This window comes from Chryseobacterium electrogenes (assembly GCF_053553015.1).
The window spans coordinates 1,210,340-1,266,543 of record NZ_JBNPPB010000002.1 but is presented as its reverse complement, the minus strand read 5'-3'; the positions used below and the strand labels follow the sequence as shown (position 1 = coordinate 1,266,543).

Annotated in this window: 64 protein-coding genes (2 of these 64 running past the window's edge); 28 read left to right on the top strand and 36 right to left on the bottom strand. The window is 33.7% G+C overall.

Annotated features, from left to right (window positions below; all coding sequences use genetic code 11):
* Together ACQQ6V_RS05775 and ACQQ6V_RS05770 are read right to left on the bottom strand one after the other, a co-directional pair.
* A protein-coding gene (locus ACQQ6V_RS05775) for a hypothetical protein (RefSeq protein ID WP_448844604.1) crosses the window boundary here: on the bottom strand, positions 1–93 show its 5' portion. Its footprint begins 930 nt before the window's first position; 93 of the gene's 1,023 nt are visible here — the first part of the coding sequence; its start codon is at positions 91–93; its stop codon lies off the left edge, out of view.
* Between the two features lie 30 nt (positions 94–123).
* Positions 124–1,125: an HK97 family phage prohead protease gene (locus tag ACQQ6V_RS05770; protein ID WP_448844603.1), complete on the bottom strand. Its 1,002-nt coding sequence runs from the start codon at positions 1,123–1,125 to the stop codon at positions 124–126.
* 164 nt (positions 1,126–1,289) lie between these two features.
* On the opposite strand from ACQQ6V_RS05770, the gene ACQQ6V_RS05765 reads away from it, so the two are divergent.
* The 8 genes from ACQQ6V_RS05765 to ACQQ6V_RS05730 all read left to right on the top strand — a co-directional run bounded on the left by ACQQ6V_RS05765 (position 1,290) and on the right by ACQQ6V_RS05730 (position 7,617).
* Complete coding sequence (locus ACQQ6V_RS05765; protein ID WP_448844602.1) at positions 1,290–1,574, top strand: oxidase; 285 nt, start codon at positions 1,290–1,292, stop codon at positions 1,572–1,574.
* Positions 1,574–2,041, top strand: coding sequence for a terminase gpP N-terminus-related DNA-binding protein (locus tag ACQQ6V_RS05760; protein WP_448844601.1), 468 nt, complete (start codon positions 1,574–1,576; stop codon positions 2,039–2,041). Before ACQQ6V_RS05765 ends, ACQQ6V_RS05760 begins: the two co-directional genes overlap by 1 nt.
* Positions 2,034–3,629, top strand: coding sequence for a hypothetical protein (locus tag ACQQ6V_RS05755; RefSeq protein WP_448844600.1), 1,596 nt, complete (start codon positions 2,034–2,036; stop codon positions 3,627–3,629). Before ACQQ6V_RS05760 ends, ACQQ6V_RS05755 begins: the two co-directional genes overlap by 8 nt.
* On the top strand, positions 3,626–4,102 hold the full coding sequence (locus ACQQ6V_RS05750) for a hypothetical protein (RefSeq protein WP_448844599.1): 477 nt from the start codon (positions 3,626–3,628) through the stop codon (positions 4,100–4,102). Before ACQQ6V_RS05755 ends, ACQQ6V_RS05750 begins: the two co-directional genes overlap by 4 nt.
* 2 nt (positions 4,103–4,104) lie before the next feature.
* Positions 4,105–4,533 (top strand): phage protein Gp36 family protein, encoded by a 429-nt coding sequence (locus ACQQ6V_RS05745; protein ID WP_448844598.1) that lies wholly within the window; start codon positions 4,105–4,107, stop codon positions 4,531–4,533.
* On the top strand, positions 4,533–5,024 hold the full coding sequence (locus ACQQ6V_RS05740; RefSeq protein WP_448844597.1) for a phage morphogenesis protein: 492 nt from the start codon (positions 4,533–4,535) through the stop codon (positions 5,022–5,024). Before ACQQ6V_RS05745 ends, ACQQ6V_RS05740 begins: the two co-directional genes overlap by 1 nt.
* 2 nt (positions 5,025–5,026) lie before the next feature.
* The gene (locus ACQQ6V_RS05735; protein ID WP_448844596.1) at positions 5,027–6,262 is read left to right on the top strand and encodes a phage portal protein family protein; all 1,236 of its coding nucleotides are present in this window, start codon (positions 5,027–5,029) and stop codon (positions 6,260–6,262) included.
* A 71-nt stretch (positions 6,263–6,333) separates the two neighbouring features.
* The gene (locus tag ACQQ6V_RS05730; protein ID WP_448844595.1) at positions 6,334–7,617 is read left to right on the top strand and encodes a phage minor head protein; all 1,284 of its coding nucleotides are present in this window, start codon (positions 6,334–6,336) and stop codon (positions 7,615–7,617) included.
* On the opposite strand, the gene ACQQ6V_RS05725 is transcribed toward ACQQ6V_RS05730, so the two are convergent.
* The 19 genes from ACQQ6V_RS05725 to ACQQ6V_RS05635 form a co-directional block, all read right to left on the bottom strand.
* A complete protein-coding gene (locus ACQQ6V_RS05725) occupies positions 7,596–7,766 on the bottom strand; it encodes a hypothetical protein (protein WP_448844594.1) in 171 nt (56 codons plus the stop codon). The genes ACQQ6V_RS05730 and ACQQ6V_RS05725 overlap by 22 nt on opposite strands.
* 297 nt (positions 7,767–8,063) lie before the next feature.
* Positions 8,064–8,600: a hypothetical protein gene (locus tag ACQQ6V_RS05720; RefSeq protein WP_448844593.1), complete on the bottom strand. Its 537-nt coding sequence runs from the start codon at positions 8,598–8,600 to the stop codon at positions 8,064–8,066.
* Between the two features lie 74 nt (positions 8,601–8,674).
* Entirely contained in the window at positions 8,675–8,953 is a 279-nt protein-coding gene (locus ACQQ6V_RS05715; RefSeq protein WP_448844592.1) for a hypothetical protein, read from the bottom strand.
* Between the two features lies 1 nt (position 8,954).
* Positions 8,955–9,389: an LvrA C-terminal domain-related protein gene (locus tag ACQQ6V_RS05710; protein ID WP_448844591.1), complete on the bottom strand. Its 435-nt coding sequence runs from the start codon at positions 9,387–9,389 to the stop codon at positions 8,955–8,957.
* On the bottom strand, positions 9,386–9,634 hold the full coding sequence (locus tag ACQQ6V_RS05705) for a hypothetical protein (protein WP_448844590.1): 249 nt from the start codon (positions 9,632–9,634) through the stop codon (positions 9,386–9,388). Before ACQQ6V_RS05705 ends, ACQQ6V_RS05710 begins: the two co-directional genes overlap by 4 nt.
* Positions 9,618–9,845, bottom strand: a complete 228-nt coding sequence (locus ACQQ6V_RS05700) for a hypothetical protein (protein WP_448844589.1) — start codon at positions 9,843–9,845, stop codon at positions 9,618–9,620. Before ACQQ6V_RS05700 ends, ACQQ6V_RS05705 begins: the two co-directional genes overlap by 17 nt.
* A gap of 76 nt (positions 9,846–9,921) precedes the next feature.
* A complete protein-coding gene (locus ACQQ6V_RS05695; RefSeq protein ID WP_221405199.1) occupies positions 9,922–10,158 on the bottom strand; it encodes a DUF8468 domain-containing protein in 237 nt (78 codons plus the stop codon).
* Between the two features lie 32 nt (positions 10,159–10,190).
* Positions 10,191–11,168, bottom strand: a complete 978-nt coding sequence (locus ACQQ6V_RS05690; RefSeq protein ID WP_448844588.1) for a reverse transcriptase domain-containing protein — start codon at positions 11,166–11,168, stop codon at positions 10,191–10,193.
* 225 nt (positions 11,169–11,393) lie between these two features.
* The gene (locus ACQQ6V_RS05685; RefSeq protein WP_448844587.1) at positions 11,394–11,783 is read right to left on the bottom strand and encodes a hypothetical protein; all 390 of its coding nucleotides are present in this window, start codon (positions 11,781–11,783) and stop codon (positions 11,394–11,396) included.
* Positions 11,784–11,794: 11 nt separating this feature from the next.
* Positions 11,795–12,280: a hypothetical protein gene (locus ACQQ6V_RS05680; protein ID WP_448844586.1), complete on the bottom strand. Its 486-nt coding sequence runs from the start codon at positions 12,278–12,280 to the stop codon at positions 11,795–11,797.
* A 102-nt stretch (positions 12,281–12,382) separates the two neighbouring features.
* Positions 12,383–12,808, bottom strand: coding sequence for a hypothetical protein (locus tag ACQQ6V_RS05675; protein ID WP_448844585.1), 426 nt, complete (start codon positions 12,806–12,808; stop codon positions 12,383–12,385).
* Between the two features lie 27 nt (positions 12,809–12,835).
* A complete protein-coding gene (locus ACQQ6V_RS05670) occupies positions 12,836–13,495 on the bottom strand; it encodes a DUF3164 family protein (protein ID WP_448844584.1) in 660 nt (219 codons plus the stop codon).
* Positions 13,492–13,812 (bottom strand): hypothetical protein, encoded by a 321-nt coding sequence (locus tag ACQQ6V_RS05665; RefSeq protein WP_448844583.1) that lies wholly within the window; start codon positions 13,810–13,812, stop codon positions 13,492–13,494. The genes ACQQ6V_RS05670 and ACQQ6V_RS05665 overlap by 4 nt, the downstream gene beginning before the upstream one ends.
* A gap of 5 nt (positions 13,813–13,817) precedes the next feature.
* Positions 13,818–14,465 carry an ATP-binding protein gene (locus tag ACQQ6V_RS05660; RefSeq protein WP_448844582.1) on the bottom strand — a complete coding sequence of 216 codons (648 nt, stop codon included), beginning with the start codon at positions 14,463–14,465 and terminating at the stop codon, positions 13,818–13,820.
* 1 nt (position 14,466) lies between these two features.
* A complete protein-coding gene (locus tag ACQQ6V_RS05655) occupies positions 14,467–14,910 on the bottom strand; it encodes a hypothetical protein (RefSeq protein WP_448844581.1) in 444 nt (147 codons plus the stop codon).
* Positions 14,910–15,770, bottom strand: coding sequence for an AAA family ATPase (locus ACQQ6V_RS05650; protein ID WP_448844580.1), 861 nt, complete (start codon positions 15,768–15,770; stop codon positions 14,910–14,912). The genes ACQQ6V_RS05655 and ACQQ6V_RS05650 overlap by 1 nt, the downstream gene beginning before the upstream one ends.
* Position 15,771: 1 nt before the next feature.
* Positions 15,772–17,790: a hypothetical protein gene (locus tag ACQQ6V_RS05645; protein ID WP_448844579.1), complete on the bottom strand. Its 2,019-nt coding sequence runs from the start codon at positions 17,788–17,790 to the stop codon at positions 15,772–15,774.
* A gap of 72 nt (positions 17,791–17,862) precedes the next feature.
* Entirely contained in the window at positions 17,863–18,057 is a 195-nt protein-coding gene (locus ACQQ6V_RS05640) for a hypothetical protein (RefSeq protein WP_448844578.1), read from the bottom strand.
* Between the two features lie 126 nt (positions 18,058–18,183).
* Positions 18,184–18,393 carry a hypothetical protein gene (locus tag ACQQ6V_RS05635; RefSeq protein ID WP_300668877.1) on the bottom strand — a complete coding sequence of 70 codons (210 nt, stop codon included), beginning with the start codon at positions 18,391–18,393 and terminating at the stop codon, positions 18,184–18,186.
* A 61-nt stretch (positions 18,394–18,454) separates the two neighbouring features.
* Between ACQQ6V_RS05635 and ACQQ6V_RS05630 the strand changes: the two genes are divergently transcribed.
* The 5 genes from ACQQ6V_RS05630 (at position 18,455) to ACQQ6V_RS05610 (ending at position 22,915) form a co-directional block, all read left to right on the top strand.
* A complete protein-coding gene (locus ACQQ6V_RS05630; protein ID WP_448844577.1) occupies positions 18,455–19,132 on the top strand; it encodes a S24 family peptidase in 678 nt (225 codons plus the stop codon).
* Positions 19,133–19,922: 790 nt separating this feature from the next.
* The gene (locus tag ACQQ6V_RS05625) at positions 19,923–20,645 is read left to right on the top strand and encodes a hypothetical protein (RefSeq protein WP_448844576.1); all 723 of its coding nucleotides are present in this window, start codon (positions 19,923–19,925) and stop codon (positions 20,643–20,645) included.
* Between the two features lie 105 nt (positions 20,646–20,750).
* Positions 20,751–21,578 carry a hypothetical protein gene (locus ACQQ6V_RS05620; protein ID WP_448844575.1) on the top strand — a complete coding sequence of 276 codons (828 nt, stop codon included), beginning with the start codon at positions 20,751–20,753 and terminating at the stop codon, positions 21,576–21,578.
* An 84-nt stretch (positions 21,579–21,662) separates the two neighbouring features.
* The gene (locus ACQQ6V_RS05615; RefSeq protein WP_448844574.1) at positions 21,663–21,896 is read left to right on the top strand and encodes a beta propeller repeat protein; all 234 of its coding nucleotides are present in this window, start codon (positions 21,663–21,665) and stop codon (positions 21,894–21,896) included.
* Between the two features lie 104 nt (positions 21,897–22,000).
* Positions 22,001–22,915: a helix-turn-helix transcriptional regulator gene (locus ACQQ6V_RS05610; protein ID WP_448844573.1), complete on the top strand. Its 915-nt coding sequence runs from the start codon at positions 22,001–22,003 to the stop codon at positions 22,913–22,915.
* Between the two features lie 232 nt (positions 22,916–23,147).
* Here the strand turns inward: ACQQ6V_RS05610 and ACQQ6V_RS05605 are convergent, their stop codons facing one another.
* Positions 23,148–23,396 (bottom strand): SLOG family protein, encoded by a 249-nt coding sequence (locus ACQQ6V_RS05605; RefSeq protein WP_448844572.1) that lies wholly within the window; start codon positions 23,394–23,396, stop codon positions 23,148–23,150.
* A gap of 176 nt (positions 23,397–23,572) precedes the next feature.
* Here ACQQ6V_RS05605 and ACQQ6V_RS05600 point away from each other — a divergent pair, with 176 nt between their 5' ends.
* From ACQQ6V_RS05600 to ACQQ6V_RS05550, 11 genes are all read left to right on the top strand, one after another.
* On the top strand, positions 23,573–24,343 hold the full coding sequence (locus ACQQ6V_RS05600; RefSeq protein WP_448844571.1) for a DUF805 domain-containing protein: 771 nt from the start codon (positions 23,573–23,575) through the stop codon (positions 24,341–24,343).
* Between the two features lie 11 nt (positions 24,344–24,354).
* Positions 24,355–25,380, top strand: coding sequence for a hypothetical protein (locus tag ACQQ6V_RS05595; protein WP_448844570.1), 1,026 nt, complete (start codon positions 24,355–24,357; stop codon positions 25,378–25,380).
* 2 nt (positions 25,381–25,382) lie between these two features.
* Positions 25,383–26,429 (top strand): hypothetical protein, encoded by a 1,047-nt coding sequence (locus tag ACQQ6V_RS05590; RefSeq protein WP_448844569.1) that lies wholly within the window; start codon positions 25,383–25,385, stop codon positions 26,427–26,429.
* Positions 26,430–26,433: 4 nt separating this feature from the next.
* Positions 26,434–28,128, top strand: coding sequence for a hypothetical protein (locus ACQQ6V_RS05585; RefSeq protein ID WP_448844568.1), 1,695 nt, complete (start codon positions 26,434–26,436; stop codon positions 28,126–28,128).
* Positions 28,082–28,675, top strand: coding sequence for a retropepsin-like aspartic protease family protein (locus ACQQ6V_RS05580; protein WP_448844567.1), 594 nt, complete (start codon positions 28,082–28,084; stop codon positions 28,673–28,675). The genes ACQQ6V_RS05585 and ACQQ6V_RS05580 overlap by 47 nt, the downstream gene beginning before the upstream one ends.
* Position 28,676: 1 nt before the next feature.
* Positions 28,677–29,138 (top strand): DUF6804 family protein, encoded by a 462-nt coding sequence (locus tag ACQQ6V_RS05575; RefSeq protein WP_448844566.1) that lies wholly within the window; start codon positions 28,677–28,679, stop codon positions 29,136–29,138.
* Positions 29,129–29,677, top strand: a complete 549-nt coding sequence (locus ACQQ6V_RS05570; RefSeq protein WP_448844565.1) for a thermonuclease family protein — start codon at positions 29,129–29,131, stop codon at positions 29,675–29,677. The genes ACQQ6V_RS05575 and ACQQ6V_RS05570 overlap by 10 nt, the downstream gene beginning before the upstream one ends.
* Before the next feature lie 444 nt (positions 29,678–30,121).
* Positions 30,122–31,552 (top strand): TolC family protein, encoded by a 1,431-nt coding sequence (locus ACQQ6V_RS05565; RefSeq protein ID WP_448844564.1) that lies wholly within the window; start codon positions 30,122–30,124, stop codon positions 31,550–31,552.
* A gap of 12 nt (positions 31,553–31,564) precedes the next feature.
* Positions 31,565–32,560 carry an HlyD family secretion protein gene (locus ACQQ6V_RS05560; RefSeq protein WP_448844563.1) on the top strand — a complete coding sequence of 332 codons (996 nt, stop codon included), beginning with the start codon at positions 31,565–31,567 and terminating at the stop codon, positions 32,558–32,560.
* A gap of 14 nt (positions 32,561–32,574) precedes the next feature.
* On the top strand, positions 32,575–33,741 hold the full coding sequence (locus ACQQ6V_RS05555; RefSeq protein WP_448844562.1) for an ABC transporter permease: 1,167 nt from the start codon (positions 32,575–32,577) through the stop codon (positions 33,739–33,741).
* Positions 33,738–34,898 carry an ABC transporter permease gene (locus tag ACQQ6V_RS05550; protein ID WP_448844561.1) on the top strand — a complete coding sequence of 387 codons (1,161 nt, stop codon included), beginning with the start codon at positions 33,738–33,740 and terminating at the stop codon, positions 34,896–34,898. The genes ACQQ6V_RS05555 and ACQQ6V_RS05550 overlap by 4 nt, the downstream gene beginning before the upstream one ends.
* Here the strand turns inward: ACQQ6V_RS05550 and ACQQ6V_RS05545 are convergent.
* From ACQQ6V_RS05545 to ACQQ6V_RS05525, 5 genes are read right to left on the bottom strand one after another with little or no spacing between them, the layout of a single operon-like run.
* Positions 34,885–35,634, bottom strand: coding sequence for a succinate dehydrogenase/fumarate reductase iron-sulfur subunit (locus tag ACQQ6V_RS05545; protein ID WP_448844560.1), 750 nt, complete (start codon positions 35,632–35,634; stop codon positions 34,885–34,887). The two genes, ACQQ6V_RS05550 and ACQQ6V_RS05545, sit on opposite strands and share 14 nt — an antisense overlap.
* 11 nt (positions 35,635–35,645) lie before the next feature.
* Positions 35,646–37,562 carry a fumarate reductase/succinate dehydrogenase flavoprotein subunit gene (locus ACQQ6V_RS05540; protein ID WP_448844559.1) on the bottom strand — a complete coding sequence of 639 codons (1,917 nt, stop codon included), beginning with the start codon at positions 37,560–37,562 and terminating at the stop codon, positions 35,646–35,648.
* An 11-nt stretch (positions 37,563–37,573) separates the two neighbouring features.
* Complete coding sequence (locus tag ACQQ6V_RS05535) at positions 37,574–38,230, bottom strand: succinate dehydrogenase cytochrome b subunit (RefSeq protein ID WP_448844558.1); 657 nt, start codon at positions 38,228–38,230, stop codon at positions 37,574–37,576.
* Positions 38,231–38,247: 17 nt separating this feature from the next.
* On the bottom strand, positions 38,248–39,678 hold the full coding sequence (locus tag ACQQ6V_RS05530; RefSeq protein ID WP_448844557.1) for an anion permease: 1,431 nt from the start codon (positions 39,676–39,678) through the stop codon (positions 38,248–38,250).
* Positions 39,679–39,701: 23 nt separating this feature from the next.
* Positions 39,702–40,856 carry a porin gene (locus ACQQ6V_RS05525; protein WP_448844556.1) on the bottom strand — a complete coding sequence of 385 codons (1,155 nt, stop codon included), beginning with the start codon at positions 40,854–40,856 and terminating at the stop codon, positions 39,702–39,704.
* A gap of 849 nt (positions 40,857–41,705) precedes the next feature.
* Between ACQQ6V_RS05525 and ACQQ6V_RS05520 the strand changes: the two genes are divergently transcribed.
* Positions 41,706–43,301 (top strand): helix-turn-helix domain-containing protein, encoded by a 1,596-nt coding sequence (locus ACQQ6V_RS05520; protein WP_448844555.1) that lies wholly within the window; start codon positions 41,706–41,708, stop codon positions 43,299–43,301.
* A gap of 105 nt (positions 43,302–43,406) precedes the next feature.
* Here the strand turns inward: ACQQ6V_RS05520 and ACQQ6V_RS05515 are convergent, their stop codons facing one another.
* Positions 43,407–44,582 carry a phage tail-like protein gene (locus ACQQ6V_RS05515; protein WP_448844554.1) on the bottom strand — a complete coding sequence of 392 codons (1,176 nt, stop codon included), beginning with the start codon at positions 44,580–44,582 and terminating at the stop codon, positions 43,407–43,409.
* A 338-nt stretch (positions 44,583–44,920) separates the two neighbouring features.
* Here ACQQ6V_RS05515 and ACQQ6V_RS05510 point away from each other — a divergent pair, with 338 nt between their 5' ends.
* Both ACQQ6V_RS05510 and ACQQ6V_RS05505 read left to right on the top strand, forming a co-directional pair.
* Positions 44,921–45,460, top strand: coding sequence for a GNAT family N-acetyltransferase (locus ACQQ6V_RS05510; RefSeq protein ID WP_448844553.1), 540 nt, complete (start codon positions 44,921–44,923; stop codon positions 45,458–45,460).
* A 139-nt stretch (positions 45,461–45,599) separates the two neighbouring features.
* A complete protein-coding gene (locus tag ACQQ6V_RS05505) occupies positions 45,600–45,857 on the top strand; it encodes a hypothetical protein (RefSeq protein ID WP_448844552.1) in 258 nt (85 codons plus the stop codon).
* 224 nt (positions 45,858–46,081) lie between these two features.
* Here the strand turns inward: ACQQ6V_RS05505 and ACQQ6V_RS05500 are convergent, their stop codons facing one another.
* The 5 genes from ACQQ6V_RS05500 to ACQQ6V_RS05480 all read right to left on the bottom strand — a co-directional run bounded on the left by ACQQ6V_RS05500 (position 46,082) and on the right by ACQQ6V_RS05480 (position 52,282).
* Positions 46,082–46,621 (bottom strand): phage tail-like protein, encoded by a 540-nt coding sequence (locus ACQQ6V_RS05500; protein ID WP_448844551.1) that lies wholly within the window; start codon positions 46,619–46,621, stop codon positions 46,082–46,084.
* Between the two features lie 21 nt (positions 46,622–46,642).
* On the bottom strand, positions 46,643–48,481 hold the full coding sequence (locus tag ACQQ6V_RS05495) for a phage tail-like protein (protein ID WP_448844550.1): 1,839 nt from the start codon (positions 48,479–48,481) through the stop codon (positions 46,643–46,645).
* Between the two features lie 157 nt (positions 48,482–48,638).
* Positions 48,639–49,244 (bottom strand): hypothetical protein, encoded by a 606-nt coding sequence (locus ACQQ6V_RS05490; protein ID WP_448844549.1) that lies wholly within the window; start codon positions 49,242–49,244, stop codon positions 48,639–48,641.
* Between the two features lie 686 nt (positions 49,245–49,930).
* Entirely contained in the window at positions 49,931–50,584 is a 654-nt protein-coding gene (locus ACQQ6V_RS05485; protein WP_448844548.1) for a phage tail-like protein, read from the bottom strand.
* 30 nt (positions 50,585–50,614) lie between these two features.
* On the bottom strand, positions 50,615–52,282 hold the full coding sequence (locus ACQQ6V_RS05480) for an Ig-like domain-containing protein (protein WP_448844547.1): 1,668 nt from the start codon (positions 52,280–52,282) through the stop codon (positions 50,615–50,617).
* A 795-nt stretch (positions 52,283–53,077) separates the two neighbouring features.
* On the opposite strand from ACQQ6V_RS05480, the gene ACQQ6V_RS05475 reads away from it, so the two are divergent.
* Positions 53,078–53,647 (top strand): Crp/Fnr family transcriptional regulator, encoded by a 570-nt coding sequence (locus ACQQ6V_RS05475; protein WP_448844546.1) that lies wholly within the window; start codon positions 53,078–53,080, stop codon positions 53,645–53,647.
* 301 nt (positions 53,648–53,948) lie between these two features.
* On the opposite strand, the gene ACQQ6V_RS05470 is transcribed toward ACQQ6V_RS05475, so the two are convergent.
* The 3 genes in view from ACQQ6V_RS05470 to ACQQ6V_RS05460 are tightly spaced (at most 33 nt apart) and all read right to left on the bottom strand, a layout consistent with a single transcriptional unit that may run on beyond the window.
* On the bottom strand, positions 53,949–54,533 hold the full coding sequence (locus ACQQ6V_RS05470; protein WP_448844545.1) for a hypothetical protein: 585 nt from the start codon (positions 54,531–54,533) through the stop codon (positions 53,949–53,951).
* Between the two features lie 33 nt (positions 54,534–54,566).
* Positions 54,567–55,196 (bottom strand): response regulator, encoded by a 630-nt coding sequence (locus ACQQ6V_RS05465; protein ID WP_448844544.1) that lies wholly within the window; start codon positions 55,194–55,196, stop codon positions 54,567–54,569.
* Between the two features lie 6 nt (positions 55,197–55,202).
* On the bottom strand, positions 55,203–56,204 hold the final stretch of the coding sequence (locus ACQQ6V_RS05460; protein WP_448844543.1) for a sensor histidine kinase. The gene runs 1,182 nt beyond the window's last position; 1,002 of the gene's 2,184 nt are visible here — the last part of the coding sequence; its start codon lies off the right edge, out of view — the gene reads right to left on this strand; its stop codon occupies positions 55,203–55,205.

Sequence of the window (56,204 nt, the reverse complement as noted above, 5' to 3'; positions counted from 1 at the left end):
ATTTACTTCTACAAAACTTGACAAAACAAACGAGAAAGCAAATGCTAAAATAAAGTTAATGGACAAAGCCAATAATGAAAGTCTCTTTTTCATAATATTTTTAGAGTATTTTTTGATTGATAATTATTTTTGAGCTGGCGTATATCTTACACCTTCCGCATAAGCTTTGGAAAGCTGAGCGTACTTCAATGGCTCTTCTGTTCTTATTTTTGACAATTTCACAGGGTCGTGTTTTTGCAGATAATCAAAAGATTCATCGCTCGTGTTTACAGGTTTCTTTTTACCTCCAGCAAGTACAACCGCTTCAATAGTTGAATTTCTATCGTCTTTTTCGTCGGCACTTTCTTTGTCTTCAATCAATTTTGAAAGCTTCACTTTTTGACCATCGAAATCATTTTCGAATAATGAAATCTGTCCTTCAGCCAAATCTTCTGGAATCAATCCAAGTTTAACCGCTTTTTGTACAATGGTTGTGGCTTCAGATTTTTGAAGAGCAATATATTTGTCCTTCCATTCAGATACTTCTGTTGTTTTTTTCTGTAGAGAAAGTTTCAACTCATTTACAGCGTCTAAGACCAACACCTCCGAACTATCAGCACTTTTACCTAATGCAAGTGCAATTGTTTTTAATTCTGACATTTTATTTTCTGATTTTTGATTGATTTTTTTTAGTTGAACAGCGGTATTTTCTTTGGAAAGCTTGAGCGCTTTATCATTACCACCAACATCAACAATTGAAATTTCTTCAAGCTTACAAGCTGTAACAGTTTCTAACAATTGACCAGCTATAACATCTTTAGCATCTGATGAGGTTCCGAGAACTGGAGCGTACATAGAAGCCATACGGATAAAACCACGTTCAACTTTTCCAGCGATTTTGGCAGCAAAAGGATCTTCCATATCAAACTCAATAGAAGCTATCAAGTCTGTTCCTCTTTTATAAAGCTTTACACATCTTCCAATTACAGCACTTCCTTTATTCTCATCTGTTTTGGCAAATTCCCTTTCGTGCATAAAAAGAACAATTGGGTTTTTCATATACTGAGTATAATCAATACCATCCGTCAGCACTCTGAATTTGTACTCATTTACATCCTCGGTATTAATAATAAAATCGTGTGTCATTTTTAGATTCTGTTCTAATTTCTTGAGACAAAATTGAACGATTTGAAGAGCTAAAAAAAATCACAAAACAATGGTTTCCAATATTTTGGCGACTATTTCCAAAATTTTGGAAATGGTTGTTTCTCGAATTTTATAGCACATATATAGAGGCGAATTTTGTGTCTATGAAAGACTTATTATTTGATCAAGATCTCGTCATAAAAAACGGAGATTTTGTAATAGGCGACTCTGATAATCAGCATCAGAAACACATTCTAATGGCTTACAAAGGCGAATTCAAGGCAAATCCCGAGTTAGGTGTTGGTATCGACCAGATGTTGAATGAAGATGATATTACTCCAATGCTGATAGAAGCTAAGAAAAACCTCCAGTACGACGGTGTAGATGTGAATAATATCTATTTCTCTGAGGACGGAAAATTAATTGTTGACGGAAAATATAAAAAGTAATGGCAAGACTAAAAGCGGCAGATGTAGATTACAAAAAATCACAAGGAAAAGACCTTTTTGTAAAAGGTTTTTCAATTACTAATATCTCAGAAATTATAGGCATTGGAATAAAAACTTTGGGAAAATGGAGGGACGACGATAATTGGGAAGAGGAAAAAGAATTAGCATCCTTAAAGCCTTCTAACATTAGAAAACTGACCCTAAAAATGGCTTTAGCAATAGAGCAAGGGAAACCATTGCCTTACAAAGCCGATGATGTTTCGAAAGTTGTGGCAGCCTTTGACCGCATTACAGATAGTAAAAAAGTAGCAGTCTATACAATGGAAAGTATAGATGGTTTTAGCTCTTTTATGCTTGAAAAAGCAGGAAAAAGCACAGGTAAAAAAAGAGAGGAACTATTGAACAAACTCAAAGAGATACGTCCATTTTTCGACGAGTACATAACTGAACTTTTGCAGAATGACTAAGACAGAGCTAAAAGAAGCTAAGGAGCGGTATTTTATGCTTTCCAAAATGATTAAGGATGCAACTGCAAAATCATTGGAAAATGAAAGTACCGATCAACAGCAAGACAGAATAAAACGACTATTGAAACCAGAGAATTATATCGAATTCTTTGATTATTACTTTGGAGTTAATTCTGGTCTTCCATTAGCAGACGCTCCGAGCTCTCAATTTCATCACGAAAGCTACCAAAAGGTATTCAAAGACAATAAAATTCGACAATTCAGAGAGTGGTATCGTGGTGCAGCAAAATCAATCCACACCAATGTTGGTAACATTCTACACCTCAAGGAAAATAATGAGTTGTTCTTTGCCTTGTTAATTGGAGCTAATGAAGGACTTTCAAAAATATTGCTAAGTGACTTACAAATGCACTTTGAAAGTAATGAGCGAATTATAAAAGACTTCGGACAACAGCTAAGCTATGGCAACTGGGCGGATGGAGAATTTCAAACTAAAGATGGTCGATTTTTCAAAAGTTTAGGACTTAATCAGCCTTTTAGAGGTTTGAGATTTGGACAATACAGACCAGACTTTGCAAGTGTAGATGACTGCGAAGATAGAGACAGAGCTAAACGTCCAGAAATGGTAAGAAAATATGGCGAAAAAATTACTGGAGACCTCAAAAAAGCATTTCACAAAGAGCGTGGAAGATTGATTATTCCAAATAATTACATCGTGAAAGATGGTTTACTTGATTTTTTGAAAGAAAAATTCAAAGATTCAAAGCATTTGGATATTAGTAGAATCAATCTCGCTACGGAAAATATTACAGCTGAAGATTGCCGAAAAAGAACCGATTGGGAACCTTCTTGGAAAGAACGCTACACAAGAGAAGAGGTTATTGATATTATTGAAGATGACGACCATTATACGTCTCAACGAGAGGATTTCAACAACCCTATTGAAGAAGGTAAGCTATTCAAAGCTAATACAATTATTTATACAAGAGTTGCAGACAATGAGGTTTGGGATGGGCTTTTGGATCATTGGGATTTATCCTATAGTGGACCAGGAGATTTAAAAGCAGGTGTTCTGCTTGGAATTAAAGGAATTAAACTATTTGTACTAGAGGTTTTTTGCCAGAAATGTGAAATTAATTCTGCTATGGAAGTAAGAGCACAATGGGTGAAAAAATATTTGCATAAAGGTTATAATACAATGGGATTTTTCGATGCAACAGCCGCTCAAAAAGTTGTCTATACACCAATTATCTTACAAGCCGCGGAAGACAATAAATGTCCAAACATTCCTATTGGACTCACCCAAGAAGGCGATAAACACAATAGAATTGCAGCGGGCGTAGGGAATGCTTTGTTTCGTAAGATTCTATTTTGGGATGAATCTCTTAAAATACGATCTAAGCAAGATTTTGATTTGTTTATGAAATGGATTCTTGCATTTGAAAAAGGTATGGCAACTGGTGACGATCCTGCCGATACATTGGAACGAGCTATAACACTTTCACAAACCTACTTTGGATTTTCAGAAGACCAAGGAAATGAGGGACGTAAACCAGTCATCGGCAAAAAGAAAAAACGCAGATTATGACACCAAGAAAAGAATTATTTATTGCTGTTAAAAATGCTTTGAAGACCATTCCACAATTGGAATATGTGGATTTGTACCGCAAACAATTTGAAAACGATGGAAAGGATTTTGGGCAATACTATACAGCTTGTTTAATTAGGATTTCATCTATCAAGTATGAGACGATGACCGAGCAGAACCAAGAAGGAAATACGGTTATTGATGTCATTTTCTACTGTAAAGATGGTTGGCTGGATCAGCACAATAAAACAACAGATCCAGAAGGCGGACTCATTGAAATTGATTTGTTGGATGCGATTGCAGAAAAACTGCAGTTTTTATTTGGCAACCAGTTCCAGCCACTCCAGCAGACAGAAGATGAAACTGAGGAAAGTTCTATGGATGCAATGATGAGTTACAGGCAATCTTTCAAAACAATGATTTACCGCCGATTGAATCCAAAATATCAAAATAAAAAATTAAATCTTTCATAGTTATGCCATTTCTTATTAAAGACGATTTAAAGACTGTTGCAACGCTCGAAATTATTGATCTCATTACCAACAGTGATGATGGTATAGTTGAGGAAATCATTGACGAATGTATCGATGTGATGAAAACCTATCTGGGAAGTTACTACGATATGGAATTATCATTTGCAAAAGAAGACAATGAGCGCAATAAAACATTAGTCAAATATCTCAAAGCTTTGGTGATCTACGAAATACCTAAAAGACGAGGAAAGCGAGTTCCGAGAGATCAAGCCGACGACTACAACGAAGCAATGAACTGGCTGGAAAAAGTTGCCGCCGGAGAATGGCGTGCAGATCTTCCACCGAAAAAAGAAGAAACCGAAGACGGCTCTATGAAAGATGTTGGTTTTTACAAACTGAAAAGTAATAAATCTTACAGAAATCACTGGTAATGGCAGGATTTGATGAATTAGGAAGAACGCTTGGCAAAATTGTAAATGTATTCACGAAACAACTACCAATAATCATTGAAGTTGAAGGATTGAATTTTATTAAAAAGAATTTCCAAGAAGAATCTTTTGATGACGGAGCGAAAAGAGCTTGGCAAAAAAGAAAGACTACAGATGTAAATGGTAAAGACCTTACAAGATATAGAACGAGTCGTGTTGGTTCAAAAGGGAGTCTCACACAATTTGGCAGAAGAGAACAAGGACGCGCACTTCTCACGGGGCACAATACAGGTGGCGACAAATTAAGAAACTCATTCCGAGCAAGAAGATCAAAATTATCCGTCATATTCTACACATATAAAGAATATGCAGAGCGACACAACGAAGGTTTTGACCACACACCCAAACGCCAGTTTATGGGGAAATCCAAAACGCTTGAAAATAAAATAACAACCAAATTAACAAAAACGCTTGACAAAGCAGTCAACTCATAATTATGAAATTTCATCAAACAGCCAGTGCAACCGTGGGCGGTAATCTTTTCAAAAACTCTTTGAAGCTTTCCGGAGGCGATAGAAATAATGTAGATAAAGTCACCAAGTTTTTAGTTGACCAGATCAAGCGTTCCCGACAATTGTGGAGAAAAGAAATAAACCATTGGATTGCTGGAAGACAGCAACGCTACAATGTAGATATGCCAAGAACCTTTCTTTTACAGGAGGTTTATGATGATATTATGTTAGATGGTCACCTTACCGGGATAACAGAAAATAGAACACTGAGAACCACTAACAAAGATTTTATTTTCGTTAATCCAGATGGCAAGAAAGATGATAATTGCACTAAGTATATCAAAGATGAACCGTGGTTTGAAAAGATCTTGGAAGAAACTCATAAATCTACTTACAGAGGTTATTCTTTGCTATGGTTCAAAGATTACAAAAAAGGAAAAATTAATGAAGTTGAACTGATTGACCGTCGTTTGGTCGTTCCAGAACTTGGAATGCTTCTTTCAGAATTTGAACTCAACAAAGGACTTCCTTATAAAGATTATTTCCCAGACCTTTTATATTGCCAAATGTACGATCCAATAGGATTGCTGGAAAAGGCAGCACCGTACACAATTCTCAAAAGACATTCTTGGGGAAGCTGGGATGAGTTCGAAGAATTATTCGGAATTCCTATCAGAATCGCCAAAGTAGCTTCACAATCGGAAACTGTAAAAAAAGAAGTTGCAGGTTGGCTGGAGGAAATGGGTTCTGCTCCTTATGGCGTTTTTCCAATCGGTACCGAGATAGAAATCAAAGAGAACACAAAAGCCGATGCTTTCAATGTGTTTTATCAAAAGATTAAAGCTTTGGATGCTGAGCTTTCTAAATTGGTATTACACCAAACAATGACTACGGAGAATGGAGCGAGTAAAGCACAGGGAAATGTCCACGAAAATACTTTGGGAGAATTGATTTTCGGAGATGAAAAGAAAATACTTTCTATTCTAAATCATCAAGTCGTTCCGGCAATGCGTGCTATTGGTTATAATATTCCGGAAGGTTTCAAAATTGCAGTTTCCCAAACCAAAGATCCTAAAGATCAAATTAAAATAGATCAGGCATTAATGAATGCCGGAATCATTCTGAAACAAACTTATCTCGAGGAAACTTATGGATCTGAGATTGAAAGTATGCCGACAGGAGCGAAAAAAGAAAACTCCGAAAATCCAAAAAAGGAATAAGCCTGCTTAAGCTGAACTACCGCTCCAAATGCTGTGACCACGAGCCTATAAAACTGGTAGCAGATTTTAGTTTGAGCAGGCTTATAGAAGATTACTTAGAAGAGATGTTTAACGATAAAAACGTCTCCTTTGTTACACGCCAAAAACTTTGGGATTTTTATAACTCCAAATTATCCAAGGCAGTTGATGTTGGCTACAGTCCGGACTTACAATTTTATGATGAAGATCTGGCAAAATCTCTAAAGGAAAACATTGCCGAGTTTTCAGCCTTTAAAGAAACGGCTTTCAAAAAAGATGTTGAAAGCCTTTTGACCGATGGTAAACATCTACGTAAAAAATCAGACTTCAAACAGGAAGCCTTAAAGGTTTCTGACGATTACAATTATCGTTGGTTGGAAACTGAGAGACATCAGACAATTGCTAATGCGCAAATGGCGGCAAAATGGAAGGATTTTGAGCGTAATGTAGAATTGTATCCTAACATTAAATTAGTGAGCGTACACGATGCGAGAGTACGCCCAGAGCATAAGATATTGGACGGAACCATTCGCCCGTATAATGATCCTTTTTGGAAAACGCATACACCACCTTTGGATTGGGGTTGCCGATGCGATATTGAACAAACTGATGAAGAGCCAACAACTATTCCGGGAGGTTTTCAAACTAAAATAGAATTTGAAAATAATCCTGCTGATAGTGGAAAAATCTTTGGAGGTTCGGCGTATGAAGAACGATTGAACACCGATGAAAAAGAAGATGCTATAGAATTAGCCAAATATAATGAAGATATTGAATTGTTAAAAACAGACGACAGATGGCGGCAAGCTTTTGAAGATGTTAAAGCTTCAGATTTGCTGAAAAAACACCCAAACTTAACGATAGAAGAACTAACAACTATACAGCATTATACTAATATGGGATATTGGGATTTAAATGAGGCATTATATACAAAGAGAGTTTTCCCATTAGAAGAAGCCCAGGAAAGAATGCTTAATAGAGCCTTATTAAAACTCCCCAAAAGTAAAGAGCTTACCTTAATGAGAGGAATGCCTTTTGATGCAGAAAAATATAAAAAATATGCAGATAATATCGGTAAAGTAATTAATCATGAGGGTTTTACTAGTAGCACAACACGAGAAGAGATAGCAAAAGCTTTTGGGCAAGACGAACCAACAATGATGTTCTACATCAAAAATAAAAACGGAAAAGAATTGGGTGACATTTCCTTTTTCTCAAAAACTTTTGGAAATGAAGACGAATTTGAAGTACTGTTTAAATCTAATACTAAGTTTAACGTAAAAGATATTGTGCAAAATGGAGATGATTTTGAAATTTACTTGGAAGAAGTAGATTGATTACTGGCCGATGGTACTGCAAAAATTGTTTTACGCATGAATCGACGACTTCGTTCTTTTAGCTTTTCACGCTCGGCTTCGCTCATTTTTTCCCAACGCTCACTTGCTTCTTGCTTCATTTTATCAAATTGAGATTTAAAATCAGGCATAATATTTTTTTTGCAAATATACAAACAATTTCTATTCCACAAAAAAAGCGTTTAAAACATTGTTAAACGCTTTTTAAACAATAAATTCCGTTTCCTTTTAAAATTGATCTTACGGTTCTTTCTGAAATAAAAAACTGATCCGCCGTTTCTTTCTCCAGTGCGCTGATTCGCCATTGTGGATTCTTTCTCTCGAGGTTATCGAAGAATTTCCTTACTTGTGTGTTTCGGGCTAAAAATCTATGGTTATCAGACATTAGCACAAAAATAATTAGTTCTTTCTAATTATGCAAGTTGGCGTTACAGCTTATGAGTCTTATAATAATCTTCCCGGATGATTAATCCTTCCAGAATCAGACTTTTGAAACTATCCACCAATTCCGCTTTTTTGTCTGCGTAATCCTTTGGGACTTTAGTTTTGAAACTTACACCAATACTGCCACCATTTTTTAGATAGATAACATAAGAGTCATTAAGTTCCAAATCTTTGGTAACAAAAGTATTATTGAAATAGGTGTAATTATCAACTTCATCAAAACCTATACTGCAAGTAATTTCGTTGGCTTTGCATTTATTCACTACAAGCATTGCGTCTTTCACTTGTTTTGTTGGTTCTGATAGATTGCTGTAGTAAACATTGAAATCAATATCATTTCCAAAAGCTTTGAAACCATCGGCGTTTTTTTCAAACTTTAGATTACTTGGATTACCTAAATAAATTTTATGATTTTGTAGCTTAAAAATAAAAGCTTTTGAGTTTGCTAATATAGTATCTTTAACTGAGTTCTGCCCAAAAGCAAAACAAGACAATAATAAAAAGAATAATATTTTTTTCATAATATAAATTTTAAAGGTTTAAAGATAATAAAAAACCTGCCTTTCGGCAGGCGTTTATAAAAGTAGTCAAAGAATTATTTTGTTAGACTTAAAAAGCTTTTAATTTCCTTTTCAAAAACATTCAGATACATGGTTTCCTCGCTTTGCTGTTCTCCATCTTTTGTCGCTGTAAAGGTGCTTACTGAAAATGCAGGTTCTGAGATTAAAAATTCTTCACTAGCTGGAACTACAAAGAAAAAAGCTTTCACTTCATAACCTTTCTTTTGTAGAAAGTTGATAACGTCCATTTGTGGCAAGTGCATTTTTATTTCCATTTTGATGAGGTCGGGTTTTATTTCGGTGAGGTGAATCATCTTAGTATTTTTCAGCGAGCCAATATTTTTGATTTAGATACGTTGATGGATAAGGCAGTGCCGTGCCATCTATCTGCTTTTTGTTTTTAAATTTTGGGATGAACAGTAAAGCATCTATTTTATCCAAATCAGTAAGCTTTGACCATGCTTTTTCTGTCGTCACCATTTTACCAACTTTGTTGCCATATAAATCCCAAAACGCTTTAAAACTCAAATCTGTAGGACGTTTTATAAATTCAAATTCTAAATTTCTATTTTCAAGATTTAAGAGCATAAAATCCTCTGTAATAGGTACAAGATTCTTAATAGCATAGCTTACTTGTTTTTCCGTCCATCGGCTTCCTGTAAATTCTGCAAAATGCAAAACGCCAGTTTCGGCATATAAAATGTTTATTTTTAGATCGCTATTTTTATGTAGTGCAATGTAATTTTTCATAATAACTGTTGGTGTAATTGATTTTTAAACATATCCAATTTATTAACTTCGTAGATTCCGCCATAGGGTTTTGTTTTTTCGCTCAAAATTTCATAAATCAAATTAGCTAAATGATATTTTAATGTCATATTCATTTTTTTACCATTGGGATTGAGACTGTAACTAATGCATCTTTTGCTGACGATTTCAAAAAGTTCTACCTTCATAGATTTGTCCGATCGTTGAGATCTATTTTGTGCCATCATCTGGCATTGATCCAAAATTATCTTGTGGATTAGAAACAACGTCTCGGGCTCTATTTTTATTTGTATTCTCATTATCTTTCAATATTGTTAATTTATATTCTTCAACCAGTTCCTCCATATTCAACAGGCTTGGTCTTTCTCCCATTTCCTGTGCTAGGAAATATTGAAAGAAAAACTCTTTGGTTGCCTTTATGAATTGGATATCGGTCATTATTTCTAATATCTAAATTTTGTCCTTAAAGTAAGTCGGCTCACCATTAATATATTTTGAAAATATTAGTTTCATATCAAGTAAATTCTAATCGTTTATCATTCTTTTTGATGGTGGTTTTGAAAGGGAAACCATCTTTAGGAACTTGACTTATTAAGTCCATTAATGTTTTTGATCCTGTAAAAACCACTCGTTTGTTTTCGTTGACTTCAATTTGTAAAGTGAGATACTTTGTTCCTGCTTTCTTTGTTGAATCTTTGATTTCAAAACCAAGAACTGCTATTTCAATATTCAAGACATCGTCAACGTCCATTTTCTTGCCTATAAATGTGTTTTCCTTTGGCTTTATTTTAAAGTCGCTAAAGTTGAACATTCGGGTATTAGTTTTTTCATTAAATTTTTTGAATCACAGTGCTTTGTCCAGCCTGTGTACGATGCTATCGACTCTTTGCGAGGTTTTCTTTTAAGCATTCTCGCAAAACGCTTTTTAATACTTTTCCGTAGTCGTACGTGAGTGTGGAAGTGAACATATCCAACGAAATCAATTCCACGAGCTTCAACTGGAAAGACTTGCCAATTGTCTTTAACTTCAAGAAGTAAATTCAAATCGAAATAGTCTTTAATAACATTTAAAACCCTGTGCAAATAGTCTTTATCTTTGTGTAAAATCACGATATCGTCGGCATATCTGAAGTAATACTTTACTCTCAATTGTTCTTTTATCCAGTGGTCAAAATATGTTAGATAAAAGTTGGCTAAATATTGAGACAAATAATTTCCAATTGGTAAACCAGGAGCGGAATCTATTATTTCATCCAGTAACCAAAGTAAATCTTGATCTTTAAATTTTTTACGCAGTAAAACCTTTAAAATTGTATGGTCGATGTTCGGATAGAACTTCTTTATATCAAGCTTCAGGCAGTAAGTAGTTTCTTCAACGTTTTTCAATGCTTTTCTAAGATTGAAAGATGCTTTGTGAATTCCACGCCCTTTGATGCAAGAATAAGAATCCGCCGTAAAAACCGCCACGAAAATAGGTTCTAAAACGTTCATTATCGCATGATGACAAATTCTGTCTGGGAAAAATGGAAGCCTGTAAACTTCTCGTTCTTTAGGTTCATGAACCTTGAAGATATCGTAATTAGATGTTTTGTAGGTTTTCATTAATAAGATCGTATGAAGCTTCATAATGTTGGTTTCTCTGTTTTTATTATGAACAACTACACCGTATTGCTTTGATTTACCTTTTTGTGCTTTTTCATCAGCAAGTATGAGGTTTTCAATACTTATTATGCGTTGAAATATATTGTTAATTCTTTTCATATCAATTTCCTTTGCTTTTAAAAAAGTCGTTTTCGGAAATCCTACCAACGCCTTTTGGAAAGTTTGTTATTTTTTAGCTAGAGCTAAGGTTTGTGATGTTTTATTTTTTTTTTTTGCATAGGTGAGAGCTGCAATTCGAATTCGAGTTCTGATTATCGGAGTTGTTGAACGAGAACCGACCAGACGAGGACGAACTAAAACCCAAACATCACACAACCTATTTTTTTAATGTTCTATTACATAATAATCTCTGTACAAATCAAAGAACTGTTCTGCTGCATAATCAGCTAATTCAGATGATTTAAAGCAAAGGCGAGAGCCGCAATACGAATCCGAGTACCGATAACCGGAGAAGCCGAACGAGAACCGACCAGACGAGGACGAACTATTATCATTAAACCAAAACCAAGGAAACCACTTATCCCATTTTCCATTATCCCAATCGGGCGTCCAACCTTCATTTAATGCTTTTGTGATGATAACTAATTTAAAGTGTGCTAATTGTGCCCTTTGCTCTTTTTCTTCTAAAAATGAAAAATCGGGTGTTATAGGTTGGATACCTAAGATGCTACAAGCGTCTTCAAAACTTTTTACTTTTTCTTTAATGTCTGTCATTGTTGTAATTATTAAATGGTGTAAACTTTTTTATAAATGTCAAAAAATTGATTTGCTGCATAATCAGCTAATTCAGATGATTTAAAGCAAAGGCGAGAGCCGCAATACGAAGCCGAGCCCAGATTACCGGAGTAGTTGAACGAGAACCGACCAGACGAGGACGAACCACCATAGAACCAGTTGAACCACTTATCCCATTGTCCATTATCCCAATCGGGCGTCCAACCTTCATTTAATGCTTTTGTGATGATAATAAGCTCTTGGCTGCCTAATACATGGTCTTGTAAATTGAGAGCTTGCATTGAGCGATAATCAATAACATCTTTGTCATTATCACCGAGAACATTGCAAGCGTCATCTATGCTCTTTACACGTTCTTTGATGTCTTTTTTGAACACTGAACCCGAAAACAATTTTTCAAGTAAATATTTTCCTTTGGTGGTTGCTTCACTGTGCGCTTTTAATACTGCGTCTTCTATAATCTGCACTGTTTTCATTTGTTTTAAAATTATTTGGTTTGTTTGATATTGGTTTTACTCTTAGTGCTTCACGTTCTGCGAATAGTTCCGTGAGTGGGGTTTTTCGTTTTTTGAGTGCCATTAGTTGTAACAAATTGCTTCGTTAATTAATCCGCTTACATATCTATTGGAAAAGTCTAGGTCTTTTTCTTGTTTAAGAAAGGCGGCATAAAGAGTATCCAATCTGTGAGAAGGTATTTTGTTAAAATCATCCACTTTTGCAGCTTTGCAGGCGATGCCTTTCACATACTGCATAGATACTTTTTTGTTAAGTTTCTCGTGAATTCCAAATAGTACAGCGATAACACGTTTTCTTTTTTTGTCTAGATCTCGGTCAATCTTTTTTTGTTCCGCTTCAAAGAAGTTGCAAAGCTTGTCTATTTCAGAAGGATTCAAAGCTCTCACGCTTGTAGTTCTGCCATTGGTAAAGTTTGCGATAATATCCGCTCTTTGGTTGGTGAGACCTTGTTTTGAAAGTAAGGTCATCAATTTTTTTGTTGTTGCCATTTGTTTGATGTTTTAATTAAGATTTGTTTACACTGTGAATCTGAATTCTAATTTCTTTGGTTTACCGTCTATTTCCACAAATTTCCAACCGCTTACATACATTGAATTCTGGCGGCGTTGTTGAGCTTCAAAAATAATTTCAAGACCTTCATCAAAACGTTCATCATTAAATTCTGATTTCAATTTTGATAGCTCAATAATCTTCGATGGGTTTAGCATACCTGTTTTAGCATTTGGTTTTAAAAATGTATTAACTGCTGCGGAAAGTTTTTTCACATTTTCCTCATCAGAGGAAAGCGAGTTAATAAAATCTTTAATTTTTTCAACCCCTGCGGATTCAGTACCATCAAATCCGATTGTTACATTCCAACCAACCGTTATACTTGCAGAACCATTTTCTAGCGTAGAAGTATGACTATCCTGTTCATTGGTTTTTGTTCCATAGATTTCTGCTTTTAACTGTCTTATTGTTTCGTAATCTTTCCAAAGTTTCTCAATTAAACATTCTGTTATTTCATGATGATGGACCAAAGGATCAATATTTTTATTTACATATTCTTCAGAAAGTTTTTTGAAGCATTGTAAATCGTCTGTCCTTTTTTGTTTTTCGGCTTTTTCTTGTTCTTTTAATTCAGCCTTTAACGCTTTTTTTTGCTCGGAAGTAAGCTGTGTGATGTCTATACTCATAATGTTTCGTTTTTTATTGTTAATTCTTTTAGTTTGTGTAGCATTTCTGGATTATTTTCGAAGTAATTTTCAATTGGCACCCAATTATTGTTTTCTTCATAGTAGAGAAGTCTGTCGTGTCCGTACTTCATATTTGGTGCCGTGATATTGTGAAGCATAATGATAGTGGCTAATTCAGTAATGTTTTCTGAAAGTTCATCTGGCGAAATTTTATGATTCAAAAACAAATGAATGCTAGCTCTTTCGTACCAAGAAAGAAAACCAATTATACTATCCAATGCTAGTGTATGTAATAAGTGTAATGCTGTTATTTTCATATTTTTCATTTAATTTTTGCCCAATATTTGGTTGCTCTGTCATGATTAATAATAAAAGGTTCTTCACCGCCGTTGAGTCTTTTTTGTGGAAAGCCTTGGAAGCCTACCACAGGAACTTGAATATCTACATCATACCAAATTGAGTTTGCTAATGCTCCTTTGATTTTGTCGTCTATATTTTCAAGCTTTGGTTTTCCGTTGACTTGACTAATCCAGATGAGACCTTTCTTTTTATAAAACTCTTCCTTGAATTCAAAGTACTCCGCTTTGTTGGCTTCCAGATATTGAATGGAGTCTATAATGACAAAATCTGCGGATCGTTGCTTTCTTAACCTTTCTGCGAGTTCTGGAAGTTGAGCGCCTGTAACCACTTGAAATTTATCTGCAACCAAATCCATCTGATTTCTTTCTAATGACTGCTGCAACGTAAAACTATCCCTTTGCTCAATTGAGTTGTAAAAGACTTTCCCAAAATTGGTAAGATATCTACCGTATTGCATTGCCAGTTCCGTTTTGCCGCTTCCAGAGCTTCCGTAAATCATCATACTATCTTGCTTGCTTGGTCTTCCGAATGAGTTTTTCCAAATACCATCAAAAGGCATTAAATCAAATTTCTTTGTTAAAAATGTCTTTACATTCAGCGTTTTCGCCATATCAATCTAACTTTTGTCTTTTGCTGTATCTTTTTTTTAATTTTTGAATAGTGCTTCGTGCTAAAGTATATTGTCTTGCTAATTCACAGTCTGAAACTCCTTGAGCACTTTTAGCCATTATCTCGTCTTCTAATTCTGGAGTAAGTTTTGGAGGGTTTTTAGAGTTTCCGCCAACATTTCCCCATTCAAGATTGGAGTAGTGGTAATTGGTGTAATCTCCATCCTTGTGCTTTGCTGTTAATCTTGGTATTGGTGGCATTCCCGTCCAACATTCTAAAATTAATCTTGCAATTCCTATCGTATGACTATTCAAATAGATATATCTGAAAGGATGATTTCCGCTTTTTCGCACTTTGATAACAACAGGAGCGTCATTTAATAATACACTGGACCCGTCTTCGTTTACTTTCAAACCCTCAATTTCTGGGTGATATCTGTATTCCATTAGGCTGTGATTTTTTTATTATTCGCTCTCAACTCATCCATTATTAAATCTCTAGCGATCCTCAAATCTCCTTTGCAATCTCTAGAAATGGAGTTTATAATTTGAGAGTCTGTAATCCCTTGAGCTTCACAAAGAATTTTTACATCTTTGCCAGAAGTGGGCTCAAACTCGTAGTATCTACCGTAACGTGATTTTATTTCGTTGTAGCTTTTCTTTTGAAGTCTTACGCCGTCATTAATTCTTTTAATCAAATAATGAGTTGCTGAAATAATGATAGAACAGTGTGGAACAAGTTCATTGTAAAATGTAATTAAGAACGCTAGAACCTTATCATCTACTTTGTCCACTTCATCAATGATGATCATTGGAGATTCTCTTTTTAGCAAGTCGGAAACAATATCCCTCATCATATAAGGAACTCTTGTGCTATTGCTTTGAATACCTATTTTTTGGATAATTTCTGAAAGGAAATAATCGGGCGTCCAATATTGTCCGCATTCAATACGGAAGACGTTTTTATTTTCTGCTGCAAATTTCTTGGTGGTTTCAGATTTTCCACTTCCAGCAGGAGCTACGATTGATAAAACTTTTGCGTTTTGCTTTGCATCCAATAAATCTTCCAGTAGCTTAGTTGAGTTGCTTGTTTCGGCAAATTGCCACTCCCTGTTATTGTAGCCTACCTGTGCTCCAATATTTCTAAACATATCATCTGAGTATGGTTCCCAGTTGCCACTTAATAAGTGTGATACTACTGCTGCGGATGCTCCTTTTAATGCGGCCGCCGCTTTGTTCTGGCTTCCTTTGTTATCTACAAAAGCACGGAGTAGATTTACGATTGCTATTTTCTCTTTCTGATTCATATTACATTATTTTTACTTTTCTGTTTGTTTGAATTTGTTCTTCTTTGGTGCCGTAGGCAACTAGTTTTGCTTTGAGTTCCCAGTTGTTGTCACTGATTCTTTCATTTTGTTCATCAATTAAATCTTCTACAGATAATCCTAACTCTTTTGCAAATTCTTGATATGTATTATTATCTCTGAGCCTTTCCTCTTCCTTAACCAATAAATCCTGTCGCATTTTTTCGCTGCCTATTTCGGTTAATAGTTTTGGAATTTGAATATGTTCTCGTTTCTTCTCAGCATAAGCAACAAACACCTTTTGTCCGTTTTCATTTAGCTCGTAGAGTTTTATGTACTGATCTAAGTATTCTGGATCATACGAAACAATCAATTTAGTATTCACGTATTTTCTTCTGAACTCTAGATCAATATTTCCTTCACTGTCCAAAACCTCAAAATCATAATCAATTCCACCAACGGTAAGAGGCATTCCATGAGGATAATATTTCTTAGGTTTTGTTTCATTAAGCCAAAACATAGAAATCTGTTCTAAAGGATCAAGCTCCTGTGTGAACTCTGATTTTGTATTGTATACTTCACTCCTTGTCTTGTTGTATCGGGAATGTTTGGCGTTATTCCATTCATTTACCAACACCAACCAATGTTTGTAAAGTTCTTCTCTGGTTGGAAGTGCTTTTTTATATTTCTTGATAAAGTCAAAGTTTGCTTTAGACAAATCTTGCTTAGATTTAATACTTTGACCATCAAAGAACCAAAAGCGACTTCTAGCAAATTGCTGTAACCTGTGAAATAAACCTTCAGCAGGATTTGACTTTCTACCAACTTTATGATGATAGTGAGTCCCTCCAGTTGCTACTACATTACTGTATAATTCTTGCATTTTCTTGGTTCTATGGCCAGACTGCGCATCATAAGTAAATAAGTAAGGTTTTGCACAAGCTTTATTAACTGCCATACGAAGCGCAACAAAGTGATCTGTATGGTTTTCGGTATCGGAAAAAGAGAATCCTAAAATAGTTTCGCTATGTACATCCCAAACAACATCAATATTTCTATCTGCAACCATTTTACCGCTTTCATCTTGGTAAACTGCATCTAGCTTAGTTCCATCAATCGCCCAATGTGCATTAGGGAATAAAACATCTTTATTTTTCTTGATAGTATGACCGAATTGTTTTTCGTATTCATCTTTACCTTCACGCTCTTCCTTCCAAATACGCTCGTTTTCGGGCTTCATTAGGAAATTATAGATAGAACTCTCCGAAAGACGAGGAAAGCCAGTTAATGACCTGCTATTTTCGTAAATTTGGTGTATTTCTGGAATACTTCTCTTAACAGGCATACCATACTGAACAATTAACCACTTACCAATTGTTTCAGTAATTACTTGTGAATTCTTATTACACCAATTGTCGTGGATTAATCCTTCAAGACCAGGTCTTTTATATCTTTCGTTGGGAACCTCCAAAATACAAGCTTCGTATTTTGCTCTTAATGCTCTTGGGTTGGTTGGAAGATTAAAAGGGTAGTAGCTTCTTAAATCTGCATCAATATTATCAACAGACTTTGCCAATTTCTCCCATAATTCCGCCTTGTTTATCCTTGGGTTAGCTTTTATAACTTTCTCTATTACGCTGTGAATAGCATTCAATACACAAGCGTTGGCAGTATATTCTTCAACAGCTTCCGAATTAGCTTCTGACAGATAGCGGCCATCCTCCAGTTCATAATTAGAGAAATAAGCCAAAGCGGTTTCGTCAGATTTCAGATAATCAGAAAATTTTATTACGCTAGATTCCTCGTAAGGATTAATACCAAGCTCATGCTCGATAATATTCTTAAAACGATCTGGAAGAGAAGAGTAAACATACAAAGCGCAACTGCCGAGACCTCGTGCCGAACGTGCTTTTTTTATTTTGCCTCGATGCGTAAGAACTTTCAAACTGCTAAGAGTTACAACTCCAAGTTCAGCCAATGAATTTCCTTTAACGCAAAGTGTATTATTATAGTACTCAAACATTATTTAAACGGGGTTTAAATGGTTTTAATTGTTCCCAACAGAGGAATCGAACCTCTGAAGAACCGTTTGGGATTATTGGTTAGCTAAAGCTAAACGCTCATATTTCTTATTTACTTCGTTGTTAGCTTTTGTCATTAATGAGCGATATTCTCTTTTACTCTCAATATCCTCTCGCTCATTGACACTACCTATAGCGTCCATTATTTCTCTTCCAAACTCTACTCTTTGACTCTTTGTCAATAGCTTGGTTATTTCATGTCTTTTCATCTTAGGCAGTTTTATAGATTGAAAATTTGAATCTACTAAAGAGCGTCCATTCCTCTTTGATCTTCTTGTCCGCAAATACAAACGAAACGCTCTGTCTGTATTTTAGAAATTTGTGGATTAACTTTTTCATATTGGTTGATTTTTAAAGTTTTCAATAGCTTTTATAGAAGGATTTGCTAACTCGTGATATTTCTTCCTAATTGTTTCAGCTGTCAAACTGTGCTTTTCTTTTCTAATACATTGTCGAACAAATTGAGTTGATACTCCAAACTCTTCCGATAATATATTTACAACCGCCGTATTGTAGCTTTGTCTTTTTTTTGTAGGTTTGTCCATTGTCTTTTTTGTTTCAATCATGAAGCAAATATAGAAAGAAAATTATCTAATACGCAATATTATGGATAAAAAAATATCTAACATCAAAGAAAGAGTATTGTATTTAACTGATTTAAAAGGAGATACAAAAGAAAGTTTTTTTGAAAAAATTAACATGACCTATGGTAGTTTCAAAGGAAAACAGAAAGAATCAGCACTTAATTCTGATGCTATAGATAAAATTCTATCCATTTATACCGACATTGATGCTAATTGGTTAATAACTGGACGTGGCGAAATGCTAAAAAAAGACCAAGCAGTCATTATAAAAGAAAGCAAGGCCAATTATGGAAATTTAAAGCCTATTCCATTGGTTTCCGTAACCGCAGTAGGTGGATTTGGTAACAATTCATTTGCAATCGAAGAAAGAGACGTTAAAGACTATTATGTTATTCCAAAATTCAAACATAAGAAGGTAGATTTTATGATAGAAGTAGAAGGATCTTCTATGTACCCAAAATATAACAGTGGCGATGTGGTTGCCTGCACCGTAATTAATGAAAATTCTTTTATCCAATGGAACAAAACCCACGTGATCGCCACAAAAGAACAAGGTATCATCATTAAAAGAATAAAAAAAGGAAGCATTGAAGATAAACTCTGTATGATCTCTGATAACAAAGACTATGATGCGTTTGAGGTTCCTAAAGAAGATATCACAGGAATAGCCTTAGTTGTAGGTGTAATACGATTAGAATAGTCTTTTTTTTTAAATTCTAATTATAATATACTGATTTTCAGTATTTTAATTTTAAAACTATATTGTTTTTAACTATCATAACCCCCACAACTCGAAGCTTTTTAGCGCCTTTACGTTGTAATTACGTGTAAATATTGTAAAACTCACGCTATTTTTTTTCCTTTTTTGTAACCCCTAATGTAACCCCTAACGTAACCGCTAACCATCAAAATGGCTTTTTCGTAGATATTGCTTTCAATAGTGTTTTAGAGTTATAAAATGGTCTTTAAACGGTCTTTTAAAGACCAAAAAAATAACGCCAAAAACCGCTGTAATAGTAGTTTTTGGCGTTTTATACGTTATAATGGTAAATAAGTCTTAAACGTTGGTATTTAATGGATCAATCTATGGTAGATAAACAGTAGTAAATGGTAGTTTTTTGCACTTTTTGTTGACCCCCAGTTTTTGGCTTTTTTTTCTTGTACACCCTATTAATAGGGCTTTTTTGGGCTTTTTTTGTTTATGATGTATTGTACTTTATGATATCATGCCCCTATTATTTTGAAAAAGTGTACTCGTACGAAGATTCTACACGATGTATTTCCGACAATGGTATTCCAAATTTTATTTTATTCGACCATGATTTGGGTGAAGTAAAAACTCGTTATGATTGTGCGAAATTTTTTAGTTGAGTTTTGATTGGATCATCAATTAAAACTTCCCCAGTATGTTGTACATATCCAAAACCCTGTAGGAAAAGAGAATATTGAGAAACTTTTTATTAGTTTTGAAAAATTAAAAACAAATTATAATGATTACTGAAGAACAATTAGGTGAACAATTAGATCAAAACTTTAGAGAGGGATTTGAAAATATTACTGATGGTAATGGTAATAAATGCATTAAAGACGGAATTGTTGACATTAACCAATACCTTAAGCAAGATTTGAAAATTTTATGGGTTTTGAAAGAAGCCAACAGTCTTGATAACTGTGATTGGGATATGACCGATGCTCTCCGAAACGATATCAAAACAGAAAATGGACTACGATATGGATGGGCAAATACATTTACTCCCATAGTTTATACGACCAACGGTATATTTCAAAATGAAGATTGGGATTCGATGGGCGATTTTACAAAAGATCCTAATATTATTGATTGCTTACAGAAGGTTGGGTATATTAATCTTAAAAAAATTCCTGGTGGAAGTGTAGCATTTCCAGTTACTATACAAGAATTTTACAATGAGAATAGAGAGGCTATTCATAATCAGATTGAAATTATTAATCCTAACATTGTAATATTTGGTGCGACAATGGGATACATAGATTACGATTTTTTGGAAAATACCTTTGGGAAACTAGAAGTAAATAAAGAAAATCCACATCTTCACATTTATCGCAATAATGAAAAATTACTTTTACATGCACATCATCCAAATAATAGAGCAATAAAACATAAAGAATATTGTAATTTTATTTTAGATGCTGTCAATGATTGGAAATTAAATGTACGAAAGGTTGAAAACTAATTTCTTGATAAATAATATTTAATTGGCAGAAGATTCTCGCATGAGAATCTTTTTTTATTGGACACGTTTTGGGTTTTTGCGATTGTAGATTTGGCAAAAAAGATTATGAATTTAGAAAACTTATCCGCCAAAGAAGAGCTGTTAGAGGCACAACTAAAAATTATCCGTTTAGAAAAGAAGAAAAATAATTTTGTTAAAGATCAAGATTATGAGAAGGCAAGTTGCACTCAAGAACAGATTGTTGAGGCCCATGATTTATTGAGAGATTTGGTGCAGAATTCTCGACGGTTCTTGGATGCTAATTCGATATTAGATTACACCGATTTATTGTGGATAGTGGCATCATTAGAAAACGAGTATCAAAATTTAATTCTAGAAAAAGAACTTTTAAAAAAACAGGATCACCTCAAAGAATCAAAAGAAATTAAAACATCCGGTAATCAGAATAATAATAAGATAGAAATCGCCCGCCAGAAAAATCAACTGCTTCAAATATTTATTCAAGGAGAATTACTTTTAAAACAATGGACAGAATATCATCATTTCCAAAAAGAAATGCTTCCGGTTTACGAATATATTAGTTTGATAAGATTAAAATATCAGACATTAGATTTATTCCCAGAATTAACGTCAGTGTATTGCTTTTATGGTAGTGGAAAGGACATTAATGACCAATTAAAAGTTAAATTAGGAAAACGCATTCCTATATTTAATCCAATAATAAAAGTTTTAATTCAATTTGGATCCAAACATTCAACTAAGTTGCCTATTGTTCATGAAGAAGAAATTCTCAATTCATTAAAGCATATTTTTAATGGTACCCAAATCTTTATAGATGGCAAGTATAAGAATGTCAATAGTACAGATAAAACTTTTCTGTACGTGACTCTTAAGCCAGACTTTTCGCCGCTGAATATTGTGGGGCCATTTTAAAAAAAATCAAAATAAATATTTTGTCGGTCACAGATTGGCTTTGTCGCATTTTACTTTTGTCGTATAATTTAAAATCAAATCGATATGCCAACAATGATTAACAAAGGGAAAGAACTGATTAGAATCAGCCCAAAAGATGCAAAAAAACTAGAATACTCTACCAATGATGGTAGATCTTGGAGTACTAGATTTAGCGGTTCTTCAGCGCAAGGTGAGTTCCAAGACTTAACGGACACCGGAAAAGAAATCTTGGGAACAACAACGAAAGGACTTTATTACTCAAAAAATGAAGGAAGAACTTGGAGTAAAAGGAGCTAACGCTTAAAGTCCTCATTTAATTAAGAGGTTTTTTTTAATTAAAACAGTAAATGGACGTCTATTGTCCATTTGCTGTTTTACATTTGCAGTATAATATAATATCGATGGCAAAAAGAGATCAAATGTTACGCTTGATGAACGTAGTTACCTTTCTACGATCAAAAACCAATGGAGCTTCCTTCAAAGAAATTTCCGATCATCTGGAAGAGAAATTCTATAAAGAATCAGTTGGTGAACTGGCATTCAGCGAAAAAACATTCCAAAGGGACCGAAAAATTTTGGACGAATTATTGGGTGTCGAAATTAAGTTTAAGCGTTCCACGATGACCTATAAAATCGTCAGCGATATCGAAAGCCATTCTCAGCAAACTATTTTTGATAATCTACTGTTGATGAATGCTTATAAACAGGCTGCAAACTACGACAAAATAATGTACTTCGAAAAAAGGCAAGCATCTGGTCTTGATAACCTCGAGGGAATTGTTTACTCAATTAAAAATTCTAAAATTATTAGTTTCCAATACACCAAATTTTGGGAAGGCATTCCTCAGAAAAGAGTGGTGGAGCCCTACGCTGTCAAGGAATTTCGTAACCGCTGGTATTTATTGGCCAATGAAAAAGACGGTAAAGATTTTCTGCTTAAAACATTTGGTATGGATAGGATTTCTGATTTGGAATTTTCTAACTCAACTTTTATCAAAAAAGAGATAGACATAGAGAAGATGTTTAGCAACTCATTTGGTATTATCTCAACCTTAGAAGAAGAACCGCAAAAAATTGTGATTGCGTTTGAACCTTGGCAAGGGATGTTTGTAAAATCTTTACCAATTCACCACTCACAAAGAATTTTGATAGATACAAGTGCTGAGCTAAAAGTCGAATTGACTTTGGTTCCAACTTACGATTTCTACCAGGAACTTTTGACTCATGCAGAACGTATATTGTCTATTGAGCCAATAGCCATCCGGGAGGAATATGTAAGGTTTTTACAAACAGGAATTGATAATTTGAGATCCTGAAAAGTATCTAAATCTTTGGAGACATTCCAAAAAACCGCTCTTTTCTAATAACTGATGATAAAAGTTGCTTTTCCATCTTTTTAGCTTTATTGATGGAATCTAAAGTGCCTCGGGATTTGCCATCCCAAAAAGCGAATCCAAAATCCAAATTTTCGATAATAAGGGTGTTTCGTCCTAGGGTGGCAGTGTTCTCGTATTTTTCGAAATTTTGTCGGTAAACCATCATTTCAGTTCACAAATCTTCCGCATATCGTTTCGCCAAAGTGTCGGCTCCTTTTGCACCACCGGAGACAATAGAACTTACACAAATTTTGTTTTCGATGTAAGAGTTTAAAGTCGTTTTTCGAATTTCGTAGTCCTCAAAGTCGCGGGCACCTACAATTGCAATATTCATAATATTTGATTTTGATACAATAGTAATGTGTGATAAAGTCAAGATGTGACCATTGAAGTAGAATAGTCTTTTTACTAGATTTTTCATTGTTGATATGATAATATTGTAAACTAATTTTATTTTATATAAGAAAAAAAAATAATTAATAATTTTAAAAGTGAAGTAAAAAAACAGTCAATTTAACAAAGTTGATAAAAATATGGTTTTCCGTAAAAATAGAACTTTAAGTCGTCATAAATTTGGAGCCATTAAACTAGTTTTATATGTTTAGAAAACCATTTTCATTTACAGGAAGAATTAGAAGAACCGAATATTGGCTTAGCGTAGTATTGTATTTTGTTACCATATCAATAGTGAATGTATTAAAATATGAATTGGCTGGGAGTTCTGCTTTATCTCTTATTCCACTGTTCTGGTTTATTATAGCTCAGGGAGCAAAAAGATGTCACGATTTAGGTAGTAGTGGTTGGTATCAGATTATTCCGTTTTATGGTTTGTGGATGCTCTTTCAAGATGGCTACCGCGGCACCAACTTATATGGAGATGATCCGAAAAGATCAAACTTTATTCAAGAGATAAATATTAATAAATTACAGAAAAATATCGCATTTACAGATACTAAACCGCTAACACTGACTGTGCCTGATGGTAAGGAAGAGTACGAAAAAGCAATGACTTTTTATAATGGTACAAATGACATTGGAGAACAGTCTTTTTCAAAAGCAGTAGTTCATCTGAAAGAGGCAGTCGAAAAAGGATATCCACAAGCGAAAGAGGTTTTAGCTAATTGTTTTTATAATGGTGATGGTGTAGAACAGTCCTATATTGAGGCTGTTAGCTTATGGGAAGATCTTTCGAAGCAAGGTTTTGGAAACGCTCTTTACAATTTAGGATTGTGTTATTATCTAGGTAAGGGTGTCGAAAAAGATAACAATAAAGCTATAGAGTTTCTTCGGCAATCTTGTGAAAAATTCAATGATAAAGCTTGTACTCTTCTAAATAGAGTTAAAAAAGAAACAGAAAATATTTATTAAAATAATTGTATATGAAAATTAAAGCGACAGATTTATTTTTGGCTATTCTGGCATTAATGTTAATTGGTGTTAGTTTTTGGCAGACATGGCTCGGATTAAGTCAAATTTTTGGGGGAGCGTCATTTGTTATAGCATTAGTGCTATCTCTCCTATTACTTTTCTTGATATGGATGTTGCGCCAGGCTAAAATGGAAGGTAAAAGCTCTACAGGTCTAATATTAATGTACATTTTTATTGCTTCATTTTGCTTTATAGCGAACTTTAATGCACTATACACAAGGTTTATGAAGACTGAAATCTATTCTACTGAATTGAAAAAAGTTAATGATCAACTTAATTCTCTACAGGCTGATGTAGATAGTAGGTTAACATATAGTGTGGACTCAAAAACCAGACAAGAAATTTTGGGAGATACTAATCAGCTTATGATCCAAATCCAAGATCCGGCAAATTCTGGCATTGGTCCGGAGGCTAGGTCTATTATTGGTAGAATCGAAAAAAAATTAGGAAAAGCTGTTACTCCACTTACACCTGTTAACCAAACGACATCTGGCTACAGAGATCTTGCAGAAAGGATGGGGCAACAGATAGTTGATATGCTTGAGGTATTAAATCCGGATGAAAAAAAATTAAAGGTAGATTTAGATGCTGCAGTTCTAAACTGGAACAAAAAAACACAACAATTAATTGCACAATCTCCAGAGATAATAAATTCAACTGCGGTTGGGATGATTGATGAAATGGTTCTTGACTATAATAAACTTGGAAATAGAGCGGAAACAACTTTTGGATCTAATAAATATCATTTTGTACCCACAAAATCAACTGCACAAGAAGTAGGTAAGATTGGCTATGCTTTTCGACATGCAATAGATAACTTCGGAATGTACCAATTTGTCGTATTACTAGGATGTATCTTATTAGATTTTGGTATTATGATTATTGTTCTTTTAGTTACCGATAATGATAGTAATGGTCGTAAAAGAGATGAAAGTATTTTTGGTAACAAAACAAGAAGTAAAACTTTAATTGATTAATTATGAGTGATGATTTAAAACCGTTATCATTTAATGATGATAATTCAAATGATTATAAACGACTTTCATTTGGAAATAGAGAAGAATATGATGATTTGGAAAACTATAAAGAAAATCAGCCAACGCCTTTGCCATCAAGTATTACCGAGGATGAAGATTTGAAACCATTATCTGGTTTTAACCAAAGTGCTTCTTCTAGCATTCCTGTAGATAACTTTGTGCCACTAGAAGCGGGAATTAACGTTTCAGACATTAAAAATAGTAATAGTAATTATGTGTTTTTTTTTGGTACTGGCCAATCAGGAAAATCTGTCATTTTATCATCTATATTATATACTTTACGCACAAAATTTGGAGTAATCCGACCTCAAAAAAACACCCCAAACAGTAGAGAGGCAATGGTATTGCTTTCAGATTTTTTTGAAAATATACGTAAGGGTATTTTACCAACCAGAACCGTAAGAGATCAGGTTACCCGTATGGATTTGGTTTTTGAGCCTAATAATAAATCTAAAAAAGTAAATCCCATCAATGTAACCTTTTTAGAAGCATCTGGTGAAAATCATAATGAGATTAGGAGAGGTGGTGCTTATCATGGTAGTATTTCCCAGTACCTTAAAGCAGATATTCCTATTACTTTTATTTTAGTTACAGGATATGATGTTGCCCATGTAGAAGACACTCTATTAAATGAATTTCTTTATTTGCTAGAAAATGAAGGAAAAAATTTAAGGAAAATTAATTTGGTATTAGTTGTTTCCAAATGGGATAAATCCGGCAATCAGGAACCTAGTTCTGAAGATTTGGATTATTTCATCAAAGAAAGACTACCCATGACCTATCAATTTTTAGAAACAAACGGTTTGGCAAAAACATACTATACAGTTGGGCAGCTAGAGAATAGTAATGGTACAGATAAAATAACATCATTAAACTTGAATTCTGCAGAAATATTATCCAAATGGTTGTATAAAAGCATTTCTGGTACTAGTCTGGATTATGAAGGTGGATGGTGGGAACAGTTAAAATGGTCTTTGGGATTAAAATAATACAATGAAAGAAAATATTTCGTTAAGCATTTTTGGAACATTTGGTAATCCGAATGGTTTTACACAAACTATTGCAGGAGAAGTGAAAAGTATTAAAAAATATGATCTCAATCCAACGGCAATCCAACTTTTTGAATCTACGAAAGAATTGTATGCTGTGAGAAAAGAAATGGTTGGTAAGGATACAATTATTTCTTTTATTAAATATTCATACGCTTCTGAACAAGGCTCGTCAAGGGGAGGTACTTTTGTGGGCGCATCTGTTATCAATACTAACGGTATTGCGAATATTTCAGATATTGTAAAAGTGTTGGATAATCTTTTGGATAATCTTATATCTAATCCGAAAAATATAAAGGATCGTGTTATTATGGTAAAATCATCTAATGATTTTAGCGTAGATGTACCTGGTACATCTTTTCTCAAAGTAGAAGCCAATAGTATTACTGAAATTGATGCTTCGGAAAAAAAGAGAAATCTACTTGTTTACACATCTTTAAGTAATATTCAGCAAACCTTTATCAGATCATTAGAGTTACTCAACAATTATGATACTATCTACTTTACAGATGACGAACCTGTTGTTATATTCGTTCAGAAAAAAGGATTTTATGAATTAGTTCAGGAAGTTGGTGAAGTAAAACAATTAAGCGAAGTGATAAAGTCTTTCGAATCTGATAAAATAAAAATTCAAAAAGAACTTGCGGATAAATTACTTAAAGAACTTGATACATTAGAAAAAGATAAAGAATCTTTCTCTAAGAATCAAGAAGAAATAATTGATAAAAATAAAGAGATTCATAAAAAAAATGCTGAAAAAATTGAAGAATCAGTTAGAAATCTAACTTCGAGTAAAAGTTCATACGATAAACAGATTGTTGCTTTAAAAGAATTATACAATAAACTTAATACAAATACCTTAAAAATATCGGAACGAAAACAATTTGAAAATGAATTTGTTAAGGTAAAATCATTTTTTAATGATGAAAAAAAATCTTTTTCTAGGCCTTCACAATTATCATCTATTCAAGATAGAAAAATAACTGATAATTTGAGTAATAATATAACTGATAATTGGGAAAATATCTATCCTATTAGATCAAGTAAAGCGCGTAAAAACTCAGAAGGCTTTTCTCAAAAAGAAATCTTCGTCATTCTTGGTGCTATTTTGTTATTAGCCGTAGGTGGTTTTTTTGTATGGAATTTTTTCTTTAAAACTGAAAACCAAATTATAACAGTTTCTACAGAAAATGTTGTTAATAATGAGGAAACTAAAGTAGGAGACTCTCTTAATCATATAAAATTGATCCCAGAACCAACAGGTAACTTAAGTGAGTTGGAAACAGAAAAAACTATTGAGAGGCAGTTTTTGGAAAATAAACTTCCTATGCCTATTGACACTGTGGTTTCTCGACTTTACAAAGCAAACCCAACTGATATTGGCAAGCCGTATACTAATAATAAAAAAGAATATGGCGAATATCTTATACAAAAAAATCCTGGCAATTTTAACGATAAAAAAGAGATGACAAAAACAGACCATCTTCAGATTCCAATCTATCAAGAAAAAATTGTTCAAGAATTAAAACCTTCTTCACCCATTCCTATAGACAAAGACCAAGAAACCGACAAAAGAAATAAATCACAAACGAATGATAAGATTACTGATAAGCCTATTACCATTGATAATCTTAAATAGTTGCAAACATCCTGATGCTAAGTACCTTAGTAATAGCCAAAGTGAGGAAAAAAGCAATAATGATTTTTCTTCTACCTCTATAGAAAATATTCTGAATTCTGAAAATAATGATTCTATTACCATTAATAATGAAATTTCCGGTAATATTTCGGCAAAGAAGGAACAAAATGCCTTACCAATGGAAAGAAAGGATGGAGTAACGTATGTTTGGATTGAAGTAAACAGAATTCCACTGAAATTCATTTTTGACACAGGAGCAAGTTCTATTTTCATTTCTCCTGCTGAAGCATTAGTATTGGTAAAACAAGGGACTCTTGATGAAAATGATATTATTGGTAAGCAAAATTATCAGGATGCAACAGGCGGAATTTCGGAGGGTACTATTATTAATCTTAAAGAGGTTAAAATTGGAAATAAAGTTTTAAAAAACATCCAAGCAAGTGTATCAGATAACATTGATTCTCCTTTATTATTGGGGCAGTCTGCATTATCACGCTTTGGAAAAGTATCGATCGATTATAATAAAAACATAATCATTTTAGAATAGAATGGAAGACCAAGTGAAAAACTATATCAAAATAATATTGGCAGTAATTCTCCTTCTTTGTCTTTTAAAAATGCCTTATGGATATTATCAATTAGTACGTTTTCTAGCTTTAGTTGGGTTCTCATATTTAGCAATTGATGCTTACAGAAAAAAAAGAATGACCGAAGTTTTTGTTTTTGTTGCATTAGCAGTACTTTTTCAACCATTTCTAAAAATAGCATTAGGAAGAACCCTTTGGAATATCGTAGATGTAATGGTAGCCATTGGATTGTTGAGTGGTAAGGGAACAATAATAAAAACCGAAAGCCAGAATTCTGACGTGTACCTATGTGATAGTTCTGGAGGAAAAAAATACCATTACACATCACGCTGTCGTGGACTTTCTAATTGCCAGCATAAAATTGTTAAAGTTGCGATAAAGAAAGCAAAAGGAATGGGAAAAACACTGTGCGGATGGGAGTAAAAGTAGTTTTTAATTATGTGTTTTTTCTTTCTATTCTTATTGCTTGTGAACGACATAGACCCAATACTAACAGAAATACATCATCAGATAAAATATCTTTTGTAGAGAAGCCAGCACCTAAAAGTCAAGAAAAAAAAATTACTGCAAAAGTCATCAGAATAATAGATGGCGATACGATGGAAGTTTTATATGGAGAATTGCCCATTAAAATCCGATTAGCACATATTGATTGTCCAGAGAAAAGAGGCAAACAGCCGTTTGGTAATAAAGCAAAAGAAGCACTTTCAGAGTTGTGTTTTGGGCAGATTGTTCGATTGGAATGGAGTTCCAAAGATAGAAATGGAAGATATATTTCTGTAGTTTTTAATAATGCCGGACAAAATGTGAATCAAGAAATGGTGAAAAAAGGGATGGCATGGCACTATAAGAAATACTCCAGAGATGAGACTTACTCAGAATTGGAAATGAGTGCCCGCAAAAATAAAATAGGTCTTTGGCAAGACCCAAACCCGATTCCGCCATGGGATTGGAGAAAATGAAAATAATCTTTCAAATATCAATACTCTTAGTAATATTTCTTAGGGAGAATATACAATCATGTTAAAACTTACAAGAATTGATTAACTATTAGGATTAAAAAACTAATAGTATCAACTTGTTCATAGTAAGACCTTTTTTAAAACCAAATGGTAAAATGCTGTTTTTTTGAACGGAAAAAGATAGATCAGTAATTATGCTTTAGGCCTCTTTCTTCGCCTTATTAATAGCAATATAATATAGCAATAGAATTTATAGTGAATATATTGAAAAATGTTAAAAGACTGAGATGTCTTGGTGTCATTGTTGATTTTTTGTTATCTTTAAGAAAATGAAAAGTCATGCAGTTTTAATAATATTAGTCAAGGGTTATTTGTTTTTCATTTTAATTTATCAATATTTAATTATAATAATGTAATTGTTTTTTTTAGAAAATTTTAAGAATTATGAAATTCAGGAAAATTCTGTTTGTTTTATTTATATTTTTTTCTTCAAAAATCCTTTGTCAGCAGTATACATTAAAGCAATGTATAGAAAAAGGAAAATACAATAATACGGCTGTAAAGTTGGCAGAACAATCTCTGGAAACAAGGCAACAACTTTTACAATCCAGTAAAAATAACAATCTACCCAAAGTCGATTTTATAGGCGGTTATAATTACATCGGTGAGCCTATCCGAATCAATATGCAGCAAGTAAAAGACGGGATTGTTGACGGTTCTGCCAGCCAAAGTGCAAATTCTGCGAATGCTGTTTATCAACAAATTACCGGGAATCCACTGCCGCAACAGGTTCAGAATGTGATTTATCAGACTTCAAAAGATATCATCAGTGCTGTTTATCCCAATTATAATCCTGCCATTGCAAAGCAAAGTTATTTCTTGGCAGGAATTCTTGTTAGACAGCCAATTTATCTAGGTGGTAAACTTAATGCTGCAAAAGAACTAACCAAACAACAGGTTGAAAGTGGAAAAGCGAATTTGGAATCCTTCCAAGATCTCACGGCATATAACATTGCCTTGAATTATATTCAGGTGATGTATCTTAATTCAATGATTAGAAAGCAGGAAAAAATAGTAGAATCTCTAGAAAAAAATGAAAATTATGCTCAGAATCTTCTTAAAGCAGAAATCATCCCTCCATATTTGAAAAACTGGTCTAACATTACCAAGCTTCAAGGCGAAACCAATCTTAAAAATCTAAAACTCGAAAAAGAAAATACCCTTTTTACCTTGAAGGATTTAATGGGGATTTCTCTCGATGAGCCATTAGAAATCAATGAAGAACTAAACGAAAGTATTGAGGTTCCCAATTTTACTTCATCTGAAAAAAATACAGATTTAAAATTATTATTAAGTAAAAAGAAAGAGGCTGAGACCACCAATGACATTACTAAATCTTTGTCAAGACCTAACATTTTCGCAATAGGGAATTATCAGTTTTTCCGCAAAGACCTTCCGCTTATCACACCGCCTTGGCTGGTTGGGATAGAAATGCAATGGACAATTTTTGATCCAGAAAGAAAATCCAGAAATCTAGCATCCCAATCTTTGGTAAAAGAAGCCGATCTTCTTATCAATCAAAAACAAAAATCTTTGGATTTGGCAACCAAAATTTCTGAAAATAAATTATTGAGTTTCAAAGAACAGAATGAAACTTTTGATGCTGCTAGAAAGCAGACCTATACCACCACTGATATGGTAAGGAAAAGAATGGAAAACAGTCTGTCTTCGGTAAAAGATGTTAACGATGCTTTGCAGTTACAATATGAAACCGAAAAATTGTATTACACATCTTTAGTGGCTTACCAAACCGTAATTGCAACTTATTTTTATATCACAGGAAACATCGAAAATATTACCAATTATATTCCTTAAACTGATAACAATATGAAAAACTTTATAAAAAACTATTGGGCCGTTTTTATTCCGATTATTGTATTGGTTATTGCATTGATTTATCTTTTTCAAAATAAATCCTCAGAGAATAATAAAGAAACAGTCATAGGAATGGTAGATGCAGAATTTGTGGATGTTTCCGCATCTTTACCCGGAAGAGTGGTTGACATTTTGGTAAAAGAAGGCGACGAGGTAAAAGAAGGGCAGACTATAGCTCAGATGAAAACCTCTGAGATAGAAACCATCAAGGCTCAGGTTTCTGATGCTGTAACCATAGCACAGAATCAATTAGATAAAATAAATCGTGGTGTAGAGCCAGAAGTTTTGAAATCAGCAGAGAACCTTCAGCAAATTGCCAAACAGCAAATGGATTTAATGAATAAAACCTATTCTCGTTTTCAGACGCTGTATTCGGAAGGTGTAGTTTCCGGACAAGAAAGGGATGTGATTTATTTTAAATACAAAGCTGCTCAAAAGGAATTGGAAACCGCAAATCTGAATGTTCAGCTTTTGCAACGTGGCAATAATCAGGAAATTAAAAATTCTGCACAGGCTTTACTCAATCAAGCAAAAGGTGCCGACGAACTCGCGCAGGAGATTAAAGATAATGCATCCATAAAAGCACCCGCTGCAGGAAGAATTTCTACCGTAATTTCTAACAAAGGCGAGATGGTTAATGCTGGTTATCCAATGATGACGATTCAGAAGGATAATTCTTTTTTTGTTAAATTCAATATCCGTCAAAATCAAATGACTAAAATTGATAAAGGCAGTAAAGTGACAATGAAAATTCCTGGTTGTGTACCCGAAAATGTACAAGGAACTGTGGTAGAACTAGCACCTGCTTTAGGCTATGCAGATTGGGTTCCGGAAAAACAAAACGGCGAATTTGAACTGAGAACTTTTCAGATAAAAGTGAGACCAGAAAATGCCAATGCCATCAAAGGATTACGTTCTGGAATGACAGCGCAACTTATTTTCGATTAAAAGATTTTAAACCATTGAAAGCCATTAGCCAAATCATGATTAGAGAATGGAAACGGATTTTTTCGATTCCTAATTTTTATGTGGTTTTGTTGGTTATACCGCCTATCATTTTTCTTTTTTATGGATTGATTTATCAGAAACAATTTGCTAAAGAACTTCCGATGGCAGTTTGGGACGAAGACCAATCTTCAGTTTCCAGAACATTGACCGATATGATGGAGCATAACGAGTTTATTACATTTACGACAACTGCTAACAGTAATGCAGAAATTGAAAAACTGATGCAAGAAGGAAAAATCTTCGGTGCTATCCATTTTCCTAAAGATATGGAATCTGATGTTAAGAAAAACCATCAGTCTAACATCACGCTTTATACCAATGGCGCGTATCTAGTCCCTGCAAAAATGATTTATAAAGGTGCGGCAGAAGTTATTATTAAAGGTGGATTAGCGGTAGTTCTTCAAAAAGCAGAAAAACAGGGAATGCCCGCTGACAAAGCAAAGACATTGGTTCAGCCGATTAAACTGAATGCGACCACCCTGTATAATCCGGATTTTAATTATCAGCTGTATCTAACACCAGGTTTGATAACTGTTGGACTTCAGATGGCTCTTATTGTAGCATCAGTTTTAATTTTGAATCTGGAGTTTAAAAGAAATACAATTGATGAACTTTTACAGATTTCCACATCATCATCTCACATCATCATTGGGAAAATGTTAGCTCATCTCTGCATTTCGTGGATCCTTTTTGTATTAATTGCTTACCTTGTTTTCCCTATTTATGACTTGGGAAAACCGCAGACCGATTTTAATTTTTTCCTGATTTATACCTTGATGTCGTTGGCGTGTATAGGTATCGGAATGATGCTTTCTGCGATTTCTAATAATCTTCTTTTTGTGACAGATGTAGCCATGTTTTTTACTTCTCCGGCTTTCGTCTTCAGTGGCTTTACGTTTCCAAGATGGGCAATGCCTTGGTATGATCAGTTTTATGCTGATATAATGCCTTTTACTCACTTTTTGGATGGTTTTATTAAGCTGTATTTTATGGAGCTTCCGCTGTCTTATGCAACTTCAGAAATGATGAAACTATTGGTTTTCATTGGACTTACTTTCCCATTGAGTATATTATTTTTTCAGAAAAAAATCAATTTTCATTTAAAATCTAAACAGTTATGAAATTGATTTTTAATGTATTAAAAAGAGAAGTAAGGAATGTTTCAAAAGATTCCAGTTTATTTTTAATTTTGCTTTTAGCACCCATTCTTTATGCCTTTATTTACGGAAGTATTTACTTTAATAAAGGCGAAGAAAAAGTGAAGCTGGCATTGGTTGATAATGATGGGACAGCTATTTCCCGACTGCTCACGCAACAGTTTGATTCTACACCGATGATAGAGATTATCCCAAGTTCTAATCTTTCTGAAGCAAATGAGAAAATGTATGGTGGCGAGGTTCAAGGCTATTTTTATATTGAGTCGGGTTTCGAAAAGAATATTTTATCGCAGAAACAAGCGAACGTTAATGTGGTACTTAATGCTTCGAGATTTTTACCTTCGAGTGATTTGCTTAGTACAGTCAGCAAAGTTTGCTTAACGGTTGGAGCAGGCGTGAGAAAAACCTATTTTAATAAACAGGGTATGGGTGATGATGAAGCCATGAAAATGACTAATCCTATCAATATGGATTACCGCCCATTGTATAATTCTGGGATGACTTATGGCGATTTTCTGTTGCCTGGATTATTAGCAATTATCTTACAACAAACGCTTCTGATAGGTGTTGCTGCGGCTTTTGCATCAGAAAGAGAAGATAAAAAATTAAGCAATCTCTATGAAACTTCCAGAGGAAATATTTCGAAAATAGTGCTTGGGAAAACTTTATTTTATGGGATTGTGTTTATGATTTTCGGAGCCTTTTTTACGATCGTTAATTTTTCGGTTTTCGATGTAGATATGAGAGGGCATTATTTTGATTTAGCATTTATCTATGGCTTATTTGTCATCGCAATTACGACATTAGCGATGCTGATTGGCAGTTTTTTCAAAACCAAATTACTTGTTTTTCAAGTGTTGGTATTTTCGTCTTATCCTATTTTTTTAATTACAGGATATTCTATGCCTTATCAGGCTTTACCAAAGTTTGTACAACTATTGTCTGATACGTTACCAACTTCACCTTTTTTAAAAACTTACATTTCTATCGTACAATCCGGAGGGTCATTATCGGATAATCTAAACTCCGTTGTTCATTTGATTGTTCTGTGGTTGATTTTTGAACTTCTTTTGATTTTAAGAATAAAATATTTAATTAGTAATAATACTACTTCTTCCTAAAAAACAAAGCCCGACTGTATTCAAAATTCATTCTGGCAATATTGAGGACAGAAATACCTTGCGGACATTCTACTTCGCAGGCTTCTGTGTTGGAGCAGTGTCCAAAGTGTTCAGAATCCATCTGTTTTACCATATTCAGAACTCTTGTACTTCGTTCTTCTTTCCCTTGGGGAAGCAATACAAGATGTGATATTTTTGCTGATGTGAATAATGCAGCACTTCCGTTTTTACAGGTTGCTACACACGCTCCACAACCGATACAAGCGGCGGAATCAAAAGCTTCTTCTGCGGTCTGATGCGTAACGGCAATTGCAGTGGCATCGGGAGCTTGACCGGTATTAATAGAAACAAATCCACCGGAAGAAATAATTCTGTCGAAAGCAGAACGGTCAACTTTTAAATCTTTTTTTACGGGAAAAGCCTCTGCACGGAAGGGTTCAATAACAATCGTCTCGCCATCTGTAAAAGAGCGAAGATGGAGCTGGCAAGTGGTTGTATGTTCCAACGGACCGTGAGCCAAACCGTTTATCATCACACCACATTGCCCACAGATGCCTTCCCGACAGTCGTGATCGAATTCTACGGGTTCTTCGCCTTCCAAAATCAGTTTTTCATTCAGTGTGTCGAGCATTTCCAGAAAAGACATATGCGGATTAAGAGCTTTCAAATCATAATTCACAAGCTTTCCTTCGCTGTTTCGGCTCTTCTGTCTCCATATTTTAAGGTGTAAATCCATAGTTTCTGTTTTTATTTATAACTTCTTACAGTTGGCTGTATTTCTTCAAAAATTAAAGGTTCTTTAATGAGTTCTGGCTCGCTATTTTCGCCTTTCCAAGCCCAAGCCGAGATGAATTGAAATTCCGAATCATTTCTCAAAGCTTCACCATCCGGAGTTTGGTATTCTTCTCGAAAATGCGCGCCACAAGATTCATTTCTGGTTAAAGCATCGTAGCACATCAATTCTCCAATTTCAAAATAATCGGCTACGCGACCTGCTTTTTCTAGCTCCGAATTCATTTTGTCGGCTTCTCCGGAAACTTTTACATCTTTATAAAACTCATTTTTTAACTTTCGGATTTCTTTGATGGCGAATTTTAAACCTTCTTCATTTCGGGCTAAACCACAATAATCGTAAAGTAATTTACCTAAAGCTTTATGAAAATAATCAACGGTTTTTGTTCCATGAATGCTGATAAAACCTTCAATTTGTTGTTTAACTTGATTTTCTGCTTTCTCAAATTCAATGTTTTCGGTTGAAATTTTTCCGGTATGAATTTCATTCGATAAATAATTGGCAATCGTGTAAGGCGCAATAAAATAGCCATCTACAGAAGCTTGAAGTAAAGAATTTGCGCCCAGTCGATTGGCTCCGTGGTCAGCAAAATTAGCTTCACCTAGCGCAAATAATCCTGGAATTGTGGTCATTAATTCATAATCTACCCAAAGTCCGCCCATCGAAAAATGTGCAGAAGGAGAAATCATCATCGGTTCTTCATAAGCATTATAACCTGTGATTTTAAGATACATATCGAATAAATTGCCATATTTCTCCTGAATTTTTTCTTTTCCTTGTTCATTTATAGCTTTAGAAAAATCAAGATAAACGGCATTTTTCAAAGGACCAATTCCGAAACCGGCATCAATTCTTTCTTTAGCAGCTCTTGATGAAATATCTCTTGGGGCGAGATTTCCAAAAGCAGGATATCGTCTTTCCAGATAATAATCTCTTTCGTTCTCGGGAATGTCATTAGGTTTTCTGGTTTCATTTTCTTTGAGTGGAACCCAGATTCTGCCATCATTTCGTAAAGATTCTGACATCAAAGTTAATTTCGATTGATAATCTCCAGATTGTGGCAATGAAGTAGGATGCACCTGAATCCAGCTTGGAGAAGCCATCAACGCTCCTTTTTTGTGAGCTCGCCAAATCGCAGAACCATTGCAGCCCATCGCCAAAGTTGATAAATAATAAATTTTCCCATAACCGCCTGTTGCTAAAACAACAGCGTGAGCAGCGTGCCTTTCGATTTCTCCGGTGTCTAAATTTCTTACAATAATTCCTCTTGCTTTTCCGTCTATCATTACTAAATCGAGCATTTCGTGTCTCGAAAATAATTGAACACTTTTCTTACCAACCTGTCGCATCAAAGCTTGATAAGCTCCCAGAAGTAATTGCTGCCCAGTTTGTCCTCTTGCGTAAAAAGTTCTGCTAACCTGTACACCTCCGAAAGAACGGTTGTTCAAATAACCACCATATTCTCTTCCGAACGGAACGCCTTGTGCAACCGCCTGATCGATGAGATTTAGAGAACATTCTGCCATTCTGTAAACATTGGCTTCACGCGCACGGAAATCTCCGCCTTTCAGGGTATCTACAAACATTCTGTAAATGCTGTCGCCATCATTTTTATAGTTTTTAGCAGCATTTACACCACCTTGTGCAGCCACGGAATGCGCTCTTCTGGGACTGTCTTGAAAGCAAAATGACTTTACATTATAACCCATTTCGCCCAAAGATGCAGCGATAGAACTTCCTGCCAAACCTGTCCCAACAACGATAATATCAAGTTTTTTCCGATTGGCAGGATTAACCAATTTGGCTGTTTTCTTATAGTTTTCCCATTTTTTTTCTAATGGACCCTCAGGTATTTTTGAATTTAAAATCATAGTTTCTCAATTTAATTGGCGGTGAAGAATACATAAATTGGCATCAAAGCAAACCCAACACTGATGATGACTGAATAAGCAATCCCGATGGTTTTAAACCATTTTACAAACTTCGGGTGGTACAATCCTAAAGTTCTGACAGCACTGTAAATCCCGTGAATGAGATGATAGCATAAGGCAATCATCGACAAAACATAAATAATGACGTACCACCATTCTTTAAAAACAGTTACGACTAGAATGTAAAGGTCTTTATTTCCGTTTTCATCTAAAGGAGGATTCCCGAATTTGTAAACATACCAGAAATTCTGAAAGTGAATCACCAAGAAAATTAATAATATTGTTCCGAGAATTCCCATATTTCTAGATTCCCATTTACTGGCTCTTCCGCGTCTTTCAGATTGATAATTTCCTCCTGATTTTTTATTTTTCAACGTGATTATTAATCCATCCATAGCATGAAGAATAATACTCGCATACAATACATAAGACACCATTTTGATGATAATATTTCCCGAAAGAAAATGTGAATAGGCATTAAACTGCAAATGCGCTTGCTCCTGAGGTAAAAATAACTGAAGATTCCCTAAGAAATGAATCAATAGGAAGAAACTCAGAAAAAGTCCTGTAAGACACATCAGCATTTTTCTTGATAATGTAGACAGCATATTTTTTTCAATTAAAATTAATAATAACCCAAAATTTTCATCCAAAGTCCACCAACTACCATATAAATAATTAGCAGAACAATGCCTATTTCTAAACCTCTAAGCCACCAAGATTTTAAGTCGACATAGCCACTTCCGAAAAATACTGGAGCAGGACCGTGACCGTAATGCGTCAATACCCCATAAATCGAGCCCATAAAACCAAGCATCATTGCTAACAACATTGGTGGTATTCCTACAGCTATGCCCACACCAAGTAACGCAGCATACATTGCAGCAACATGAGCCGTTGCACTAGCGAAAATATAATGACTGAAAAAGTAAACCAAAATAATCACCGGAAAAGCAAGAGTCCAAGTCATCCCACCGATTTTTGCTTTAATCAGATCGCTGAACCAACCGATAAATCCTAATTCATTCAGTGAACTTGCCATCATCACCAAAACAGCAAACCAAACAATGGTGTCCCAAGCTCCTTTTTCAGATTTTACATCTTCCCAAGTAAGAACAGAAGTTAATAAAAGTAAAGTAAGCCCAATGAAAGCTGTTGTAGTAGCATCTATGGATAACGCTCCCCCAAAAATCCAAAGTCCTAATAAAATGAAAAATGCTAATAACATCAGCCATTCATTTTTAGTGATAGGTCCCATTTCTTTTAGTTTTTCTGCAGCCATTTTGGGAGCATCTGCAGTTTTTTTAAGTTCAGGCGGATATAATTTGTATAAAACCAAAGGTACTACGAAAAACGCCACCAAACCGGGAACAAAACCTGCTGCTGCCCAAGACATCCAAGTAATGTCTATTCCAAATCCTGCAGCAAATTTCTGACACATCGGGTTACTTGCTGTCCCGGTAAGAAACATAGAAGAAGAGATAAGGTTCATGTAATAGCTGTTCAGGGTAAGAAAAGAACCCAGTTTTCTATGCGTTTCCTGTTTATCAGGAACTGAGCCAAAGCTCATTGCCATAGACTTCATTATTGGATAGATAATTCCGCCTCCTCTTGCTGTATTACTAGGGATTGCAGGAGCAAGACACATATCTGCTAAACCCAATCCGTACGCTAAGCCTAATGAACTTTTTCCAAAAACTCGGATAAATAAAAAGGCAATTCTGTTCCCCAAGCCTGTTTTGATAAAGCCTCTTGCGATAAAGAATGAAATCCCAATCAGCCAAATGACTTTATCTCCAAAACCTGAGAGCGATTTTGTGATGGATTGTCCTGCATCACCAGGTGCTACAACCTGTGTAAGTGCGGTGAGCCCGATTGCCATCATACACATGGTTCCCATTGGAGCTGCTTTTAAAATAATGCCAAGAATTGTCGCTGCAAAAATTGCGAATAGATGCCATGCATTTTCGGCAACGCCTTGAGGGGCAGGAATGAACCATATTGTAAGTGCCACGGCAAAGGTGATTACAACACCTTTTATGTTTATCTCTTTCATAATAATTGGTTTAAAATTAGGAATTAGAATCTACTTTGTACTTGGACTATGAGCAGATTACTGTTGTATTGTGTTGAGTTTTCTTTTTGATTTTTGTAACGATCTAACTGCATTCCTAGCTGTAATCTAGCACCATAATCTTTCAAGAATTCGAGTCCGATCATGGGTGTAATGGTTTGGCGTGGATTGGAGTTTGTTTTGAAATTAGTATCTAGGTATTCATAACGACATGATAATTCTAGTGCACTTAAATTTTTATGATTGATTTCGTATCGTAAATTTGGTAAAAAGTATGCCCCTCGAATTTGGTATTGATTGATATCTTTTGATCTTAATTCTGGAGCTACAGCAAAATATAAAGGATGATTGGTCGCTTGCTTAATTTCGAGTTGCATATCGAGACTCCATTTCGAATCAAAATTGACCAATGAAGTCAGGTCAATGCCAACACCATAAATTTTTTTACCAAAAACATCTCCAATACCCCCATTTAGTCCAAGATTTAAATTGTGTTTTTTGTCTAAGCCAAAAACAAGTCGAGTAGAGTACTGTTTACCATTATCATTATCAATGACCTGATTTTTACCATTTCCATTAACGATAGAAACTGCGTACTGAAAAGGAATTCCTTCAAATTCTAATTGTCCCGTTGCGGAAAGTCCAATTTGGAAACTTGTCCAGCCTAATTTTCCAAATTCGGTATATTGGTTGGACCAGTCTAGAGACTTGATGAGGTCAATAGGGTAGGTTTCTTCGATTCCGAACCACGGGCGGAACTGGCCAACAGTAAAGGCTAATTTTGGATTGAAAGTATATTTCAAATAAGCATTTTCGAGAACTCTGGATTTCGGATCATTTTTAAAGTCGGCGAGATTCGCAAGAACAACGACTTCTGTGCTTTTGCTGATTTGTGCTTTTGCCTGAACTCTCATGTACTTGACCATGAAATTGTTATCGGTGCCACTGCCATCAGAATGATGAAGCCCATTTACATCTATATCTTTGGACATTCCGACAAGATAGCGTGCCTGAAAAAGCCCTTTGAATTGTAATTGAGGATAATTAACTATTTCTTTCGGATTTTTTTTAATTGTATCGGGTAGCTGTGCCGAAAATGTTATGCTTAAGAGTGTGAAATGAAAAAGCAAATGCTTTCTTATTGTTAAAGAAATATTCATTTTTTATCGTGCTTTATGATATAAAATTTAACAAACGTTAAATAAGATGATTGTTAAACTTTCATAAATTTAATAAAATAATAGTAATAATCATAATATTAAGATTAATTTAGAATGAATATATTTTCCAGGCTAAATTTATTTTCTAGTAAATAGTAAAGCCTTTTCATTCCTATTCTAGGGTGTTTCACCTTTTTCGATTCGACTGACAATCCCTAATTTAAAAGATATTGTGTAATCTTTCTGTGTGTGTCTAGCTTTATTGATTAGATTCGTAATTCTGTGGGATTTTCCTTCCCGAAAAGAAAATATAATATCTAATAATTTAAGTACTATATAGTAAAGTAGTTTTATGGCTAAATTTTTCATAATTATGCCAATGGGTAACCAACTCAACATGAAGACTTTAAGATATAAACCACTTAATATAGCATTTTTGTTTTGTTTAGTCTTCATTATAGCTCGTGGTGTGGTTTTTTGAAGCTAAAAGCTTGATTTATATTCGGTTTTCTTAAGTTTGAAAGTCCGCTAAGGCCTATGAGTATTACGTTAATTGCATTATTTAGCTAATAATTTTTTAATACTTGATATTTTATTAAATTAACACATTCATAAATTAATAATGATATTTATTTTTAAAATTAAAATATAAAAAAATATTTGTTCTTTATCTTTAGTTTATGGAATTGTTGCTATTAATGTTCAAAAGTTGATGTGACTTGTGTATTCTGGATTACGTGATTTTTATTTCTATCAAATGAGGTTTTGATAACTTAATTTAAATATAAAAATAATTCAATACCAATGTTTTACTTTCTTTTGAAGAGGCACATATAATGTGAATTTAATATGTTATCATTGTTCTATCCGTTTTTAAAATTAATCATTTGGAGTGCTATTTTCTTTATGAGTTATGGTTTTGCCCTTGCCCAAAATATAAATGAAGATTATCTAAATATTTACATGAATTTTAACCGTATCAATAATAAGCCAATAGGTGAGATGATCGGTATTGGAGATTCATTAAAACTAAAGGCCCGAACGCCGTACGAAATTATTTATTCTAATTTGTTTTTATCTGCCGCCCACATAAGTAACAATGAAGAAGAGAGGGCAATTGTACTGATTCATGAATCTTTAAATCTAGCGCAGACCCACCAACTTCAGGGAGAGAAATTTAAAGCGCTATTTCATTTGAAAGATATTTATAAAAAAATGAATCTTGAGAAAAAGCGAGAAGAAGTGATTCACCGCATTTCAAAGGATTTGGAAAAAATGGAGAAACAAGGGGATTATTTTAGCATTAAAGCAGACAACTTATTAGATTTAGGAAGTTTAAACGCCAATAATCCTAAAATTGCTGAAAAGTATTTTCTGGAAGCTTTGTATTTATTGAAAAATAATAATAATATTTTCATATACCTGCGTGTACTTAATGCTTTAGGTGGGCTTTATGATCAACAGAAAAACTATAAAGAAGCAGAAAAATATTATAACGAAATCCTGGTCTATAATCAATTGCATTATAATAACAGTGTTATTTATCAAGTGATAGGACACCTGAATTTGGCATCGGTAAGCATTAAGTTGAGAAGCTTAGACAAAGCAGAAAAACATCTTGACGTGGCCTCTAATGTGATTGAAAAGAATAATCTGAAAGCCGATAAGGAAGCTTTGTTGAAAATTAAAAGCAATTTTTATAAGGCGAAGGGTGATAAAGAAAAAGAAGCCGAAATTAACAGGGAGATTATCCAACTAGCAGAAGAAACAAAGCTAACCACCAATCAAGCGATTTCAGAAGTTATCAAACATGATCAATTAAAAAGTGAAAAGGAAAAAGTTGAGATCCATAACTCCAAAAATAGATATTTACATTATCTGCTTATTGTATCCGTTTTGTCCATCACCGGAGCAATGGTCTCTTACATGAAAAATAAAAAGCATAAAGCCCAACTTACCCAATATTATGATACATTAATTGAGACTATAAAAAAGGATGTGGTCGTCCCTAGTTCTGCTAAATTATCCACAGAAATTAAAAAAGAAGAATCGATTGCTTCTGAATATTCTGTGATAGGCATTACACCAGAAAAAGAGCAGGAAATCCTATTGAGTTTACAAGAATTTGAATCAGGGGATCAATATACCGATCAAAATTTTTCATTGCCCAATCTCGCCGCATTTCTCAATACCAATACCAAATATCTCACCTATATCCTGAAAAAGTACAGACAAGACGGCTATTCAGAATACATCAATAAGTTGAGAGTTAACTATATCTCCCAACGTCTTTGTAAAGAGCCCGAATTATTGAAATATAAAATTAATCACCTGGCAGAACTTGCTGGTTTTTCTTCGCACAGTCGATTTACGCAGATTTTTAAAAAAGAAAAAAATATCTCGCCTTCGGCTTTTATCGTTCAGCAGAAAAATAACAAAAATTAACAGTTAACCAAAGCGTTTGACTTTAAGTTTTTGATTAAAACCTATTACAAAAAAAGCCTATGCAGCGAGTTGATGCATAGGCTATATATATATTGTTGTGTTTTTTTAAGGACAGTTTATAGGTGTTGTACCAAGACTACCGCTATCGGTCACCGTAATTTGAAAACAGTTACCATTAGGCGATTTGATATTGATTTTATCCTGAACCAAATCAGAGATGTTTTTCCATTCTAATTGGGCATTGTTAATATAAGGATTGTCTGGAGTAAAGCCATTGGTTACTAATACTTGGTTGGCTGTTCCACTTGATCTTGGAAAGGTATAAGAGCCGTTATTATACTGAAACAAAATACCATTTTCATGACTTAATTCGATTGAATTGAGAATTTTATTATGAAATGATGTTAAAGAAAAGAGACTGGCTTTATCTGCGTCAGGATAGACTTGCATTATAAGGTTATTAAAAGAATTGTCCCTATACTGAACTCCAGAAGTATATACAGAAGCATTACCCGCATAGCCTAATTGTTGATAGACCCTAACTGCATTATTTGGGTCTGTAGCATCAAAATATTGTTCTTGTCTATTTGCAGCAGATAAAGAGTTTTTAGGGCTATCTATAGCTGAAAGGATTTCAAAGTATCCTTTTTTTTCTGGTAAAACACTTGTTAAATTAGCTAATTCTTTTATGGAATTAATCTCTATTGCAGGACCATTATAAGATGATTTAAAATCAATGATTGCAGAAGTATCATCTTCTTGAATTGCTAAACCTTTAATGTTAATACTGTTTACTAATTCGCTACTGGCTTGTGATATTGTAGCTCCTTTAACACTTAAAGCAAAGTCAGACTCAGGGCTAGCTTTATCAAAACCAATAGCAACATTGCCTTTTTGGTAGATGTTTTGAGTGTTAGCAAAAGCTTGGTTATCTGTTCCTTGTACTTTCCATGTTCCTGTGCCGATAACTTTCCACTCTGTTCCATCAAAATAATAATAGCCAGGGCTGGTCACATGAATGCTTTTTCCGGAAGGCGTCTTAGCAGCCTCTGTGACATAAACAATACTTCCTGTTTGTTCTGTTGTGTAGGCATCGTTTTTCGATTGTAATTGATCTCCTGAAAATTGAGGTGCTATAATGCCTTCAGGTTTTGTGATGTCAAGTGGGGAAGATTCTTTTACATGAAATGTCGCTTTTGGGGTTTCTGTATTAATTCCAACTTGCGCAAAAGTATGTATGCTGGCTAATAAAAATCCAGCTAGGATTAGATTTTTTTTCATGATTGTTTTATTAGTTTAAACCGGCAAAAATATCGGGCAAGCGAAGGAAATAAAAGAAATATATTGTCATTTTTCTGGAAAAGTAACAATATTTTTAAGTTAATTCACTCTGAATCAAGCGGTTGTGTTGAGTGGGAGGGCGGTGGAGAATTTTTTATTCTATTAGTAAATAGTGATTTAGGAAAGTTAATTTTCATATTTCTCCTTATGTTCTAATTCTATAATTTTATTTAATTTAGTTTCTTTGAAAATAATTAGCTGTTTTTTTAGAACTCTCAAAATATTAGCTTTCAAATTTAGTAACTAATAAATTTTTTCAACTAATACAATTAAACATAATGATCGCAACTAATTTTCCGATAATAAGCACACAAAGGCTAATACTAAATCAACCAGATGAAACGGATCTAGAAACTATTACTGAAATTCTCAATAATAAAGTTTATGCTGAAAATACGCTAAATATTCCTTTTCCTTATTCAAAAAATGATGCTAGTTTTTGGATAGAATTAGCTAGAAATGGTTTCAGAAACGAAGATCAATATATTTTTGCAATTAGATTAAAGGATAATAATCAATTGATTGGTGGTATTGATTTAGGAATAGATAAAAAATTTAATAAAGCAGAACTAGGATATTGGATTGATATAGAATATTGGAATAATGGATACGCATCGGAAGCTGCAAAAGCAATTATTGAATTTGGGTTTGAAAATCTTAAGTTAAAGAGAATTTTTGCTTCTCATTTTGATTATAATCCTTCTTCAGGAAATGTGCTGAAAAAAATAGGAATGGAGAAAGAAGGAATTTTAAAGTTTCATACAAAGAAAAATGGAGAATATCAAAATCATATTTTGTACGCCATAATAAATGAATAATTCGATTTGAGTTATTTTATCATCAGTAATAAGATAGAATAATTGTGGAATTTAGTAACTATCAAACTAAAAATACTGATTAAAAGATTATGATGGTACAGAAAGGCATTTTATTAATAGGGGAGCTAATTATAAATCGTTGCAAGAAATAATGTATGATGGTAAGATTAATTGGTTTAGAGAATATTATAATAATTCTTATGACGGAAGCGTTCAGATAATTGATCATTTTGTTAATGACAAACAACAAGAGGTAAATGTTGGGGCTTTCAATAGTACAAAGAATAAACTTAAAGAAATTACTGCTTCGAAACCAGAATTAGTAACTAAGATAGAAAATAACCCGAAATTTGATAAAGAAGCTATCATTGAGATATTAAAGGAATATGAAAAATAAAAGCTTTGGGTAAGCCAAATCGAATTCTATAAAAAATTACTGTACGAGCTAATTGACAGTATATGCCTAGCGATATTGGATTTTGAGAAGTATTAGAGTTTCGTAATTTATTATTACGGTGAGTTCTTTATCTTAGTCGAGATTCATCAAAATAGATAAAAAATGAGCTAAAAAAAATGCCTTTGAATAATTTAATATTCAAAGGCAAAGTTTTTTAGTTTATACTATATTCCAGCTTTCCATGTGTACCAAGATTCACCATTAAAGATGAAAATATAGGTTTTCTCTACTCCTCCTTTTACTACATTTCCGTAGACAATAGTTCCGGGTTGAGGGTTTACAATTTTATTGTAAGGCTCATCTACTTTTGGTAGTATCAATACTTTGTCGTTAGATTCTAATACCAAAGCACCTGCTGCATTACTTGTATCAGCACCAATAATAACTTTGGCTATTGATGATTCTGTACCAGGTCCTGTAGCGGGTAGTACAACAGAGTTAGCTAATGCATCACCTGTCATGCTTGCCCAGCCGTTATCTGTATACATCTGTACCTGTCTATCTGCTCTGTTGTAAAGTAGCGTACCAGCTGTATGAGTTACACTAATATTATTGTTTACCAATGGTAGGACAATGCCTTGATTGGTAGTAGTGAAAGAAAGTAATGCTTTGTTGCTAACACTTTCTTGTGTAGGCCCAATAATAACTTGAGATTGAATTATAATGGCAGCAAAAGTTGCTAAGCCTAAAAGTATCTTTTTCATAATGTATTTGTTTTTTTTGATTTAGGGATTAAAAGCTACGTAATCAAGTATGATTTGATTTAAATCTGTGTCGCAGGTTTGAGTAATACAATCCCACTTAGTTCCATCAAAAAATTTGAAACATTTACTACTTTTATCATACACCAAACTTCCTTTTAAGCTAGCGTCTGTACCAAGGCTGGTAACATTATCAACTCTAGTTATTACAAGCCCTTTTTCTTTAGAATCCAATACCAATGCACCACCATTGATGCTTTGTGGCCAGTTTTCTGTCTGCTGACTCACAGTGGAAATTCCAATTTTAGATGGAGTAGTAGTACCTGTGGTATTAGGAGACTTAACACAAGTGTAAGGATTGCCAGTACAATCTATTTTAATTTCTCCAATTCCAACACCTCTATTGTCTGTGTTGCTAAAAGTATTACTGCCGCTGGAAAAATATTTTGACACCTTTGTATCATATACGTTTTGAGCCAATTGCAAATAATTGCCACTCATGCTTCCTTTTATAGCATTAGAGAACTGGAAACCTATGTCTGCCCCTTGCGACTGGGCTGTGCCACCATTTAAGGTATTACCAAAAAATAGATTTTTTGTAAAATTGGATATTCCGCCAATAGTATTGCTTGTTGAACTTTCTTCGCTAAAAACTGCACCACCATCGTTGCTTGCGCTTGTATTAGATTTTGCATTATTTCCTATGAAAATATTATGGTCAATCAAAGTTGGATCACCACCAGATGCAAGACTTACAGCACCACCACCTTTAGTACCTGTTGAGCTGTTTTCTAAGAATAAGTTTTTCTCGATAGAACTATTTCTTGGGCTAGTTAGAAATAAGGCACCGCCACGTTCTTTATTTGCAGTGTTCCTAATGAAAATGTTTTGTATAAATTGTACACCACTACTTGTTAAATAAACAGCTCCGCCATACAGTACTGCACTATTTCCTAAAAACTGATTTTTTTCAATATTTATATTGTTTGCATTTGTTAAATATATAGCCCCACCATTATTTGCTCCAGATATACAAGAAAAAATATTGTTTGATATTTTTAATGTACTATTACTACTAGATGACGTATTTATAGTACTGAGATATAATGCACCACCATCTGCTCTAGTTTTAATATTAGTAACAATGTTGTTTGTGAAAGCAATACTACCACTTAAAGAACCAATGCCATTTACAGATGATAAATATAATGCACCACCATTAGCCCCAGTGTTAATATCATTAAATTTATTATTATTAATTATTATTTCGCTCCCACTATCAGTAGAAAAGAAAAGAGTACCATTGTAGGGTTGATTACTTGTAAAAGTATTTTTTTCGAAAAGGTATTTACAACCGCTGTGCGATGTAAAACTTAGTAACCCCTCTGCATTTGAAGAACTATTCTTAACAGTACATTCTGTCATAGAAAAATTAATTTTTGCGGTAGTAAACGATCTATAAAAAATAGAGCCCATTGTAGAATTTGGGTTAATTAGAGTAAGCCCCTTAATTGTAAATTCATTAGTACTCACCGTACCTGTATATGAGCCTTCAAATATTCTTCTAAGCCCAGCTCCAGGAGATCTTGTAATGGTGGTTGTATTTGATGGACTATATCCTGTGATATCTGTTCCTGTAGCATTAGCAGGAAAACCACCTTGCATAAGGAATTTTCCACCCGCATATTCCATATTGATATTTGTAAAATAGTTTCCTTGCGCTAGATAAACTGTAATTCCGGACATTGGGATTTTTCCATTCCATGTGCTCAATAATGAAGCTATAGATATAGGATTGTCCCAAGAGCTGCCATTACCGCTTGCGGTAGCTTTTACGTAATAAGTTGCCTGTGAAAAAGCCATAACTGAGAAAAATGTAAGCATGCAGAAAATACATAGCTTACTGAGTAAACTTGTCATTTTAGTCATAAATTCGTGTTTAATAATTGTTTTGAAGTAATCTGCTACAACTTAGAATTTATATTCTTTTATTTGTAGAGATTAAAGAATTCTATTTTTCTCAGATAGCAGGAGGCCCACGTTGGTGGTACAGTAGATATTCTACTTTTGGGTAATAAATATTTAAATAAGGTTTTTCGTTTTTATTTAATATTTGTTTACGAAAAAGGTTATATATATTAAGATGGGGATTATGTATTAACCATTTACAGGATATAGTTAAAGCTGAAAAAGGGGTTTTAGATGTATTTAAATTGAAAGAAGGTTGTTCTTCTATTTTAATTTGATGTAAGTAGGTAATTACATGATTTTTAATCTTTTTCTCTTGAAGCTTTTGTAATGGTTTTACTTTCTGCTTAGCTAGCTTGACTTTCTTCTTATCTATATTCTTTTTTATGGGTTCTTCTTTCTTGTAGAAGAACTCTCCAGCAACAATAGTTCCAGGAACAATCGTTATTGGAGAATTAGAAGAATGCTTTTCTGGGTTAGTACTAAGAGATATAGATGTACTTTGTTTACTTGAAACATTGTAGGTTAAGCTATCTATTTTAGCAGAATATAAATTAGTAGAAATGAATACGCATAAATATAAACACAATCTATCAAGCCTTCCCCAATTAATGAGAAAAGATAATATGTTGCGTGTATCATTATTTGTATTCATCATTTGTGTTATGAATGTAAAATCTACAAATATGTGCTAATTTAATAATAAAAAATCAGTTAATATGATTTTGATTCAATTATTATTTTATTTTATTGAAAATTTAGTATTTATAGTTGCTTTTTGTTAATAGGTTATGTATTTAAAGTTTTTGTAAAGTCACAGTTTATTGTGTAAGAGATAATATCTAATTTTATAAATTATACTAATCTGATTTACGACAATGTTCTGTGAAATTATTGCCATCAAAAATATATAATAATTATTAATCTGTTTTACGGAAAACCGTAAAAGATGTATATTTATTATTAATCGATCTGTTTCTTGTAATTGTTACGTTATAGATGTGTGTTTTTTTATGATAATAATAAATGTGGAATACTGAAAAAAGAGCTTTAAGCTTGAGTAAAAAAGGTCGCTAAAAGAAGAGATACTATTTCTAATATTTTTTTTGCAACAATTTCTGTAGATTGTCCCTGTGTTGACTTCAGGGCAGAATAAAGATAAGTGTGGATCTATTGTTAAATGACAAAACTTTTACTGATATCATTATTAATAATTATTGAGATAGTTAGTTTTGAGTTTATCAGGGTATTAAAAATAAAAAACAGAGTGATAATAATATTACTCTGTTTTTAATATATATAGAAATTGTGTTTGCAGTTTATTTTTTAGAAAAATCTAGTTTTTTAAGGTTTCCAAAATGACCAGATCGTTCCGTTGTACACAGCTAATTGTCTTTTTACTGTGTCATACGCCATCATCCCTGGAGCGGGATTTTGGATATTGAGATGCGGACTTGCTACTTTGGGTAGTACCATTGTTTTGTCAGAATCTGAGAGAACCAGTATTCCGGATGTTGTATCCGTAATGCCTTCGGCTCCTATGTTAGTTTGTGCTAAAGGTTGATCTTTTCGGTTGTCTTGTATTGAAGAATCAATATTATTGAGCTTTGTCAATTTGATTTCGTTATTTGATCCATCTTTTACTGTTAAAGGAAAGCTTGGATTACCTGTTAGATTAAACCAACTTCCTCCTTTCATATACTTTATTCTTTTATCAGATAAATCAAGAATTAATGTGCCGTTGGCTACTGTTTCTGTCATGCCTTTATATCCTGCACCTGTCGATGCATTGTATGTCACTGGGCTATTAGGGACTGTAGAAGTCCAAGGTAATACAATGCCTCTTACGTTATCTGGCTGATCATAGAACTCTAATGATATGCTTGGGTTGGTTGTTGTGTTATCAATAAGTTTGCTTATATCTTGCTTGCCAATAGCTACTTGAGCATTGGTTGTTGCTATAGAGAATAAAGAAATGGCTATAAATATATTTTTCATGTTGTTATTATTTTGTTTTTTTAATTAAATTTAATCAGGACAAGCTTGAGTGGTTAGACAATGCCATTTTGCAGAAGATTCACCTTGTTTGATAGTAAAGATTTTAAGACAATTAGCTTCTTCGTCATAGACCATCATGGCTTCTATTGGATTTTTAATATTGGCAAGTCCTGAGGTTTTTTTTACTCTGTTGATTACAAAACCTTTAGTTTTAGATTCTAAAATTATCCAGGCACCATTTCTTTGCATTGGCCAATTATCATTTTCTGCTTCAGACCCTGCTCTAGATAGGGCTGTAATACCGTGATGTGTTTCTAATGATGTGCCAGAGGTTGCTGCAGGTTTATAACAAGCTCCTGATGCTGCAAGTGCTGTTACGGTTATTGTTACCGTTGCTGTATCACATTTGTTTTTATCCTTAATGTCACAGATTCTATATACTAATTGGTAGGTTCCCGGAGGTGTAGCCGAAGCGACATTAATAATCCCTGTAGATGTATTGATAGTGACTCCAGGATGTGTGGAAGAAACTTCAGAAATTACAATATTAGATGTAGAAGCTTGCACTCCGTCTATATCATCATTTTGTAATACAGAGCTAGGGCTATTGGATCCTGCTACTATAGTAAATTTATCATCATTAGCAGTGATGTTTGCAGGGAAAGATCCATCTATGTTAGGGCATTTTACTGCTTTTAGAGAAGGAAGATCTTCACCAAAAGTAACAGACGACTGTACGGATAAGCTATTGTTGAAAACAGAACTTTTTATTGTAGATTTTCCTAGGCCTTTTATTGTGAAATTAAGATTAGGGCCAATCTTACCATTGTTCATTGTAACTTTAGAAGCTAATAAGAAGTAGCCTTTTCCGGATGTTGGACCGGTCATATCACCGTCTGATTGTATATTTCCGTTATTAGATGCGTCTACAATTCCTTCATTATAAAATACAGAATTAAGTCCTCCCATATTTAAGTTACCTAATAACTTTACATTACCATAATTATCGAATCTAGCGTGAGAGTTTTCTCCCATATCAATCTGAGAACTTATAAAATTACCCGTATTAATAACCTTACCGCCTCCGAGATTAAACTGTCCTTGGAAGTCACCGCAGTTGCTGTATACAGAATTTTTTCCTGTGCTAAAACTAGAGGTTACAGATAGCTCTCCTTGATTTCTTACGAAAGAAGTTCCCGTTGCAAAGTTCATGTTTCCAAGTACTTTCATTTTTTTAAAGTTCTCTATAGTGAGCGTATTTCCGTTACCTAATTCTAAATTAGAAACTGATGTTGTACCGTGATTTGTGATACGGCTAGAACTACCTTCAAATATCATATTCCCAGAAGTTAACTTTCCTCCAGGGTGAATATTGAAATGGATGTTTTGAGAAAATCTTGGATTGCCATTAATATCAAGAGTACCAAAAATATTAATGGTAATCTCATCGGTACTTAGAAATTTGAATTGGTTAACGCTATTCAATGTTAATACACTATTAGATGGGATGCATACTACTGCTTTTTGCGAAAAAGTGACTTCGTTTTCTAAAGTTACAGCTCCTTTAACGCAAGTTGTACCAGGTAAGAAGTTGTAATTGTTACTATTACCACTTAGGTTATGATTACATGTTGTGCATTGTGAGTACATAAAAATACTGCATAATAATGCGATAAAAAAGAATAAATTTTTTTTCATTTTTTTTTGAATTTGAAAATAGATCATCCTGACCCTGCTCTAGAAGAACAGCGTAAAGTTGATTTTGTAAATTGTTTTGAGAATTAAGAAAAATACAAAGCGGGCGGTGCGCGCGTTTGAAAATCTCTACTTAGGTTATTGAAAATTAAATGCTTAGTGAATCTGAAAAAAGATTTGTTATCCTCAGAAAACTGTAGTTTATATAGATTACTATAAGAAAAATCAATTAAGAACTTCTTGTAATAAGTGTTATGCACATATACGCCTGGATTTTCTAAAAGCTGTAGGAAAGAAAGCTTAATTTTTTGATGTGTGAAAACTGGCGTATTTTTCTGTTTTTCTGAAGTTAAATTCTCTGTAGTTTCATTTTTACTAAAATGTATATATGGAGTGTTTTTACTAAGTAAGTTATTTTGTTTTTTTGCTTGTGTTTTTCGCGTTAGGTTTTTGTTAAATATGCATTCATAACTAATTTTATTTGTGTAATCTATAACGCATTTTGTTTCGTTTTGAGAAAAACAAAATGAAAAACTAACGAAAAGCGTAGTGTAGATTAATTTATAAAAGAAATGACTTAACATTTTATACATGATATTATTTTCGAAAATTACTCAGTTGATTGATATTGTGATCAATTGAATAAATGGTAATAATAATTAACTATTTTTTTTTGAGGTTGCAAAAATATAATTTATTAGTGCTATCTCACTAAACTTAAGTTAATTTCGTTATTTTTAATTTTATTAAACTTAATAAAATCAATATCTTGCGCCCTCAATTTACAAACACCAAATCATGAATGCGCTGAAAATTTTTTTTGATAATGTTCACCCTATTAGTATAGAAGATAGGAACTATTTGAAAAATATTATTTCGATAAGAGTATTTACCAAAAACACAATAATCACTAATCAAGATGAAGTAGAAGATTACGTTAATTTTGTCGCAAAAGGCATCGCAAGAATATACCATGAAGATGGACAAAAGCAGATTACAACTAGTTTTGTATTCGAAAAAGAGTTTCTAACCTCATATGATTCATTTTTAACAAGAACTCCTTCTAGATTTGCAATTGATGCCGTTACGGACGTGCAGTTATTATCTATAAGTTACAAAGACTTGCATAAGATATATCAGCATGTAGAAAAAGGTAATTTTATCGCCAGAAAAATTATAGAATATAACTTTTTTGTAAAAGAAAAAAGAGAATTGGATCTTCTTACAAAAAATCCAACAGAATATTATAAATATTTAATTGAAGAGCATCCTGTATATATACAGCAAATTCCTCTTAATTATCTTGCCTCGTACATTGGGGTAACACCTCAGGCGTTAAGTAGAATTCGAAAAAAAATTACCTTCTAGATATATTACTACAATACCTGTGACGTTGTTTTTAAGCTATTTATTTCAACTGTATAGATTGGCTTTTGAATGATAAAGTACAAGCGATGTAACATAAGTTGAAGATTTTAGATTAATAATTAGTAAAGAACTTAATTGCAGTATCTTTAATTATTGATATCGTTGATGTTTTTGTGCAAAAACAATAAAACTAAAAAGAAGCTATCATAGAGATTAGCTTCTTTTTAGTTTATAATATTTTTACAAATTTTAAAGAGGTTAAAGCTAATAATAGCTAAAAATCCGTGACTAGATAATGAGTTTACAGATTAATATTATCTAGGAAAGCTTTTAGCTCAGGAAGAGGGATATTGTTCCCAGAGCTCACGATAGAATATCTGCCTGCTTCTAGATAATTGATGCTTGTAATACCATCATTTTCGAACATGGTGTAATCAAAGTATGCAGGCCAGCCTTTGTAGGTTTCTATGGTTAGTTTGTCACCTGGTTCTTCAATTTTCTTTATTTCTAAGTAATTGATGAGGTTTTCTCTAATCTGTATAGATCCTGGCCCTGCGCCATCACTTATCATGAGATAAATATTTTGAGAACCTTTTGCGTAATTAACAGTTGCAAAGGATCCTGTGGTCTTATCTTCGAAGGCATCTATCTCGGTAAGCTTAAAGCCATTGATTTCTTTTTTGAATTTTGCTTTAAATTCGGCAACCGTGATTGGTTTTAATTTTTTTAGTTCTTTGGTTAGACTTTCTACCTTTAGAGAATCAGAATTATTATGAGGTTGGTCAAAAGTTATAGCTGTGTATTGACTTGCTAATACTGTATTAAAGCTTGTTGTAAGTAATATTGCGGCAAATAATGAACCTGTTTTTAAATAAGAAAATTTCATGTGTTTTGTTATTAATAAATTTATATTTTGTAATTAAGGACGGATTAATCCATATTCCATTGCTAGTTTTATGGTGGTACTTAGGTTGGATGTTTTAAATTTTTCTATTAAGTTTTTACGATGACTTTCTACGGTGTGTGGACTTATGAAAAGTTTGCTCGCAATTTGTGCAGTTGTTAATCCTAGAGATGCTTCGTTTAGGATTTCTTTTTCTCTACGGGTGAGTTTTGGTACTGCTTGTAGCCCAATCATATTTTTCTTTTCTACGATAACTTTAGTCTGATTGCATAAGAAATTTTCACCACTTAAGACTGTCTTTATACCAAGGATTATTTCTGCTACAATAGCATTTTTTTGGATGTATCCCATAGCGCCTTCTTCTAATGTACTGTTGATAACGGCATATTCATTATGAACACTTAGGATAATAATCTTTATGTCAGGATAATTTTTTAAGATTGGTTTTATAAGATCTATGCTGTTGCCTTCTGCGAGATTAATGTCTAACAATAGAAGATCTAACGTTTGGTTTTTTAGTTCATTATATAACTCATCAGAAGAGGAGTAGCAGCCAATTACAGAAAAATCTTCTTGTTGAGAAAGTATGTTTTTCAATCCTTCTAGAAGTAATGGGTGATCGTCTAATATGGCAATTTTAATCATAGTTTTTTAGTTTTTAGGAAATTTGACTTCAATACTCGTCCCGATATTGACTTGAGAGTCTATCTGTACAGTACCTTTGAGAAATTCTATTCTCGATTGTATATTGTGAAAACCTGCAGATTGTGATTTTTTTAAATAATTGGGATTAAATCCATTTCCGTCATCTTCTACAATAATGACATAATCATTTTCGTTTTCTATAATTTGGATAATAATCTGATGTGCATTGGCATGTTTTAAAGCATTATTAACTAATTCCTGAATAATCCTGTATACAATAAGTTGACTATCAAGTGATAATTGGTTGCTGTAATGTAAAAACTGAACATCTACATCAAGTTTCTGATTAGTCATTCTGGATGCGTAGTCTAGTAAAGTTTCTTGCAGACCGTACTTAAGCAATAGATCAGGCATTAGATTATGAGCAACACGGCGAAGCTCGTCTACAGCGGTATCTATTTGGTTAATGGATTTTTCTACCTGGGATTGGATATTGTCTGCAGGTTGGTCTTTTAATAGAGATAATTTCATTTTGGTACCAGAAAGTAGACCACCTAGACCATCGTGTAGATCACGGGCTAGTCTTCCTCGCTCTAACTCTTGACCTTCTAGCATCATGGTAAGATTAGAAATTTTAGAATTCTGCTTTTCTTTTTCCATTTCTAAAGAATGAAGTTTTTCTTTTTGTTTCATTCCTTTTGCTCTTTGGAAATAGGCGTATAATAGTAAAAAAAGTAATAATGAAACGGCAGCAGTTAGACCAAAATAGAACTTGTTAATCTTCTCTTTGTAAGTAATTTGAGTCTTGTAAAGATCTATTTCTTGTTTTCTATTAAAAGATTCAAGCTGAGATAAGCGAAGTTCTTGAGCTTTTTTGCTATTTTCAATTTCGGTAAGTTTTAACTTTCGAAACTGATTTTCTTTAGTTAATTGTAGGTTTTCTAATTTTTGAGCTTGTTGTACGCCATGCCAAGTCATCTCTTTAAGCTGTTGTTTTTGCTTTTCTGA

What these genes read in the sequence shown, in the direction of transcription:
- ACQQ6V_RS05755 (WP_448844600.1), top strand. Translation starts at nt 2,034, where the DNA reads ATGACTAAGACAGAGCTAAAAGAAGCTAAGGAGCGGTATTTTATGCTT.
- ACQQ6V_RS05720 (WP_448844593.1), bottom strand. Translation starts at nt 8,600, where the DNA reads ATGAAAAAAATATTATTCTTTTTATTATTGTCTTGTTTTGCTTTTGGG.
- ACQQ6V_RS05575 (WP_448844566.1), top strand. Translation starts at nt 28,677, where the DNA reads ATGGAAGACCAAGTGAAAAACTATATCAAAATAATATTGGCAGTAATT.
- ACQQ6V_RS05595 (WP_448844570.1), top strand. Translation starts at nt 24,355, where the DNA reads ATGAAAATTAAAGCGACAGATTTATTTTTGGCTATTCTGGCATTAATG.
- ACQQ6V_RS05475 (WP_448844546.1), top strand. Translation starts at nt 53,078, where the DNA reads ATGAATGCGCTGAAAATTTTTTTTGATAATGTTCACCCTATTAGTATA.
- ACQQ6V_RS05745 (WP_448844598.1), top strand. Translation starts at nt 4,105, where the DNA reads ATGCCATTTCTTATTAAAGACGATTTAAAGACTGTTGCAACGCTCGAA.
- ACQQ6V_RS05660 (WP_448844582.1), bottom strand. Translation starts at nt 14,465, where the DNA reads ATGGCGAAAACGCTGAATGTAAAGACATTTTTAACAAAGAAATTTGAT.
- ACQQ6V_RS05480 (WP_448844547.1), bottom strand. Translation starts at nt 52,282, where the DNA reads ATGAAAAAAAATTTATTCTTTTTTATCGCATTATTATGCAGTATTTTT.
- ACQQ6V_RS05520 (WP_448844555.1), top strand. Translation starts at nt 41,706, where the DNA reads ATGTTATCATTGTTCTATCCGTTTTTAAAATTAATCATTTGGAGTGCT.
- ACQQ6V_RS05700 (WP_448844589.1), bottom strand. Translation starts at nt 9,845, where the DNA reads ATGACCGATATCCAATTCATAAAGGCAACCAAAGAGTTTTTCTTTCAA.
- ACQQ6V_RS05560 (WP_448844563.1), top strand. Translation starts at nt 31,565, where the DNA reads ATGAAAAACTTTATAAAAAACTATTGGGCCGTTTTTATTCCGATTATT.
- ACQQ6V_RS05565 (WP_448844564.1), top strand. Translation starts at nt 30,122, where the DNA reads ATGAAATTCAGGAAAATTCTGTTTGTTTTATTTATATTTTTTTCTTCA.
- ACQQ6V_RS05495 (WP_448844550.1), bottom strand. Translation starts at nt 48,481, where the DNA reads ATGGCTTTTTCACAGGCAACTTATTACGTAAAAGCTACCGCAAGCGGT.
- ACQQ6V_RS05545 (WP_448844560.1), bottom strand. Translation starts at nt 35,634, where the DNA reads ATGGATTTACACCTTAAAATATGGAGACAGAAGAGCCGAAACAGCGAA.
- ACQQ6V_RS05615 (WP_448844574.1), top strand. Translation starts at nt 21,663, where the DNA reads ATGCCAACAATGATTAACAAAGGGAAAGAACTGATTAGAATCAGCCCA.
- ACQQ6V_RS05535 (WP_448844558.1), bottom strand. Translation starts at nt 38,230, where the DNA reads ATGCTGTCTACATTATCAAGAAAAATGCTGATGTGTCTTACAGGACTT.
- ACQQ6V_RS05490 (WP_448844549.1), bottom strand. Translation starts at nt 49,244, where the DNA reads ATGATGAATACAAATAATGATACACGCAACATATTATCTTTTCTCATT.
- ACQQ6V_RS05760 (WP_448844601.1), top strand. Translation starts at nt 1,574, where the DNA reads ATGGCAAGACTAAAAGCGGCAGATGTAGATTACAAAAAATCACAAGGA.
- ACQQ6V_RS05630 (WP_448844577.1), top strand. Translation starts at nt 18,455, where the DNA reads ATGGATAAAAAAATATCTAACATCAAAGAAAGAGTATTGTATTTAACT.
- ACQQ6V_RS05510 (WP_448844553.1), top strand. Translation starts at nt 44,921, where the DNA reads ATGATCGCAACTAATTTTCCGATAATAAGCACACAAAGGCTAATACTA.
- ACQQ6V_RS05580 (WP_448844567.1), top strand. Translation starts at nt 28,082, where the DNA reads ATGATAAGATTACTGATAAGCCTATTACCATTGATAATCTTAAATAGT.
- ACQQ6V_RS05600 (WP_448844571.1), top strand. Translation starts at nt 23,573, where the DNA reads ATGTTTAGAAAACCATTTTCATTTACAGGAAGAATTAGAAGAACCGAA.
- ACQQ6V_RS05750 (WP_448844599.1), top strand. Translation starts at nt 3,626, where the DNA reads ATGACACCAAGAAAAGAATTATTTATTGCTGTTAAAAATGCTTTGAAG.
- ACQQ6V_RS05620 (WP_448844575.1), top strand. Translation starts at nt 20,751, where the DNA reads ATGAATTTAGAAAACTTATCCGCCAAAGAAGAGCTGTTAGAGGCACAA.
- ACQQ6V_RS05675 (WP_448844585.1), bottom strand. Translation starts at nt 12,808, where the DNA reads ATGGCAACAACAAAAAAATTGATGACCTTACTTTCAAAACAAGGTCTC.
- ACQQ6V_RS05665 (WP_448844583.1), bottom strand. Translation starts at nt 13,812, where the DNA reads ATGAAAATAACAGCATTACACTTATTACATACACTAGCATTGGATAGT.
- ACQQ6V_RS05465 (WP_448844544.1), bottom strand. Translation starts at nt 55,196, where the DNA reads ATGATTAAAATTGCCATATTAGACGATCACCCATTACTTCTAGAAGGA.
- ACQQ6V_RS05625 (WP_448844576.1), top strand. Translation starts at nt 19,923, where the DNA reads ATGATTACTGAAGAACAATTAGGTGAACAATTAGATCAAAACTTTAGA.
- ACQQ6V_RS05670 (WP_448844584.1), bottom strand. Translation starts at nt 13,495, where the DNA reads ATGAGTATAGACATCACACAGCTTACTTCCGAGCAAAAAAAAGCGTTA.
- ACQQ6V_RS05710 (WP_448844591.1), bottom strand. Translation starts at nt 9,389, where the DNA reads ATGAAAAATTACATTGCACTACATAAAAATAGCGATCTAAAAATAAAC.
- ACQQ6V_RS05525 (WP_448844556.1), bottom strand. Translation starts at nt 40,856, where the DNA reads ATGAATATTTCTTTAACAATAAGAAAGCATTTGCTTTTTCATTTCACA.
- ACQQ6V_RS05500 (WP_448844551.1), bottom strand. Translation starts at nt 46,621, where the DNA reads ATGAAAAAGATACTTTTAGGCTTAGCAACTTTTGCTGCCATTATAATT.
- ACQQ6V_RS05705 (WP_448844590.1), bottom strand. Translation starts at nt 9,634, where the DNA reads ATGATGGCACAAAATAGATCTCAACGATCGGACAAATCTATGAAGGTA.
- ACQQ6V_RS05585 (WP_448844568.1), top strand. Translation starts at nt 26,434, where the DNA reads ATGAAAGAAAATATTTCGTTAAGCATTTTTGGAACATTTGGTAATCCG.
- ACQQ6V_RS05680 (WP_448844586.1), bottom strand. Translation starts at nt 12,280, where the DNA reads ATGAAAACAGTGCAGATTATAGAAGACGCAGTATTAAAAGCGCACAGT.
- ACQQ6V_RS05735 (WP_448844596.1), top strand. Translation starts at nt 5,027, where the DNA reads ATGAAATTTCATCAAACAGCCAGTGCAACCGTGGGCGGTAATCTTTTC.
- ACQQ6V_RS05655 (WP_448844581.1), bottom strand. Translation starts at nt 14,910, where the DNA reads ATGGAATACAGATATCACCCAGAAATTGAGGGTTTGAAAGTAAACGAA.
- ACQQ6V_RS05550 (WP_448844561.1), top strand. Translation starts at nt 33,738, where the DNA reads ATGAAATTGATTTTTAATGTATTAAAAAGAGAAGTAAGGAATGTTTCA.
- ACQQ6V_RS05570 (WP_448844565.1), top strand. Translation starts at nt 29,129, where the DNA reads ATGGGAGTAAAAGTAGTTTTTAATTATGTGTTTTTTCTTTCTATTCTT.
- ACQQ6V_RS05690 (WP_448844588.1), bottom strand. Translation starts at nt 11,168, where the DNA reads ATGAAAAGAATTAACAATATATTTCAACGCATAATAAGTATTGAAAAC.
- ACQQ6V_RS05725 (WP_448844594.1), bottom strand. Translation starts at nt 7,766, where the DNA reads ATGCCTGATTTTAAATCTCAATTTGATAAAATGAAGCAAGAAGCAAGT.
- ACQQ6V_RS05635 (WP_300668877.1), bottom strand. Translation starts at nt 18,393, where the DNA reads ATGGACAAACCTACAAAAAAAAGACAAAGCTACAATACGGCGGTTGTA.
- ACQQ6V_RS05640 (WP_448844578.1), bottom strand. Translation starts at nt 18,057, where the DNA reads ATGAAAAGACATGAAATAACCAAGCTATTGACAAAGAGTCAAAGAGTA.
- ACQQ6V_RS05485 (WP_448844548.1), bottom strand. Translation starts at nt 50,584, where the DNA reads ATGAAAAATATATTTATAGCCATTTCTTTATTCTCTATAGCAACAACC.
- ACQQ6V_RS05715 (WP_448844592.1), bottom strand. Translation starts at nt 8,953, where the DNA reads ATGATTCACCTCACCGAAATAAAACCCGACCTCATCAAAATGGAAATA.
- ACQQ6V_RS05685 (WP_448844587.1), bottom strand. Translation starts at nt 11,783, where the DNA reads ATGACAGACATTAAAGAAAAAGTAAAAAGTTTTGAAGACGCTTGTAGC.
- ACQQ6V_RS05470 (WP_448844545.1), bottom strand. Translation starts at nt 54,533, where the DNA reads ATGAAATTTTCTTATTTAAAAACAGGTTCATTATTTGCCGCAATATTA.
- ACQQ6V_RS05605 (WP_448844572.1), bottom strand. Translation starts at nt 23,396, where the DNA reads ATGAAAAATCTAGTAAAAAGACTATTCTACTTCAATGGTCACATCTTG.
- ACQQ6V_RS05590 (WP_448844569.1), top strand. Translation starts at nt 25,383, where the DNA reads ATGAGTGATGATTTAAAACCGTTATCATTTAATGATGATAATTCAAAT.
- ACQQ6V_RS05765 (WP_448844602.1), top strand. Translation starts at nt 1,290, where the DNA reads ATGAAAGACTTATTATTTGATCAAGATCTCGTCATAAAAAACGGAGAT.
- ACQQ6V_RS05695 (WP_221405199.1), bottom strand. Translation starts at nt 10,158, where the DNA reads ATGGACGTTGACGATGTCTTGAATATTGAAATAGCAGTTCTTGGTTTT.
- ACQQ6V_RS05530 (WP_448844557.1), bottom strand. Translation starts at nt 39,678, where the DNA reads ATGAAAGAGATAAACATAAAAGGTGTTGTAATCACCTTTGCCGTGGCA.
- ACQQ6V_RS05515 (WP_448844554.1), bottom strand. Translation starts at nt 44,582, where the DNA reads ATGAAAAAAAATCTAATCCTAGCTGGATTTTTATTAGCCAGCATACAT.
- ACQQ6V_RS05770 (WP_448844603.1), bottom strand. Translation starts at nt 1,125, where the DNA reads ATGACACACGATTTTATTATTAATACCGAGGATGTAAATGAGTACAAA.
- ACQQ6V_RS05540 (WP_448844559.1), bottom strand. Translation starts at nt 37,562, where the DNA reads ATGATTTTAAATTCAAAAATACCTGAGGGTCCATTAGAAAAAAAATGG.
- ACQQ6V_RS05645 (WP_448844579.1), bottom strand. Translation starts at nt 17,790, where the DNA reads ATGTTTGAGTACTATAATAATACACTTTGCGTTAAAGGAAATTCATTG.
- ACQQ6V_RS05650 (WP_448844580.1), bottom strand. Translation starts at nt 15,770, where the DNA reads ATGAATCAGAAAGAGAAAATAGCAATCGTAAATCTACTCCGTGCTTTT.
- ACQQ6V_RS05740 (WP_448844597.1), top strand. Translation starts at nt 4,533, where the DNA reads ATGGCAGGATTTGATGAATTAGGAAGAACGCTTGGCAAAATTGTAAAT.
- ACQQ6V_RS05610 (WP_448844573.1), top strand. Translation starts at nt 22,001, where the DNA reads ATGGCAAAAAGAGATCAAATGTTACGCTTGATGAACGTAGTTACCTTT.